At 49.2% G+C, this 57,671-nt stretch carries 42 protein-coding genes; 21 read left to right on the top strand and 21 right to left on the bottom strand.

Annotated elements, in window-relative coordinates:
* Positions 1-135: 135 nt before the first annotated feature.
* A complete protein-coding gene (locus DEF47_RS14100) occupies positions 136-1,392 on the top strand; it encodes a carboxypeptidase regulatory-like domain-containing protein (RefSeq protein ID WP_012192014.1) in 1,257 nt (418 codons plus the stop codon).
* Positions 1,393-1,628: 236 nt separating this feature from the next.
* Here the strand turns inward: DEF47_RS14100 and DEF47_RS14095 are convergent, their stop codons facing one another.
* The 3 genes from DEF47_RS14095 to glmU form a co-directional block, all read right to left on the bottom strand.
* On the bottom strand, positions 1,629-2,882 hold the full coding sequence (locus tag DEF47_RS14095; protein ID WP_012192013.1) for a glycosyltransferase family 4 protein: 1,254 nt from the start codon (positions 2,880-2,882) through the stop codon (positions 1,629-1,631).
* 134 nt (positions 2,883-3,016) lie between these two features.
* Entirely contained in the window at positions 3,017-3,955 is a 939-nt protein-coding gene (locus tag DEF47_RS14090) for a ribose-phosphate diphosphokinase (RefSeq protein ID WP_012192012.1), read from the bottom strand.
* Positions 3,956-4,000: 45 nt separating this feature from the next.
* A complete protein-coding gene (gene glmU, locus DEF47_RS14085) occupies positions 4,001-5,380 on the bottom strand; it encodes a bifunctional UDP-N-acetylglucosamine diphosphorylase/glucosamine-1-phosphate N-acetyltransferase GlmU (protein ID WP_012192011.1) in 1,380 nt (459 codons plus the stop codon).
* A 644-nt stretch (positions 5,381-6,024) separates the two neighbouring features.
* Between glmU and DEF47_RS14080 the strand changes: the two genes are divergently transcribed.
* From DEF47_RS14080 to DEF47_RS14070, 3 genes are all read left to right on the top strand, one after another.
* Entirely contained in the window at positions 6,025-7,773 is a 1,749-nt protein-coding gene (locus DEF47_RS14080) for a sensor histidine kinase (RefSeq protein ID WP_012192010.1), read from the top strand.
* Positions 7,770-8,411: a response regulator gene (locus DEF47_RS14075; RefSeq protein WP_012192009.1), complete on the top strand. Its 642-nt coding sequence runs from the start codon at positions 7,770-7,772 to the stop codon at positions 8,409-8,411. Before DEF47_RS14080 ends, DEF47_RS14075 begins: the two co-directional genes overlap by 4 nt.
* Positions 8,412-8,620: 209 nt before the next feature.
* Positions 8,621-12,739, top strand: a complete 4,119-nt coding sequence (locus tag DEF47_RS14070) for an Ig-like domain-containing domain (RefSeq protein ID WP_012192008.1) — start codon at positions 8,621-8,623, stop codon at positions 12,737-12,739.
* Positions 12,740-12,805: 66 nt separating this feature from the next.
* Here the strand turns inward: DEF47_RS14070 and DEF47_RS14065 are convergent, their stop codons facing one another.
* From DEF47_RS14065 to gltB, 9 genes are all read right to left on the bottom strand, one after another.
* Positions 12,806-13,117, bottom strand: a complete 312-nt coding sequence (locus DEF47_RS14065; protein ID WP_012192007.1) for a hypothetical protein — start codon at positions 13,115-13,117, stop codon at positions 12,806-12,808.
* Positions 13,118-13,129: 12 nt separating this feature from the next.
* Positions 13,130-13,678, bottom strand: a complete 549-nt coding sequence (locus DEF47_RS14060) for a hypothetical protein (protein WP_012192006.1) — start codon at positions 13,676-13,678, stop codon at positions 13,130-13,132.
* Positions 13,679-13,717: 39 nt separating this feature from the next.
* Positions 13,718-14,248 carry a hypothetical protein gene (locus DEF47_RS14055; RefSeq protein WP_012192005.1) on the bottom strand — a complete coding sequence of 177 codons (531 nt, stop codon included), beginning with the start codon at positions 14,246-14,248 and terminating at the stop codon, positions 13,718-13,720.
* 2 nt (positions 14,249-14,250) lie between these two features.
* On the bottom strand, positions 14,251-14,733 hold the full coding sequence (locus DEF47_RS14050; protein ID WP_012192004.1) for a hypothetical protein: 483 nt from the start codon (positions 14,731-14,733) through the stop codon (positions 14,251-14,253).
* 18 nt (positions 14,734-14,751) lie between these two features.
* Entirely contained in the window at positions 14,752-14,991 is a 240-nt protein-coding gene (locus tag DEF47_RS14045; RefSeq protein ID WP_041304898.1) for a hypothetical protein, read from the bottom strand.
* Between the two features lie 766 nt (positions 14,992-15,757).
* The gene (locus tag DEF47_RS14040; RefSeq protein ID WP_041304894.1) at positions 15,758-16,129 is read right to left on the bottom strand and encodes a hypothetical protein; all 372 of its coding nucleotides are present in this window, start codon (positions 16,127-16,129) and stop codon (positions 15,758-15,760) included.
* A 69-nt stretch (positions 16,130-16,198) separates the two neighbouring features.
* Positions 16,199-20,668: a peptidase domain-containing protein gene (locus DEF47_RS14035; protein WP_012192002.1), complete on the bottom strand. Its 4,470-nt coding sequence runs from the start codon at positions 20,666-20,668 to the stop codon at positions 16,199-16,201.
* 192 nt (positions 20,669-20,860) lie between these two features.
* Entirely contained in the window at positions 20,861-22,606 is a 1,746-nt protein-coding gene (locus tag DEF47_RS14030) for a sensor histidine kinase (protein ID WP_012192001.1), read from the bottom strand.
* Positions 22,607-22,824: 218 nt separating this feature from the next.
* A complete protein-coding gene (gltB, locus tag DEF47_RS14025; RefSeq protein WP_012192000.1) occupies positions 22,825-27,282 on the bottom strand; it encodes a glutamate synthase large subunit in 4,458 nt (1,485 codons plus the stop codon).
* Positions 27,283-27,752: 470 nt separating this feature from the next.
* Here gltB and DEF47_RS14020 point away from each other — a divergent pair, with 470 nt between their 5' ends.
* The 4 genes from DEF47_RS14020 (at position 27,753) to DEF47_RS14005 (ending at position 33,912) form a co-directional block, all read left to right on the top strand.
* On the top strand, positions 27,753-29,990 hold the full coding sequence (locus tag DEF47_RS14020) for a RelA/SpoT family protein (RefSeq protein WP_287045187.1): 2,238 nt from the start codon (positions 27,753-27,755) through the stop codon (positions 29,988-29,990).
* A 100-nt stretch (positions 29,991-30,090) separates the two neighbouring features.
* Positions 30,091-30,906: an HNH endonuclease gene (locus DEF47_RS14015; protein WP_012191998.1), complete on the top strand. Its 816-nt coding sequence runs from the start codon at positions 30,091-30,093 to the stop codon at positions 30,904-30,906.
* 424 nt (positions 30,907-31,330) lie between these two features.
* On the top strand, positions 31,331-33,223 hold the full coding sequence (locus DEF47_RS14010; RefSeq protein ID WP_012191997.1) for a LasA N-terminal domain-containing protein: 1,893 nt from the start codon (positions 31,331-31,333) through the stop codon (positions 33,221-33,223).
* 95 nt (positions 33,224-33,318) lie between these two features.
* Positions 33,319-33,912, top strand: a complete 594-nt coding sequence (locus DEF47_RS14005) for a hypothetical protein (RefSeq protein WP_012191996.1) — start codon at positions 33,319-33,321, stop codon at positions 33,910-33,912.
* Here the strand turns inward: DEF47_RS14005 and DEF47_RS14000 are convergent.
* The 5 genes from DEF47_RS14000 to mltG all read right to left on the bottom strand — a co-directional run bounded on the left by DEF47_RS14000 (position 33,909) and on the right by mltG (position 38,108).
* A complete protein-coding gene (locus tag DEF47_RS14000; RefSeq protein ID WP_012191995.1) occupies positions 33,909-34,769 on the bottom strand; it encodes a bifunctional 5,10-methylenetetrahydrofolate dehydrogenase/5,10-methenyltetrahydrofolate cyclohydrolase in 861 nt (286 codons plus the stop codon). The genes DEF47_RS14005 and DEF47_RS14000 overlap by 4 nt on opposite strands.
* A gap of 56 nt (positions 34,770-34,825) precedes the next feature.
* A complete protein-coding gene (locus DEF47_RS13995; RefSeq protein WP_012191994.1) occupies positions 34,826-35,458 on the bottom strand; it encodes a cyclodeaminase/cyclohydrolase family protein in 633 nt (210 codons plus the stop codon).
* 88 nt (positions 35,459-35,546) lie between these two features.
* Positions 35,547-36,218: an A24 family peptidase gene (locus DEF47_RS13990; RefSeq protein WP_012191993.1), complete on the bottom strand. Its 672-nt coding sequence runs from the start codon at positions 36,216-36,218 to the stop codon at positions 35,547-35,549.
* Positions 36,219-36,225: 7 nt separating this feature from the next.
* Positions 36,226-37,047, bottom strand: a complete 822-nt coding sequence (gene aroE, locus DEF47_RS13985; protein ID WP_012191992.1) for a shikimate dehydrogenase — start codon at positions 37,045-37,047, stop codon at positions 36,226-36,228.
* The gene (gene mltG / locus DEF47_RS13980) at positions 37,035-38,108 is read right to left on the bottom strand and encodes an endolytic transglycosylase MltG (RefSeq protein ID WP_012191991.1); all 1,074 of its coding nucleotides are present in this window, start codon (positions 38,106-38,108) and stop codon (positions 37,035-37,037) included. Before mltG ends, aroE begins: the two co-directional genes overlap by 13 nt.
* Before the next feature lie 504 nt (positions 38,109-38,612).
* Between mltG and DEF47_RS25290 the strand changes: the two genes are divergently transcribed.
* Entirely contained in the window at positions 38,613-39,851 is a 1,239-nt protein-coding gene (locus DEF47_RS25290) for a CLIPPER-2 domain-containing protein (protein WP_012191990.1), read from the top strand.
* A 431-nt stretch (positions 39,852-40,282) separates the two neighbouring features.
* On the opposite strand, the gene DEF47_RS13970 is transcribed toward DEF47_RS25290, so the two are convergent.
* The 3 genes from DEF47_RS13970 to DEF47_RS13960 form a co-directional block, all read right to left on the bottom strand.
* Entirely contained in the window at positions 40,283-41,722 is a 1,440-nt protein-coding gene (locus tag DEF47_RS13970) for an O-antigen ligase family protein (protein ID WP_012191989.1), read from the bottom strand.
* Positions 41,723-42,108: 386 nt separating this feature from the next.
* Positions 42,109-42,477, bottom strand: coding sequence for a roadblock/LC7 domain-containing protein (locus tag DEF47_RS13965; protein ID WP_012191988.1), 369 nt, complete (start codon positions 42,475-42,477; stop codon positions 42,109-42,111).
* Positions 42,478-42,669: 192 nt separating this feature from the next.
* Positions 42,670-43,818: a sugar ABC transporter substrate-binding protein gene (locus DEF47_RS13960; RefSeq protein ID WP_287045186.1), complete on the bottom strand. Its 1,149-nt coding sequence runs from the start codon at positions 43,816-43,818 to the stop codon at positions 42,670-42,672.
* Between the two features lie 272 nt (positions 43,819-44,090).
* Here DEF47_RS13960 and DEF47_RS13955 point away from each other — a divergent pair, with 272 nt between their 5' ends.
* The 4 genes from DEF47_RS13955 (at position 44,091) to DEF47_RS13940 (ending at position 49,514) form a co-directional block, all read left to right on the top strand.
* Entirely contained in the window at positions 44,091-45,044 is a 954-nt protein-coding gene (locus DEF47_RS13955; protein ID WP_012191986.1) for an aldo/keto reductase, read from the top strand.
* Between the two features lie 356 nt (positions 45,045-45,400).
* Complete coding sequence (locus DEF47_RS13950) at positions 45,401-47,350, top strand: 1,4-alpha-glucan branching protein domain-containing protein (RefSeq protein WP_012191985.1); 1,950 nt, start codon at positions 45,401-45,403, stop codon at positions 47,348-47,350.
* A 77-nt stretch (positions 47,351-47,427) separates the two neighbouring features.
* On the top strand, positions 47,428-48,789 hold the full coding sequence (locus tag DEF47_RS13945; RefSeq protein ID WP_012191984.1) for a phosphoribosylamine--glycine ligase: 1,362 nt from the start codon (positions 47,428-47,430) through the stop codon (positions 48,787-48,789).
* 89 nt (positions 48,790-48,878) lie between these two features.
* A complete protein-coding gene (locus DEF47_RS13940; protein WP_012191983.1) occupies positions 48,879-49,514 on the top strand; it encodes a hypothetical protein in 636 nt (211 codons plus the stop codon).
* Positions 49,515-49,572: 58 nt separating this feature from the next.
* Here the strand turns inward: DEF47_RS13940 and DEF47_RS13935 are convergent, their stop codons facing one another.
* Positions 49,573-51,831, bottom strand: coding sequence for a (Fe-S)-binding protein (locus DEF47_RS13935; protein WP_012191982.1), 2,259 nt, complete (start codon positions 51,829-51,831; stop codon positions 49,573-49,575).
* A gap of 265 nt (positions 51,832-52,096) precedes the next feature.
* On the opposite strand from DEF47_RS13935, the gene DEF47_RS13930 reads away from it, so the two are divergent.
* The 8 genes from DEF47_RS13930 to DEF47_RS13895 all read left to right on the top strand — a co-directional run.
* A complete protein-coding gene (locus tag DEF47_RS13930; RefSeq protein WP_012191981.1) occupies positions 52,097-52,756 on the top strand; it encodes a hypothetical protein in 660 nt (219 codons plus the stop codon).
* A gap of 51 nt (positions 52,757-52,807) precedes the next feature.
* A complete protein-coding gene (locus tag DEF47_RS13925; RefSeq protein WP_041304883.1) occupies positions 52,808-53,245 on the top strand; it encodes a hypothetical protein in 438 nt (145 codons plus the stop codon).
* Between the two features lie 6 nt (positions 53,246-53,251).
* The gene (locus DEF47_RS13920) at positions 53,252-53,734 is read left to right on the top strand and encodes a hypothetical protein (protein ID WP_012191979.1); all 483 of its coding nucleotides are present in this window, start codon (positions 53,252-53,254) and stop codon (positions 53,732-53,734) included.
* Between the two features lie 50 nt (positions 53,735-53,784).
* The gene (locus DEF47_RS13915; protein WP_287045185.1) at positions 53,785-54,483 is read left to right on the top strand and encodes a hypothetical protein; all 699 of its coding nucleotides are present in this window, start codon (positions 53,785-53,787) and stop codon (positions 54,481-54,483) included.
* A 102-nt stretch (positions 54,484-54,585) separates the two neighbouring features.
* A complete protein-coding gene (locus DEF47_RS13910) occupies positions 54,586-55,527 on the top strand; it encodes a HEAT repeat domain-containing protein (protein ID WP_041304881.1) in 942 nt (313 codons plus the stop codon).
* 37 nt (positions 55,528-55,564) lie between these two features.
* Positions 55,565-55,813, top strand: a complete 249-nt coding sequence (locus tag DEF47_RS13905; protein WP_012191976.1) for a hypothetical protein — start codon at positions 55,565-55,567, stop codon at positions 55,811-55,813.
* Positions 55,814-55,834: 21 nt separating this feature from the next.
* Positions 55,835-56,386, top strand: a complete 552-nt coding sequence (locus DEF47_RS13900; protein ID WP_041304879.1) for a hypothetical protein — start codon at positions 55,835-55,837, stop codon at positions 56,384-56,386.
* A gap of 668 nt (positions 56,387-57,054) precedes the next feature.
* Positions 57,055-57,671 (top strand): dihydroxy-acid dehydratase domain-containing protein (locus tag DEF47_RS13895; RefSeq protein ID WP_502697253.1); only part of this gene is annotated, 617 nt, incomplete at its 3' end.

The following is a 57,671-nucleotide window of genomic DNA, read 5'->3' as shown; positions in this document are numbered from 1 at the left end:
TGCTATTATGCGTTACTTTTGGCGCTTGCCAAGCCATATGCAGCACTTAACAGCTATGTTGTACAGTAATTGCCAGCATCCAAACTGGTTGGAACAGCAATATTAAGCCATACTCAATTGCAAAAGGAGCACGTTATGCAATGGTTCAAGCGTTCTTGGCGCAACATTCTAGGAATTATGGTTGGCCTTTTGGCAATTGGTTTGGTCTGGCTGCTCACCACTGATAACGTGACGATCTGGCCGATTCGCAATACGCTGCGTTATCAATTCGACCAATGGCGAACCGACAGCCAAATGCCAAGCCAGCCAATCGCTGATCGCAGCATCGTTGGGTGTATTACCAATGCGCAGCAGCAACCAATCGTTGGGGCAATTGTGGCTGTCAGCGAACGCAACGGCAGATTACATCGAGCTATCAGCGATCGTCAAGGCTGTTATCGGCTTGGCAATGTGCCAGCTAACCAATATCGCTTATTGGTGACTGCGCCGAGTTATCGCGATGATTTGATCGATGTTGATGTGCAGCAAGCCCAAACTGAGCAGCATGCACAACTTTTGCCGGCAATTGCCCCAAGTTATGCCCCAGTCGAAAAACTCGTGCTTGGCCCAAGCAATGTAGTTAGCCGAACTACGCCCTACCCTACCCAAGCATTGCGCCAGCAGGTGCAAGTTTGGAGCGATAACGGCGAGCAGCAATTGACCCTGCTCTATCGACCAATTACCGCCACGCAACCGTTGCCGTTGATGTTGGCGGTCTACCCTGGCCCTGCCAACGAATGGGAGAGCGTGAGCATTCCCTTGGCCGAGCGCGGTTATAGCGTGTTGGCGGTTGGTCCAGCCTACAGCCTCGACCTCGAAACTGATATTGCCGATCTCAAGCGCTTGTTGGCGTTGGCGCGGGGTGGCTCGTTCGTGGGAGTTGATGGCAGCCACATTGCGATTATGGCAGGCAGTTATAGCAGCCTGCACGTTTTGCGCCTGTTGCAAGACGATGTAGGTTTTACGGGGGTGGTATTGTTGGGGCCAATTAGCGATTTGTTTGCCATGCGCGAGAGCTTTGTGGCCGGAACATTCATGCCGCCGTTTGGGCTTGATCAAGCCCTGATTGCCCTAGGTTATCCCGACGAGGAGATTCAGCGCTATGCCAGCTATTCGGCTCAATTACACCCTCGCGCTGATTTGCCGCCAATTTTGTTGATGCACAGTCGGAATGATGAAGTTGTGCCCGCCAGCCAATCAGAATTTTTGGCTGAGCAATGGCGGGGCTTGGGCGTTGAGGTTGAAAGTTATTTTTTCGATGGCATGTCGCATTATCTGCGGGCGGTCGAACCTTCACCAGAGCTTGATGAGTTGTATCGCATAACTTTAGATTTTCTGGCACGAGTTAATTAGCTGCCCTCACCCCCTAGCCCCCGCCTTTCAAGGGTAGGTTTTTAACAAGCGTTGGGTGGGGTTCGCCGTCGCTGTTCATGCCCTCACCCCCTAGCCCCCTCTCCCGCCGAGCGAGCGAGGGGGAACCAGCTCATCATGAAAGTTTAGCCCCCCTCTCCCGCATGGCGTGGGAGAGGGGTCGGGGGTGAGGGAACGATAAAACTTATCCTTGTAGGGGATTGGAGGTGAGGGTATTATTATGAACCTTGTTCGCGTTGCAAGCTCGTTGGAAATTCGGGTAGCGGATTGCCTGCCCGTTTGGCCAACACCCGCTCATAAATTGCTTCGATCTGGCGGGCGGCGAGTTCCCAAGAATGTTCGTTGACTGCCCGAGTGCGCACCGTTTGCGCCAAATTATGCCGTCGCTCAGGGTTATCGATCAAACCTAGAATTTCGTCGGCTAGCGATTGAGCATCGCCAAACTTGGCATACACCCCAGCATCGCCCAAAATTTCATGGCTAACTGGCGTATCAAACGTGATCACAGGCAAGCCAACTGCCATATAATTGGGGATTTTGCCAGCGCCTTCGGTTGCCGACATTTTGGGAGCAACCGCCACATCACCTAAGGCCAAGTAGGCATGGGCATCTTTGTATAAAATGCGGCCTGGCATGGTCACAATATCAGCAACGCCCAGCGATTCAGCCAAGGCCAAATACGAACGCACATCGGGGTAGCCCATAATCAAGAAATGCACATCATCGCGTTGTTGGCGAATAATTTGGGCGGCTTCAAGCAAGACATTCGTGCCTTGATAGGCTGCCAGCAAGCCTAAATAGGCCACGATCTTGCGGCCTGCCGGAATTCCTAGCTCGCTACGAATGCGTTCACGCTCAGCATGCCACTCTGCCGAGCCATCGAAGGGCTTGAAGCGATCGGTGTTAACGCTATCTGGCACAGTGTAAAGCCGCTCCGCCGGAAACTTCCAATCATCGCGGAGCATATTGGCAGCGTTGAAGGAGCTGGTCAAAACAGCGTCGGCAGTGCGATTAATTTTATCTTCGAGCCAGTGGAATGGCTTATAAAACATGCCATCGCGTTTAAGAAAGCCATGATCAAGCATTTCGGCAGTGAGGCTGCCTTGATAATCGAACACCAGCGGAATCTTGAACATGCGCGAAAGCACACTGCCAATCAAAGCCGATTCGTGAATATGGGCATGGATTAAATCGGGCTTGATTTCCATGGCAACCCGTAAAGCTCGCCACGAAAGTGCCACATCCAAATACATTTTATGATGCGAAGCCCCGACCATCGTGCGCTTAACCCATGGCACGTCCCATGAGCGGCGAATTTCAAAGCCTGGCATATTATCGCCATTATGATAGGTTGCAATAACAATGCGATGACCCAATTTTTGCAGGGCGCGAGTTTCTTCCCAAATCCGCACGTGTGCGCCGTAATCTGCAAAAAACGAGGTTGAGGCAATGCTAAGGATGGTGTAACCCATGCGCGAAACTCCTTTAAGGTCAGGGCTATTCTAACGCATCTCATCAGGAGGGCAAGTTTTGCTCCGCCAAACAAAAAAAGCGCTGCTAGAAATAAAGCTAGCAGCGCTTGATTAAGTTTATCTGTACGTTGATTTTAGCTGAATAATGCGCTCAAGGAAAGATCTTTGTGAATCCGAATAATGGCTTCTGCAAACAACGAGGCCACCGAAATTTGGGCAATCCGTGCGGCGCTAGCTTCAGCAGGCAAAGGAATCGTGTCGGTAACCAGCACTTCTTCCATCACCGAATCGCCCAGCAATTCGACCGCATTGCCAGCAAAGATGCCGTGAGTGGCACAGGCCACCACGCTAATTGCGCCGCGTTCTTTGAGGGTTTTGGCGGCTTCGGCCAAGGTTCCCCCAGTTGAAATCATGTCGTCGAAGATTACCGCGTGCTTGCCAGCAACATCACCGACCATTTCGACCACTTCGGAAACATCGGGCGCTGGGCGTTGCTTGGCAATAATCGCCAAACTTGCACCAATCCGTTCGCGAAATTTATTAGCGCGACCCACACCGCCAGCATCGGGCGAAACCACTACCACATTTTTCATGTTGCGGCTGCGAAAGTGGTCGGCGATTAGTGGCCCAGCTTGCAAGTGATCAACGGGAATATCGAAAAAGCCCTCGATTGCTGGCGCATGCAAATCCATAGTCAGCACTCGATCAGCTCCGGCGGTCGCGATCAAATTGGCGACCAATTTGGCTGAGATTGGCTCGCGCCCAGTGGTTTTCTTCTCTTGCTTGGCATAGCCATAGTAAGGAATCACCGCTGTTACCCGTTGAGCCGAAGCTCGGCGTAGGGCATCGATCATCAACAACAACTCCATGAGATGATGATCAACTGGCGTAGTTAAGGATTGCACGATAAATACATCGGAGCCACGCACGTTTTCTTCAAGCTGCACGCGAGTTTCGCCATTCTTGAAAACGCCGACAATAGCCCGACCTAAATTCAAATTCAGATGCGATGCGATACTGCGAGCTAACGGGATGTTGGCATTACCCGTAAAAATCTGCAATCGCCCGTCCATTCGATGCCCCCCAAGTTAGTAATTGGTCAATGAAAAATCCGTTGCCTACTCGTTCTCACTCTGCTCAAGCTTGCGGTGGCGAATGACGCGGGCTGGCATACCCACGGCCACGCCGCCATCAGGTATATCTTTGGTCACAACTGAACCGGCTCCGGTAATTGCACCTGCGCCAATTTTAACTGGCGCACGCAACAACGAATCGGAGCCAATAAAGGCATTCGCGCCAATTTCGGTGCGATGCTTTTTGCCATCAGCAGTAAAATTGCAAGTAATCGTGCCAGCACCAATATTTACATTTTCGCCGATTGTGGCATCGCCAACATAGGAAAAATGGCCCATTTTTGTGCCAGCGCCAAGGGTCGCGTTTTTCACCTCGCCGAAGTTGCCCATATGAACATGCTCCATCAGGTGTGCACCGCGGCGCAGATGCCCATATGGCCCGATGTTGGCTCCGAGATCCATCTGCGCTTGCTCAACGACTGAATAGCTAATTTTGCAATGGTCACCAATCTGCGAATCTTCAATTAAGCTGTTGGGGCCGATCATACAATTTGCCCCAATTGTGGTGCGGCCTTTGAGGATCGTGCCAGGCAGCAAGGTCGTATCCATACCAACCTGCACATCGTGATCAACAAAGGTCGTGGCAGGATCAACCACGGTCACTCCGGCCAACATCAAGGCCCGAATTTTTCGCGCATTCAAAATTGCCCCAACTTGGGCCAACTGAATTCGATCATTTACCCCCAAGGCTTCATCGGGGTCGCGTAACTGAATAGCAGCTACTGCGCCAAGGCCATGCTCGTGCAGCGCAATCTCGACCAAATCGGTCAAATAATATTCGCCATTTAGGCTATTGGGCTGTATCTGATCGAGGGCATTCCAGAGCCAAGCGCCATCGTAGAGCGCCACACCTTGGTTCACCTCTGTAATTCGGCGTTGTTCGGGGGTGGCGTTGCGTTCTTCAACAATCGCCTGAACTGCGCCTGTTTCGTCGCGCACAATTCGGCCATAACCAGTTGGTGGATTGGCTTGAAAGCTGACGATCGCGGCTTTGGCGTTGGTGGTGCGGCGCACTGCCAATAATTCGAGCAGCGATTCATGGCGCATCAATGGATCAGCGCCATACAACACCAGCACTTCATCGACTTTGCCTTCGAGTTCGGCGCGAGCTTGCGCCACCGCATGGCCTGTGCCAAGCCGCTCATGTTGCACCACATAGCGATAGCGATGGCCAAACGCGGCACTAATTGGGGCTAAAGTATCTTCGCTCACGACCAATACAATCTGCTGTGCGCCAACCGCATCGGCCAGACGGGTCACATGCTCAACTAATGGCAATCCGGCAACAGGATGTAAAACTTTCGGTAAGCTCGAACGCATGCGCGTCCCTTGACCAGCAGCCAACACAACCACACCGAGTGTCATAGTTCAACGCTCCCCATTGCAAGCTAAATATCGTAAATCTATCCAAGGGCTATCTTAGCAGAAAATTGCGGCGACGCGGGCGCTTCTGCGAGGGAACTTTCGGGGGATGGGTTGCGGCGTAACGACAATTAACGATTAATTGCCTGCCTACTAATTATATTGCTGTTCGGCCAAGAAGTGTGAGCACAAGCGGGATGGCACACCTTTGGTTGGAGATAAATGATCAGATATAGATATCAGCATCTCTGATTGTCGATTAGGCCCAATAAATCTTGTAAAATAAGCGTATTCCAAGCTTTTAATCGCCTGCCCTGATGATTAAAAGGGCATAATTTGATGTTATTGTTGCGTATAGCCCTCGATCCGAACGATGCCACAGCGCCACTGAAGCCGATCTGTGACTGATTGGATGAGCAAGGAATTCGATTTCCTCACCTCATCCCCCCTCCTTGCAAGGATAGGTTTTTAACAATGATCGAGCGGGATTTGCCGCCGATGTTCATGCCCTCACCCCCTTGCCCCCGCTGCCGCACGCGAGGCGAGAGGCAACCACCAATCAAACGTCCCTCGCCCACCGTCGTGGGTGAGAGAGTAACGTTTGTTGATGAAATACACCATTTCCACTAGCTTAAGGATGTAGGTGAATGGATATACCAGATCCCGCTCGGGCTTCCGCAAGCCTACCAGCGGCAATCAATTCGATCTCCACCGATTGGCGAGCCTGTCTAAGCACGCTCAACCGAATTGCTCACCTCATGGCGCAACATCTTGACCTCACAGCATTATTGCAGCATGCCCTCGTGATTATTAGCGAGGACTTTAAGTTTTCGACTCTGCGCTTGTTGTTGGTCAATCGGCCTGAGGCTGATGGCTTGATCTGTCGGGCAGGAATTGGCCCAGCTACGCTTCCGTTGGAGCTTGATACGCTTTTTCCGCCTGACCAAGGCATTATTGGGGCAGCGGTGCAGCTCCGTCAGCTGATTTGGATCGATAATGCACCAGGTTTATCGCATTTGGCGATTCCGATCATTATTAGCGAGCAGCTTGAAGGAATTCTCTACATCGAATCGCAGCGCCAGGTGCTGGCTGATGATTCCACCAATTTGGCGATTGTGGCTGATCAGCTGGGCGTGGCGATTGAAAATGCTTGTCTGTTTGATCAGCTTCAGCACCATTTGGCCGAAACCAAATTGATGTTTGAGACCAGCCACAACATTAGTAGTGCTCGCACAGTCGCCGAGGTGGTGGCGGCCTACCTCAATCATATTGCTGCCCGCCGGCGTTATGCCTGCACGGTTGTGTTGTATGAATTTGATGCCCAAGGCCAGTTTGTGGCTCGCACGGTCAAAGGGCGTTGGTCGCCAGAACATGGCTTATCCTCGCACCACGATCGCCAGCCCCATGAACGTGATGCCTTAGACGATTTGCTTGATGCTGGCGAGACCGTAACAATTGCCGATGTGCGTACTGATCCACGGGTTGCGCCTAGCTTGCGGCGTATGCAAGAAGCTGAACAGCGGCTGGCGATGGCCTTTATCCCGCTAATTGTGCGCAACCAGCGGATTGGCTTGGTTGTGTTGACTGCTGCCAAGCCGCACGCGTGGTCACAGGCCGATCTCCATCCTTATCAAGTTACCGCCGAACATCTAGCGATCGTCATTGACAATCGTCGCCAACAACGGCTGCTGTATGCCCACGGCGAACGGATTGCGGTGTTGGATGAGCGCCAGCGACTCGCCCGCGATCTGCATGATTCGGTAACCCAAATGATCTTCAGCATTACGTTGATCTCGCAAACCGTTACCTCGGCATGGCAGCGTGATCCGGCTGAAGGCGAGCGCCGCGTTAATCGCTTGATCGAATTGAGCCAACTAGCGCTGGCCGAAATGCGTTCATTATTGACCGATCTGCATCCGATTGAGCGTGAGCATCCGCAGGCTGTGCTTTATGCTCAACCAACACCATCTTCAGCCCCCGATCAACCAAGTAAATTACTGCAACGATTGCATAAATATGCCACCGAGGTGATTGGCGAGCAGCTTCAGGTTAGCTTTGATACGACCAGTTACGAGCAACAGTCAGCTGTCTGTGAAGATGCACTTTATCGAATTATCCAAGAAGCACTAAATAATGTCAGCAAACATGCCCAGGCCAGTCATGTGGCGGTAACCCTTCGCGTTCATGGAAATCGGTTGATCTTGAGCGTTCAGGACGATGGGATTGGCTTCGATCAATCGAGCCAGTCAGTGAGCCAAGGCTTAGGTCTCTACAGCATGCGTAAACGGGTTGAAGCCTGTGGCGGAACACTGACGATGACTCTCGGAGCAACCGCAGGAACGGTGGTGCAAGCGATCATCCCGCGCGAAGCACCTCATGTTAGGAGCGAGCCATGACCAACATTATCCGAATTATGCTTGTTGACGACCATGCCATTGTGCGTGAAGGGCTGCGTACCCTCTTAGCCGAAGATACCGAATTTTTGATTGTCGGCGAGGCTCAAAATGGAGCCGACGCGATCGAATTGGCAGCAGTTGTGCGGCCACATGTTATTTTGATGGATCTTGTGATGCCCAATGTCGATGGCATTCAGGCCACTCAAGCGCTTCAAAGTCTCATGCCCAGCAGCCGAATTATCGTCCTGACCAGTTTTAGTGATGATCAATGGGTCAGCAAGGCAATTCAGGCGGGTGCTAGTGGCTACCTGCTGAAAAATGTGCTCAAGGCCGAGTTGTTTCTGGCAATTCGCACAGTTGCGAACGGCCAGCCATTTTTACATGCCGAAGCCCAGCGCACCTTGATGCGTCAATCAACCGCTCCGCCTTCGCTGTTGCCAAGCCTAACTGAGCGTGAGCGCAGTGTGCTCGATGGGATTGTCGGCGGTTTGAGCAATAAAGAAATTGCTCGTTCGCTGCATCTGACCGAGGGCACAGTTAAAGGCTATGTGAGCACCATACTCACCAAGTTGGCGGTGGCCGATCGAACTCAAGCGGCGCTGTATGCCATCAAACATGGCTTTGATCTGACCCAGTAATGTGTCAATCCTATCTTTCGTTAGGGGTCCCAACTACCTTTTGATAGCCCCAATTCCTAGCCTAGGCTAGGTGTGGCTTGCCAAGTATTCTCGTATCCTAATTTCCATGATTCCAACGGCCCAATCATTCCAAACCATAAATAGAGCGTGTGTTTCTCTATCGTTGTCCAGCCAAAGCGGTCTTGGTTTTTCGGTTATTAGGAGGAGCGATGATTAATCGTAGTTCATGGCAATTTCGCAGTCAGTTGTTGGTGAGTAGCGGCCTTGTAGGGCTTATGGTGCTACTCACAACGTTCTTAACCACATCATCATCGGCCCAAACCCGCGAGTGTCGGATGGCTGATGCTTTGAAGATTTGTGCTAATACGTTTGTTGCAACCGATCCCACACACTTTATTGCTCGCGATGATGTAACGCTGGCGATTGGTGATGCGCCACCATTGATCAGCGCTGGCGCGGTTGGCGCGAACCTTGGCGAGTTTGTGTTCACTGCCGATCAGTCGGTGCTGTCGGGCGCAGTTAAATTTATTGGCGATAATGCTAGCTTGCCGCTAGTTGCCTCAACCTATAATGCCAACAACACGCCGAAAGAGGTGTTTGAGGTTGATACGACTGGCCTAACGATTACCAATGATCAAAGCAGTGCTGATCCAATCGGCGTAATCGCCAATAGCACGATCAGCCTGCACTTTCTTGATCGCTCGGGTGTGCGCAGTTTTTATAAGACGACCGACCCCAGCGAGACCGAAGATCTGAGCTTTGTGTTCGATCTGGCCGCAGCAGAATTTCGGGCTGAGCTGCCGATTAACCTCAACATCGCAGCATTAAACCCAAGCACGTCTGAGAATCCCAATCTCAATATTGTGGTGAATCTCAAATATTCGCAACAAGGCGTGCTCTCAGGCAATGTCGATAATTTCACCATGTCATTGGCTGGCATGAGTGTTGCAGTCAAAGAGATTGCGCTATCAACTGGCTCTTTTGAAGCTGGTTTGGTCGAAGTTTCACGAGCGGCTAATCCCGATTTACCAAACCTTGATCCGGCTAAGCCAAATTTGGTCTTTTCGCTGCAAAATCTCAAGTATGCGAACCGCAGCTTTAGCATTGGCGGCGGCTCGGTGCCAATTCCCGATTGGAAATTTGGCGGCAACTTTAGCATGACCGACCAAACCTTGAGCATTGGCCATGATAATGCGACTGGTACGTCAACCGTTAGCGTCAACTCAACCTTGATTTTTGGCAATGTGCTGAACCAACCAGAATCAGCCACGCCGCGCGAAGTAACCCTGACATTTAGTGCCGTCAAAGTCAACGGTGTTTTCAAGCCTGTTTTCAGTGCTACTGTTGCTGAAACCACCGTTGCAATGGGGCCGTTGAATTTTCGCCTGCGCGGGTTGAGCTTAATCGGCGATACAGTAGAAAATTTCTATGGCTTGAAAGCAAGTGCGGTTGATCTGCTGTGGTCAAGCGATATGGGCGGTCAATCGGCAGCAGGTATTACTGGCTTCAAATTTGGCATCAATAAAGATGGTAAGTTGCAATTTGCCCTCGGCGGTGCGACGATCAGCACTCCTAATATTTCGAGCGGCGTGTTGGAAGGCAGCAGCATCGTTGGTCAGTTTGGCGTGGCCCAACAAACCCTCAACCTAACCGTGACTGGTAACCTGAGCGTAAAAATCCCAGGTAACAGCGGTGTTGGTGCAGGCTTGGTGATGGTCGTGCGTGGCGGCCCGAATGTTGCGCCGATTGGCAGCCAAAACTGTGCCCAATCACCATGTATCAAACGTTTCGAAGCCTCGCTAACCAACTTTAGCGTCAAAATTGCTGGTTTCAGCATGGCCTTGCAGAATCCCCGCTTCCTTGATGATGGTGGTTTTGCCGCCGATAGTGCTCGACTCTCGATGTCAGACCTGATGGGCAACCTTACCGCCGATGTGTCTGGCCTCAGCATCAGTGGGCGCGGCGAAGTTTCGGTAACTGGCGGCGGGATTGAGTTGCCACCGCTCAAGATTGCAGGAACTAATTTTGTTGGTTTCCGTGGCTTCTTCAGCAAAGATGGCGCTGGCTACATGTTTGCTGGTGGGGCAACTCTGAGCATGCCTGGCTTTGATCCTAGCGGCGGCTCAACGATTTCGGTTGATGTTTCGGTCAAAACCTTGCCAACCGGGGTGTTTAATGAGTTGGATGTCGTGGTGGCCTTCGAGTCATCGCCAGGCATTCCGTTGGCCAACAGTGGCGCTGCCCTGACCAAGATGAGTGGTTCGTTCTCGCTCAAGTCAGGCTCGGTCACGATTGGGGTTGGCATTGAAGTAAGTTCAGTTGCTCAGCTCGCAGGAATTCCGCTAGTTTCGGCAGAGGGAACTGCAACCTTGGTGGTTGATCCATTCAAGTTCTCGCTGACCGCCAGCATGAAGGTATTGATTTTTGAAGTTGCTAGCGCTAGTGTCGAAATTGGCCACGAAGCTGGGTTTAGCGGCGGCAAGGGTCTGCATGCTAAGTTCCAATTTGAAGCAGTGATTGTACGTGGCGGCTTGGAACTGCGGGTTGGCACGGTCACGGTTCGTAGCTGTACGCCTGCTGGCTCAACCAATTGTGTTGATAAACAAAAACTACGCTTTGCTGGCTCAGCACGAATGTCGGTTGGCTTGCGCAAAGGCCAGTTCGGCAAAGCCTTACCACCAAAGAATATTACCTTTGGCTCAGTTTCATTCCAAATGGGCGAGTTCGAAAAATCGGGTGGTGGTACGACCGTAGGGATGTTGGGCCGCGTGAGCTGCTGTTTCGGCATCTTCAAAGTGAGTGTATTTGTTGATTTGAGCAAGCCGGTTGGATTGAACACTGGTTTTGTCAAGCTCGTCAACCCCAAAAATTATCGCCTGATTAACTCGCTCCAAATTGCGCAGAGTATCGAGCAAGGCGAACCAGGCTACAGCCAACGAATCATCTCACGGCCTGTCAACCCAGGGAAATCGGGTGGTGCCTTGTTTGCGGCAATCCCTGAAGTTACAGTACCAGTGGTGATTACCTCGACCGCCAGTGGCTACTTTGGGATTCACTTTAGTGGAACTCCTTCAGTTGAACCAGTTATCCGCTTGATTCTGCCTGATGGAACGGAACTCAATGAAGGCAATGTCAATGACACAACTCAGACCTTGATTCGCGATTACACCACCGTGATTACGGAAGGCAATGACTTGGCCTTTATGCTCGAAGCGGCCACACCTGGTACGTATAGTTTGATTATTGAAGGGCCACCAAGCCAATACGAAGTGGTTGCTTACCAACTGAATAACCCACCAATTTTCGATAGCGCAACCTTGGCTTGTGGCGGTGCGGCAACCCCAGGCGTAACCGTAACATGTAACTCGGCTCCAACTGGCAGCAAAGTTACGGTTAATTGGGCGACCCGCGATACCGATGACCCTAACGCCAAAGTTTCGCTGGTCTATGCTAGCGTGATCACCCCAACCGATCCCATTGATGTAGGCTTGAGCACGGTCATTAGCGATAACATCAAACTTGGTACAGGCCAGCATGTTTGGGATCTAAGCGAGATTCCAAGTGGTCAATATAAGCTGGCGCTCTTCGCCGACGATGGCCATAATCAACCAACCGTTCAACAATTGGATACCTTGATTGTGGTCAATGATCAGCGTGCGCCCAAAATTCCAACCAATCTTCAAGCGACTCCATTGCCCGGTCAACTGTTGGTCAAGTGGACACCGAACAGCGAAATGGACCTTGGTGGCTATGAGATTGGCTTTGGTGAAGTCAATGATCCAAATGAGTTCCTCTACTCCCGCAATATGGGTGGCAAAGAGATGATCTTTACTGCGACGAACCAACTTGATGCCAAACTGTGGGGCTTGAAAGACAATCAATCGATCTTCTATGGGATTCGAGCCTATGATCTTAGTGGCAACTTCAGCGCTTGGTCACCGTTAGTTGTGGGCACGCCGTGGTCGCTAAGCCCACATGCTTGGAATCCAGTGCCTGGAGGACGCGGTGTGACAACCACCAAGATTGAGGCCGCCTTTGAAACTCCACTGAGCGAGGCATCGCTGACGAATGCCTTCCAAGTTCGCAATGCCAGCAATCAGTTGGTAGCCGGAACACCAATCTATCTCTACAATCTTGATAAAACTGAGATTATCGGATTTAGCTTCAAGCCTAGCGCTACGCTGGTCGATGGTGAAACCTACACCGTGACCATTCGTGGCGGAGCCAACGGAATTAGATCGAAAGATGGCCGTCAAATGCCGGCTGACTTCAGTTGGAAATTCGAGGTCGAATCGTATCAAATCTATCTGCCAGCCGTGAAGCGCTAAACTATCACGATCTGACTTAACTAAATCAGCCTCTGCCTGTAATTGGCAGAGGCTGATTTTTGCATATTAATAGCGATTAAACGCCATACTCGCCAAGACACCTGCGGCGAGCCATCCTAAAAAATACACCATTACCGTGAGCGGATGTAAACCTAGCGCGATAATCAAAACAGCCAAGCCAAAACTGATTCCATAGCTCAGCCAAACAATCCATGGTTGCCAAACAATCGCCGTAAACCAGCGAATCAGGCCAACTACCAGCCAAAAGCCCAAGCCTAACCCCAGCCAAAACGAATCGAAGAGGGCATACAGCAATAGCGGTGCTAGGCCATACAATAGGCCACTAGCGATATATTCGTGTTTGAGCCGAAACCACATTCACAGCCTTTCTTAACGATTGGTTGGCGTTTCAGTGTGTAATAGCTTGCCAGTTGCATCAAAAAACTCAACCTTGAGATACTCGCCTGTGCTCGATTGTTGATTGCCAGCTAAAACGGTAATGCTATAGGCTGCGCCGTTGGTTGAAATCGAAGCTGTTTGACCATTCGATTGATGAATCGTGATGGTTTGAGTTTGTTGTTGTAGTTGTTGATCTTCGATCGCGATACAAAATATATCTTCTGCTGGCACGGTCGAATGCCTGACAATGTTCAACACCACGACTTGATTTCCTGAAGAGTGATAGTAGATGCCCTCATGGGATTGGCTAAAGCCTGAATCACTTGAACCACCAGTAAAAACCCGACAGGTTTTGCCAGTTGGCGTTTGTAGAAAAACAACTGTATTGGATGTCGTATTAATGGTATGGAGCAAACTAGCTTGCTCATTTTGGAGCACTTGATCAATAGCCCGCTGATTGAGGAATTTTGATTCAAAGCTGCACCCAACGAAGCTCAATAAGACCAAACCTAAGCCAACCCCTCGCCAAATCTGCCGCATGTGCTACTCCTTCAATAAATGATTCGTTATTTATGCTGCTTATGGATGAAGCTGATTATCGAATGTTACGCCGTGGCTGGTGGCAAATTGTTCAGTAATTTCACGACTTTGCGCCATCAATGAATTTTCTAGCTCATCATCGATCACATTGCCATTGGTATCGGTCATTTTCCAGTAGGTGATCGTCGATCGGCCTGATTTTTGTTTGTAAATAATGATTGATTGGAGATCTGCCCATGGATAGGCTTCAACAAACCCCGATGAAACAATTGTTAAGTGCGTATCATTAAGCCGAAATTCTTGGCGAATTAAGCGCGGGAAAAATACTAAATTTCCTAGTGTTAGGGCGAAAATTGCTAACATCTTGATCTTAGGCCATGGAATTAGCTTAAAAAACAAAGCAGCAGTTAACAGATATAAAACAATAATAATTGGGAAATTGATTGCATTATTATAGGTTATCAAGTAGCTTGTTGCTGATTGATCAGTTTTGGTAAATTCTACCGAATATGATGCAAAAATTAAAAATCCAGTTGCTATTGCCAGGATTCTTTCTGTAAAGCTCCGCATAATTATTGATCCTGTCGAATTAAAAAGATACTATCAGCATCGTGGCTGATCATCAGTAAATCGCGTTTGTGCTGAATAATTTGCTCAGGCCAAAGCACATCGTTGGTTCCCAGCAAATCATTCGCCCGATTATCGCGAATGCTGCTCGTGCTAAGCTTGCGATATTGCTGAGCCAATGGTGTAAATAACGTTTCGGCATCGTTGGCCAGAATAATCACCAAATCATAATCCAAAAATATCTCAAACCAGATGCCATCAGCTTGAGCAAATGCTTGATTATGGTAGCAAAACACGATTAAACCCTGCTCGTTGACCATTTGGTCAAGCAATTCAGCGGTATCGCCCACTGAAAGCCAATTCGTTGCGGATTCAGCTAACTCGCCATCAAGCTGATATTCTGTAATCAGCCAACTCAGCCTTTGCAAATGCCATGGTTCAACTGGTATATTTCGCCCTAAAATCCAATCGAAGAATTTCGTAAACACCTATTGTTCCTTTGCTAACTATGCGTTGGGTATAATTTTGATGCCTGCTGCGCTAAAAGCATCGAGCCAAGCTTGGAATTGCTTGGAAACAAAGAAGAAACCAAGTAACGCAGCATTGGGATGCTGGCGATAATTAATTTCAAAGCCTTGTTTGCCAAACCAAATAAAGCGTTTACGCAACTTAATATAGCTAATTTGTTCCAATGAAAGATCGAGCATGACAATTGGCAATAGATAGGTACGATGTTTAATCTGCAAACGTTGCTGATTGATAACGCGTCATATGCTCCACTATGTGATTTAAATTCTTCCATGAACATCATTCTCCTTTTAATGAAAAATTAATAACTCAACTCTCAAAATGAACATTCCAGATAATACAACTATTTTTCTGGACATTAAGGCCTATCGAATCGCATTTTGTATCATTCAGCTGGGTAATTTGCAATTCGATCCTAGACAGAATGAACAGAAAAACTGGGATGCTAGGCTAGGCTGATTGGTTTATTTTGCTGTTCGATCCATGGTACATTAATTCTAGCCGCTATCAGCTGGAAGCTCCCAAAATAGACATCATAAAAGATCATACAGCTTATTTTTCGATCTTACAACTATAGTAAAACTCACTATTTAAATCATTATTAATAACAACTCGATTATATCCAGTAAATGTATTATTATAACTATTATCATAAATATCAACTTTACGTATAGAATATTCGTTACTCGTAAGCAAGTTTGAATCAATATCCGTTGATATCTCGATTACATACAACCCATTATCATCTTTATGATATTCTATTGAAAAATTTACCATATTAATGGTAGATAATAATAATTCATCGTGATTTATATTATTTATATGCAAAGATATATTTTTATTTTGACCTAATGAATCATTCGAAACAAATTCCGTACTACAATTAATCTTGAACTCACTATTAATACTATTTTTATCGAATTCAATATTACATGATGTTAGCATGAAAACCAATAAAACTATATATATCTTTTTCATATTATATTATTCCTTAACTTCAATATTGATTATTGTTTTTGGCTCATTTGGTCGATATTCAACAAAATTATCCTTTCCCTTATAAAATACATTAACCTGTACTTTAAATGGCTGTGGGTACGTACTAGTAAATTCACCAATTGAATACCCTTTACATCCATGGGCATCAGCCTGAGTAGTATGTGATGTAAGTATTTGGCCATCATCTAGAATCAAGGTCATTTTAAATTCTTGGTTTTTCAAAGGCTTTTGTTGTGGATTAAATAGGCAAATCGTTATATCTACACTTGATTCTCCTCGTATAACAGCCTGATTATTACAGGAAACGAGGATAAATATTGATAGAATTAGACTTAATCGATAACAATATTGTTTCATAGATACCTCTTGATTAATCAAATCTAGTGTTCTTTCAATTAAAAGAACACTAGATTTATGATTGATAAATTAATTACCGCTCATAAAATAGATAATGATTGTATGATTTGTTTCGGAAAAATGGCTTTCAGCATCATAGATATTATTAGTAAAAGGGATATGCCAAGAAACCATAGCACTACTACTGAATCGACCACCCTTCCAGTGCTTAATCCCCCAAAAAGCATTAGCATCATATCCAGCAGTATCAAGTACTGCATAATCAAATGAATGATTTGCAGAGCGGGTAGCAAAACTATTAAGATCAATAATCCCTTTAAATACATGCTTAAATACCTTTTCTTGGTTTTTGGCTACAAATTCCTCTCGACCTTCGGAAACAACAGTTGATGCTATATTGCCAGTAAGAAACGCCAACATTGGAACTTTAGGAAGAGAAACAGCGGCATTCAGATAAATTTGAGGTGTATATTTTTTCTTTTCTACATAAAAGCTACCATTATATCGTCCTCTGGTAAGATAATCGGCTTTTTCTCCATTTGTTTCGGTTCCATATGTCGCAATTTTCACACTCAATGTCTGCTTCGGGTTAGGATAAATTGTTCCTATCTGAATTGATGAGCTACTTGGTAAATCATAGTAACCATCACATATTGCTGGATTACTATTTGGATTAATTGGTTTACCACTACTTTGCTCATACATAATTTCAATACTTGAATAAATATCATGCTCCTGATGCTTTTCAATATCAGCGTCCCCATTAAAAACGATAGCATAAACAACTTCTTCGATAACTTCACAGGCAATATTTTTTGTTCTTACCCTATGTTTCAGTAATAGTTCTGAATGATTGCTGGTATTAGCTGAATAGTCTGTAATATCAATATCTTCAATTAAATAGGGTTTAATTATTTTCTTAAACCATATATCATGGTAATAATCAGTATCGTACCGTGCCATTGCGCTCGCTAGCTCATTAATCAAAAGCGTATTATCAATACTGAATTCAAAGGCGGTTAATTGACGAGTATTCTTCTTCTGGAGATAGAGTGCAATTACAGGATCTGCAATAGCCATCTGCTGAAGAGATGCCGTCGTTGGCAGGTTATCTCGTACGGCAAAGTGGAGCAGATTAAAAGTATTCGATTGATCAATACTATCCACTACTTTATCGTTGGGACTGCCCAACATAGAACGATATGTCGTTCCGGTCGATACTAATTGATAGCTAGCATTATCATATCGTACTATACCCTCCAAATCGACATACTCATCATAAACAACCAGCGCGGTAATGGTCATGCTAGCGGTTGTCGTAATGCCACCTAATTCAGTCAGTGGTACATTTAAATAGGTTGTACCATCAACAGCGATTGGCGTGGTCAACTGCGCTCGCGGGCTCAACAACGCCAGTTTGTCAATGCGAACAACCGAACGCTTGGTAACAAAAGGCATGGTTAGCCGTAGTTTGACCGTTTGCCCTTGGAACTGACTGATTGGTAGTTTGGCAACTTGCCAGCCATCATTTAACGAACGGCTTGGCAAGGATTGGTTAATCGTGGTGATAGTTGCAAAATTATTGCCTGAGAGAATATCGACGACAAACGAGCGTTGCTCGTTGCCATGCTCAAATGTCCCGGTTTGATACTCGAAGCGCAAAAATTGGGTATCCGTAGCAACCACAAAGCTCGATGAGAGGGCAGATTGGGCAGTACCAGTATTCAGCAGTGTTAGGAAACTGCCGTCAGGGGCTTCATCAGAACCATGGCTCGCGCTTGGTTGCCCGTGATTGAGCGTCAGATTATCAATCCACGATTGAGCCATCGCATATCCCGCATTTTTAAATTGCAGCTTAATCGTCCGCCCTTGGAATTGGGATACATTTAATGTTGCGCGTTGCCATCCATTATTGGGGGTAGTGATCGAGCCAACCAAGCCATTCGCATCAATGCGGGTTATCACCTCAAAGTTATGACCACTCAAGACATCCACATACAAGTTCGCGTTGCCGGTTTCGTTAATTCTTAGCACTTTATAATCGAAACTAAGACTGACGGTATTACTGAGTACAGTCCATGGCTGGCTCGTAATGGTTGCAGCATTTCCATTAATCCGCATGCTTTGACCTAACGTCGGGGTTGTTGGCTCAATCAGAATATCACTGGACTCACTGGCTTGCCAACCAGTCATTGCCACCCCTACCTGGAGATTATCCAAGCGCAGATATGGTTGATTGGTTAACTCAGTCACCCATTCGAGTTTAATTGGCATGCCTTGAAATCGTTGGAGATCAAATGCAATTGATTGCCAACCGATCACATCAGTTCCAACAAGCCGATTCTGATCAATCCGCGTGCGAATCCCAAAGTCTGGACCGCTTAAGACGGTTAATTGAATCCGACTTTGGCGCGTGGCATTATCTGTATGGCCAGTACGATACTCAAAACGAATTTGTTGAGCCTCAGTGGGTAGCGTAAATGGGGCCGATAGAAGGCTACTTTGGGTTCCAACCAAAAAGGCATGGGTTGGATTGGCTGATGATTCATTGATTAAGTTTAACCTGGTTTGGCTATTTGCTTGCCATTGCGGCACATGATCAACTAAACGAAAATTGCTCAATTGGCTCGTTGGCGCATTGGTTGTGTGATTGGTAAACTGAAGCTTAATCGTTTTGCCTTGATAGCGTTTGATATCAATTACTGCTGTTTGTAAGCCGGTTTGGATTGTGCCACGTATTTGATGATCAATCGGCAATTCGCGAATATCAAATGCATCACCACTGAGGATCGCGACCGTCACTGGTTTAATCAAGCTTGGATTGCTACTATCGCCAATTAATGCCTCAAATTGTAAACTGGTGGCTTGTTCAGGCACAACGATTGGGGGAGTCGTAGTTACCACATTCGTACCATTCAAGCTCATTGTTGAAAAACTGAGGGTTTGAAGCGGATTGCTTGGAAGCTCAAATGTTTGATTAGGGATAATGTCTGGTATAGGAGTAAAACCAATTTCAAAATCGGTGTTGGTTAATACATTCGTTAGTGTACTTGGCGGAATCTGCAAGCTCTCGATCGAGACATAATTGGCATTGGTGACTTCCCACCCTGGCACAGCCCGATTTAACTTAAAGCTATCAATTGCGGTTGTTTGGGGCTCGTTGGGCCACCAATCATTCACAATTTTGAGTTTGACAACCTGACCACGGAATGCTTGGATATCAAGTGTCGCTCGTTTCCAACCATCACTCAAGCGCCCTGTGACTGTGTTATTGTCAATCGGAGTTGCGGTAATGAAATCTGGCCCATTGAGCACTTGCACCTCAATTGGGGCACTGGCATTATTCAAGCGTCGGCCAGTTTGGTAATTGAAACTTAGACTTTGGGTTTGCAGAGGAATTGTAAATGGAGCCGAAATCAAAAATGCGCTTGCCCCAGTAATAACAGCATGTGCTCCCATGCTATCGTTATACTCAATTGCGGTTGTGCCAACAGGCGATGGTTGCCAATCGGGAACTTCAATCGACAGCTTAATAGCTCGTACTTGTGCTGATGGCTGAGCAGCTGATGAACTGTCGTTAATAAATCGCAGCTTGATGGTTTGCCCTCGAAATGCATCGACCGCCAACACACCACGTTTCCAACCATCAAGATACTGTCCGCGAATCGTATGTTGACTAAGATCAGTGATCGTCGCAAACGTAGGCCCACTCAAGACCTCAACATGTAATCGTGTTGGTTTATCCGCTGTTTTTCGCCCAACCATATAGTCAAACAACAGATATTGAGCGCTGCTATCAACCACAAAGGCATCAGTCGTTTGCACTTGGCCAGCATTTTGAATGGTGAATGCTGTAGGCGTAATGGCGGTTGCCAGAATCTGCCGATCCCGCGCAAATTCACAATTTAAGGGATAACCAGTCCGAGGTAAGGCTTGATTCCCTATTTCGAATTGTGGATTTTTTGGCCCTGTAGTCGGATCTGCGATCTCTGGTACGGTGATTGCGGCCATTGGTAATGGACAGGGATCGGTCTCAAGATCAGTTATTGCAAAACTTGGTCCTGAAACTAATGGCTCAGCGACAGTCGCTGTAATTTGATAGGTTCCGGTACGGGTTCCACTATAATCACGTACCCGAAGCATATAACGACCTGTTGTTATGGCCTCAACCTCTTGGATTAAAGGGTTGCCGCGATGACCACTATTATCATCAGAGGCAATCATCGCGCCTGTTGGATCAAATAAATCTAAAAGTCCATTTAATGCTTGATCGGCGCTTGTTCGCACCATTACGACAGTAATCGTTTGACCTGCATTAACATCAATATAGAAATAATCGTGGTCGGTTGCTGGCTCAATTGATAATTCGGTTAGAGTTTGGCCACTTATCAAAATTTGATAGTCATCACTAGCATTGGTAGTTGTAATTGAATGAGGGGAAGCTGCGGCTGTAAGGGTAGTTGGTAGACTACTTAATAGGCTTGCAAAACCAATAAAAAGCAGGAGTAGCCGACTCTTAGGACGCATTCTCTTACGCATAAACCGACCTTTCACTATACCAAAAAATCCTAACACTTGATTTATGTTGAGTATAAATCGAGTGTTAGGATTTTGTCAACATTCAATGTCTGTTAGGAAATATTGGTATAGTGAAAACTCAACGTATGTTGATTTAGCCCATAGCTTGAAGGTTTAATTAAACGAGGATTGTGCGCACTATATATCCCAACCCTATACGTTCGCGTGTGACATTTGAGGTGAAGGCACATTGGGTTTGGTGGGATGTTCGGGCATATGCAGAGTAAACGTTGAGCCAATCCCTAAGCGGCTATCAAGCTCGATCGTGCCACCCAAAGCACGAGCCAGCCGCATGCTCACGGCCAAGCCCAAACCGGTACCTTCATATTGGCGAGTGGCCGAGGAATCGGCTTGAACAAATGGCTCAAAAATCCGTTCAAATTGCTCATGGGCAATGCCAATCCCCGTATCGCGAATTGCAATTTCGAGCCAACCGCCAGCAGCGTGTTGCAAGCGTTGCACCGAGATGCTAATTAAGCCTGCGTGGGTGAATTTAATTGCATTATCCAGCAGATGGTAAATAATCATGCGCAATTTATGATCATCGCTGATAATCGAACCCCAGTTTTGGCTACCCAATAATTGCACAGTATTTTTGTTATCTTGGGCTTTGGCTTGCAATTGGTCGCTGATGCTGCCAATCGCCAGCGCCAAATCGATCGTTTCATACTCCAAACGCACAACTTCCGCATCAAGATCGGTAATCGTCAGAACGCCATCGATCAAGCTCAACAAGCGGTCGCTAGCGCTACGAATGCGGGTCATATCCATGGCCAACTCAGGCATGCTGCGATCGATCAAATCCTCGTAGATCATTTCGCTATAGCCAACAATCGCATTCAGTGGCGTGCGTAATTCGTGGCTGACAGTTGAAAGGAAAGTGCTTTTGGCGCGGTTGGCGGCCTCAGCATCATCTTTGGCAGTCAGCAATAAATTTTCAAAATGGCGCTGCTCAGTAATATCGCGCACCGCCGCAACCCGCACCACCCGATTGCTATAGGGCAAATTGGTGCCCAACACCAAGGCGATAAAGGTGCTGCCATCTTTGCGCAGTGCGGTAACTTCGTAGGGCGCACCATCTTTATATTTTTGCATTGCCCGTTGCAGCGATTGTGGCTCGACAAATTCGCGTAACGAGTGGCCGAGAATTTCATCACGATGATAGCCAAACATCTCGCCAAAGCGTTCGTTGGCATCCATCACCACGCCTTCATCTTGCAATACCACCCCTTCGGAGGTTGCTTCGGCCAAGGCGCGAAAACGCTCTTCACTCATTTTGATTTGGATTAAGGCCTCTTGTAGCTCTTGTTTGTAGGTGCTTTCTTGCAAGCGCAATTTGATCAAGCCCTTGACCGTGCGCAAACGAATGCCTTGAATTGTGGCAGCGGCAATCGTGGCACTAACCACCATAAAAATAAAATGCATGGTCAACGGTGAGGTTGGCAATGAAATGATCGCCGCAATCCACGCCAGCAAAATAGCCCCACTCGCTACGATGAACCAATTCCAAGAAAGCAACAAACAGCCAGTGCCAATTAAAATAAAGGCAATATTGGTGCTTTGGTGAATCTCGCCGCTCAGCCAGATATGCAAAACGCTATTGAAGCCGCCAACCACAATAAAGAGCGTGGCCAGCGGATGGGTCAGCTCGGGGGCTGGCCGCCAGCTTTGCAAGCGCCACCACCAAAATCCAAAAAAAATGACACTACTGAGCGCTACGATGACCATTGGTAGTTTAATTGGGCTGGGCAAAACCAACGCATGGGCAATACTAAATAACAAATATAAAAAACCCAATCCTGTTACGGTTGGGCGAAGACCAAACGCCACCTCAGCGTTGAGGGCTGTCTGAAGATTGGTTGATGCGGCTGAATCTGAAGCTGCGGGTTGGTCGCTCATAGCTATTCTCTAAAATTGCTGAATGGGCTTTAATCTGAATTGCCCATTAACAAGCAGCCTAAAGCTTGAACCTTACGAGCATCCTTACGCTTCACGGCATTCTTTATTAAATTTTTACTTCTTGGCTTAATCTACTACGCTAGAGCTTAATACTTTAAACAAGTACCAGCGATCATCCTTGATCGCTGGTACTTGCTGTGTGTGTGGAGTGACTAGCGTTAAGCGGCGACTTTAGCCAGTTCTGGCTGGTTATTTTGGGCAGCCGCAGCATGGGCCGCCTTGGACATAATGTGCCAGAAGGCTCCTTGTTGATCTTCCCAGTTGGCGAGAATATCGTTGGCCTGGACACTTCCCGTTAGTGCCGCGTGGCGCTCGATTAGTTCGCGCAAGTGGTCGGCAACCAGTGGTGATTCAACCCGTTCGGCGATCACCATATCGTCGTTGAGGCGGCCAAGGAAGCGTTCGTTGGGGTCGTAGACAAAGGCCTGACCACCACTCATGCCTGCGCCAAAGTTGTTGCCAGTGCTGCCAAGCACCACAACCGTGCCGCCTGTCATATATTCGCAACCATGCTCGCCGATGCCTTCAATTACGGCAACCGCGCCGCTATTGCGCACAGCAAAGCGTTCGCCAGCGCGGCCAGCAGCATACAAGCTACCACTGGTTGCGCCATACAAGGCGGTGTTGCCGATAATTGTGGCTTCGTGGGCAAGGAACTGGGCGGTTGGCCGTGGTCTGACGACAATTTCGCCACCAGCCAAGCCTTTGCCAACATAATCGTTAGCATCGCCAACCAAGTTGAGTTGCATGCCGCGCGTCGCGAAGGCAGCAAAGCTTTGGCCAGCACTGCCAGCAAAATTCATGCTGACGTGACCAGTATTTTTGAGCAGCGCCAATTCGCCTGCCAAGGTGATGCCGGTTGAGCGATCTTCGTTGGTGATTTCGGCGTTGATAATCACTTCTTGACCAGCTTTGGCACTTGGAAAGGCACTATCGACCAAAAATTGATTGAGCCGATCGATACCAACCAACTGCGGCATGCCGTTGAAGCGCCGTGGGCCAGCGTTGGCCAAGCCCAACAATGGGCTAAGATCAAGCGCATCGTGGTCGGGATTGTTGGTTTGGCGTTGGCGCAATAATTCGACGCGGCCAATAATTTCGTTCAAGCTACGAGCACCAAGTTGGGCCAGCAATTCACGCACTTCTTGGGCGATAAATTGCATAAAGGCCATCACATGCTCAGGTTTGCCGGGGAATTTGGCGCGTAAATCGGCGCGTTGAGTGGCAATCCCAACTGGGCAGGTGTTGTTGTGGCAGGCGCGAGCCATCACACAGCCTTCGGCAATCAGCGCTGAGGTGCCAAAGGAATATTCATCTGCGCCAAGCAAGGCGGCCATTACTACGTCGCGGCCAGTGCGCAAGCCACCATCGGCCCGCACCCGCACTCGATCGCGTAGTTGGTTGATCATCAGAGTTTGTTGAGTTTCAGCCAAGCCAATTTCCCATGGAATGCCGACGTTTTTGATCGATGACAATGGTGAAGCGCCAGTGCCGCCCGAATTGCCACTAATCAACACCACATCAGCGCCACCTTTGACCACACCTGCGGCAATCGTGCCAACCCCCATTTCCGAGACGAGCTTGACTGAAACCGCAGCGGTGGGGTTGATCGTGCGCATGTCGTAAATCAACTGAGCTAAATCCTCAATTGAATAAATATCGTGGTGGGGTGGTGGCGAAATCAAGGTTACGCCTGGCGTGGTATGGCGGGTGCGGGCAATGTCTTCAGTAACTTTATTGCCTGGAATTTGGCCGCCTTCACCTGGCTTGGAGCCTTGCGCCATTTTAATTTGCAACTCGCGGGCGTTCATCAGGTAGCTGGGTGTAACTCCGAAGCGGCCTGAGGCAATTTGCTTGATTGCACTGACTTTTTCGGTGCCAAAGCGCTCTGGGTCTTCGCCGCCTTCGCCGCTATTGCTCATGCCGCCAAGCCGATTCATGGCGATTGCCAAGGTTTCGTGAGCTTCGGCGCTCAACGAGCCATAGGAAATTGCCGCTGTCGAGAAGCGTTTGACAATCGTTTCGATTGACTCAACCTCATCGATTGAAATTGGCTCAGTTGCGACAAAATCTAGCAAATCGCGTGGGTCAGATGGTTGGCGTTGGTTCAGCAAGTCGCTGTATTCGCGATAGGTTGCATAGCCCGCTTCGAAATCTGCGCCATTATCGACTGCTGCTCGCACCGCTTTTTGCAAAGCGTGCACCACCGCTGGTTGGAAGGCATGATATTCGCCATCTTTGCGGAATTTGTACAAACCTGGGTGGCTGAGGGCTGGTTTTTCTAAACCAAACGCTTGGGCATGGCGTTGGTAGCTTTCGCGGCCCAAACGTTGCCAATCGGCTCCGCCAAAGCGTGAGGGCGTGCCAGTCAGACAACGGGCAATCACGGCATCGCTCAAGCCAATCGCTTCGAAGATTTGCGCTCCACAGTAGCTATCGACGGTTGAAATGCCCATCTTCGACATCACTTTGAGCAAGCCTTTTTCCAAAGAATGCACATAGTTATCTTCGGCTTGATCGGCAGTGATTGGGGTGCGTGAGCGTTCTTTGGCAATTTCACGAATCGTGGCGATGGCGACGTAGGGGTTGACGGCTTCAGCGCCGTAGCCAACCAAAACCGCCACATGATGAACTTCGTGAGCTTCGCCAGTTTCGACAATCAACGAGCAGGTTGAACGGCGACCAGTGCGAATTAGATGATGGTGAACTGCGCCGAGCGCCAAGACAGTTGGGATGGCAATTCGTTGCGGCGCAACTTCGCGATCACTCAACACAAGAATGGTTGCCCCAGTATCCAAGGCGCGATCGGCGCTGCTACACAAGTCATCAAGCGCATGTTCGATCCATTGAACATCGTCGGTGACGGGGAAGGTGGTATCCAAGGTGGCGGTACCAAAACTACGATCAGTACAAGCTCGCAACGCTGCTAGCTCGATATTGCGCAAAATCGGGCTGGCCAAGGCAATTTGGTGGGCTTGATCAGGGCGTTCGAGCAAAATGTTGTGGCGTGGCCCTAAGCGAATCGACAACGACATCACCAATTGTTCGCGCAAGGGATCGATTGGTGGGTTGGTTACTTCAGCAAAGCGTTGTTTGAGGTAGCCATACACTGGGCGAGCCAAGTTCGAAAATACCGCCATTGGGGTATCGTCGCCCATCGAGCCAATTGGTTCGGCTCCTTCGCGACCCATTGGCTTGAGCACCATCGCCAAGTTTTCGTCGGTATAGCCAAACGCTGCTTGCAAGCGCAATAAATCGTCAGGATTGAGTTCGACCGCAGCTTCGGTGTAGGCCTCGACCAACTCGGCCAAATCGACACTCTTGTTTTGCAGCCATTGGCCATAAGGTTGGCGGGCAGCAAACATGGCTTTGACCGCAGTATTATCCAACAATTGGCCTTTGATGAGATCAACAGCGATCATCTGGCCTGGGCCAAGCCGACCCTTGCGAATAATGCGATCTTCATCGACTGGGGTTGCGCCGACTTCGCTGCCCACAACCACTAAACCATCATCGGTGACGATATAGCGGGCCGGGCGCAAGCCGTTGCGATCCAAGGCTGAGCCAACGATTTTGCCATCGCAGAAGGTCATGGCGGCGGGGCCGTCCCAAGCTTCCATCAAATTGGCGTGCCACTGGTAGAAATCGCGCACATCTTGGGGCAAATCAGCGATATGTTCCCAAGCTTCGGGCATCATCATTAATAAGGAATGACGCACATCGCGGCCAGCGCGGACCAACAATTCCAGCACATTATCAAATTGGGCTGAATCGCTGCCGCGTTCGTCAACGATTGGCGCAAGTTCGCGCACATTACCCAACAGCGGGCTAGAGAGATGAGCTTCGCGTGCTCGCATCCAATTCACATTGCCAGCCAAGGTGTTGATTTCGCCGTTATGGCTGACAACGCGGAAGGGTTGAGCGCGGCTCCAGGTTGGCATCGTGTTGGTGGAATAACGTTGGTGGTAAACCGCAGCGCTGGCAATATAATCGCTATCGGCCAAATCGGGGTAGAACAGTGAGAGCCGACTTGGCAGCATCAAGCCTTTATAAACAATCGTGCGACAAGAGAGTGAAGGAATGTAGAGGTCGATGTTCTCGGCGAGGGCGGTACGTTCGGCGCGGCGGCGGGCGCGGTAGAGTTCACGTTCAAAGCTATCGTCGTCCATCGTGGCGGGGCGATCAACCCAAACTTGCTCAATCTGTGGACAAATATCACGGGCAATCGGGCCAAGTTGCTCACGATCAAGCGGTACTTCACGCCAACCAAGCGGTCGTAAGCCTCGCCAGACGAGTGCATCGTCGATCAATTCGCGGGCACGTTCGGTGTTACTGGTTGGCAAAAAGATCATGCCAACGGCAATGCGTTGCGGGTTAGCCAAAATGCGGCGAGCAGCTAATTCACGAGCCATAAATGCCCGTGGAATGGTGGTTAAGAGGCCAGCGCCATCACCTGTCAGACCGTCGGCGGCAATCCCACCGCGATGGGTCAGACTACCAAGCGCCGCGAGGGCTAAGCTCACTGTTGCATGGGTTGGTTTTCCATCAATTCGAGCGACAAAGCCAATGCCACATGCATCGTGTTCAAAGCGTGGGTCATACAACAGGCGGTTCATGCGAGGTCTCCTTTCGCGCAGGGAGTTGGCAAATACGCGACGGCGTTAGCAACGCTGCCCTATACCATGGCGCATTTTCAGGTAGCACAAAGAAACGTTGGGTAAACCACCAGCGTCATCGCTGCGGGAGAGCCTTCATTGGTGCATTCTGCATCATTGCAGGAGGGGAAACCTAGTTCGTCTGGTTGACGAGTTGAGTTTGTTTAGTTGGGCAAAAGTTGGCGAACGTGTATGTGTTAGACCAAGAGGTGTGTTAAATCAGAGTTAAAGCTATTCTATGTTAATTTGTGCAATGTGTCAATTGGCGTTTGGGTAATCTGCATAACACGGTGCGTCATTGTGGCATACGATTTGCTTGACATGTGTATAGCGGCGTGTTAATCTGTTCGCTACAATCAGCAGAAAATGTATCGCGACACAACAGCGCAATGACGCTAGAAACGAGGGTCATTATGGACCTCGCACCTCATATGCCTAGTTCTTTTAATGATGATGCAACCCATAGCGAGAGCACAAAATACATCACTGCGACTCCCGCTAGTTCGCCGCTAGTTCATGAAAGTGAAGCGCTGATCAGCCGCATGCGTACCTATTGGCCGCTTGATGAATTTCAATTAATCGAGCGAGCTTGGGATGTAGCCAAGGTCGCCCATGCTCCCCAAATTCGTAAATCGGGGGAGCCTTATTTTCTGCATCCAGTGCAAGTGGCCCATATTTTAGTCGATATGAAGCTCGACCCCGAATCGGTCGCGGCGGCGCTATTGCACGATGTGGTTGAAGATACGCCGATTACTTTGGAGCAAATTCGTGCCGATTTTGGCCGCGAAGTCGCCCATATCGTCGATGGCGTGACCAAATTAAGTAAGTTGGAAGCCAAAAGCATCGAAGAAGCCCAAGCGATTACCTATCGCAAGATGTTTATTGCGATGGCCGATGACCCGCGCGTGGTGCTGATCAAGCTGGCCGACCGCTTGCATAATATGCGCACGCTTGGCGCAATGCGCCCCGATAAACAGCAACGCATCGCCCGCGAAACCCTCGAAGTTTATGCACCACTCGCCCATCGCCTCGGGATTTGGCAATTCAAGTGGGAGCTAGAAGACCTTTCGTTTCGCTATATCAACCCCGAAAAGTATAGCGAAATTGGTCGTCAGCTCAACTTGCGCCGCGAAACCCGTGAGCGGATCGTGCAACGGGTCATTGCCCGCCTCAAACAGATTCTCGACCGCGATAATATTAAAGCTGAAGTAACAGGCCGCCCGAAACATATCTATTCAATCGCCCGCAAAATGGAGCGCAAGAGTGTAAGCCTTGATCAAATTTATGATCAATTGGCAGTACGGGTTATGGTCAATAGCGTTGATGAATGTTATCGTGTGCTGGGTTTGGTGCACTCAACTTGGATTCCAATTATGAGCGAATTCGACGATTATATTGCTGTCCCCAAGGAAAGCATGTATCGTTCGCTGCATACAACTGTGGTGATTCCAGGTGAGCAACCCTGCGAAGTTCAAATTCGCACCTACGAAATGCACGAAGTTTCTGAATATGGGATTGCCGCACACTGGCGCTATAAAGAAGGCTTTGGCAACAAACACGATCAATCGTTTGAAACCAAATTAGCGTGGCTACGCTCAGCAATCAACGGCCAGCGCGACCTTGATCCGACCGAGTTTTTCGAGACGGTCAAGGAAGATGTGCTGCGCGATCAGGTGTTTGTGCTCACTCCCAAGGGCAAAATCATTGATCTGCCCAAAGGCTCGACCCCGATCGATTTTGCCTATCGCATTCACTCAGAGGTTGGCAATCGCTGTATTGGGGCGCGGGTCAACAACAAACCAGTGCCGTTGTATTATCAACTACAACATGGCGAAATTGTCGATGTCGTAACCAGCAAAGTGCCGCGCGGCCCTTCGCGCGACTGGCTGGAATATGTTAAATCGAACGGCGCACGCACCCATATCAAACGCTGGTTCCGTCGCCAAGAGAACGATGTTAATATTTCAGCGGGCCGCGAATTAATTGATAAAGAACTTAAACGTTTGGGTGTACGCCCAACCATGGAAGAGTTGATTCGCGCCAATGCCATGAAAAATAGCGAGGATTTTCTGGCAGCGATTGGCAATGGAGATCTTTCGCCGCGCCAAGCAATTCAGCGTGTCATCAGCGATAAAGGTGCTGAGGAAGAGCCATTGGCGGCAATTCCTACGATTGCACCGCCTTCCAAGCCAGTCAAACCAGGCACAATTATCGTGCGCGGCGAGACCGATGTCTATACTCGCATCGCCCACTGCTGTAATCCGGTTTATCCTGAGGCAGTGATTGGCTATACCACTCGTGGCCATGGCATCACTGTTCACCGCATGGATTGCCATAACGTTTTGCATGAACGCAATCGCGAACGTTTGATCGATGTTGATTGGGGTGGGACAACCGAAAAACAATCCTATCCTGTACCAATTCGGATCGAAGCATGGGATCGGGTCGGGCTTTGGCGTGATGTGACCAATGCAATCGCTGATGGCAATATCAACATTCAAGCGGTGCAGCAATTGGACAATAAACATCATGGCCGCGCCACCTTGCTTGCGACCATCCGCATCGAGAGCATCGATCAACTTAGTCGCATTTTGGATAAACTCAATCGCGTCAAGGATGTCATCGAGGCTCGCCGCGAAAATACGGTCGCTGGCACGATGATTGGCTAGCCCAAGAACATAGAGCATAGAACATAGGGCATAGATTATGCTTGGTTCTATGCTCTATTTAGTTTAAGCAATATCCTTCTGATTGTAGGAGTTGTTTTATATGACTATTCTGCAAAAAGTTGATCAAGCAACTATCTATGTTTATGTAACCGATACTAAGATAATGCGGCCCATAAATCAAGGATATCAGAAATTAATAGTCCATTACGTTTATACTACAAAAGTAAGAAACTATCTAGTTATCGCATATAAAGAAAAAGGCTATAAAAAAGAAAGATTCATAGATGATAATAGTACAGCAGTAATTGTAAAAGACTGGGATACTCCTGATTTACCAGATAATCTGAAAATTATTCAAAGTGATGAAATTACGTCAACATATGAAATGAGATATGGTTTCAATTCTAATGAATGGATTGAAGAATTTAATTCGATTATTGACCCTTGGATACAATCAAATCCTGAACGCCTTATCCTAGATCTACGAAAACAATCTATACAAAATGTATCTACTGTCGAAGAAGATTGGTCAGCTGCAATCCAAGCAAATTTGTTTGACTTACCATCAACACAACCTCACCAACCAATAGCAAGCCCTGAGATTTTCATTGAGGGGGCAGAATATCAATCATTAGTAACTCGTTATGAGCGAAATCCCGAAGCCCGTCAACGTTGTATTGAGCACTATGGATCAACTTGTGTTATTTGCCATTTCGATTTTGCCAAAGTTTATGGAGAGTTAGCAAAAGGATTTATTCATGTCCATCATCTTAAGCCACTAGCTACTATTGGCGAAAACTACGAAGTTAATCCCATTGATGATTTGCGCCCTGTATGTCCGAATTGTCATGCTGTGATTCATATGCGCAAAGAACCATATACGATTGATGAAGTTCGTAACATGCTTCAACATTAATCTGAATATTAGTCATAGCCCAATATCATGATTGAATGGTAGATATTTTTGTATTCTCAATAATTAAGCACATTGTTGCCTGATCTATTACACATCTATAATCCTCAAATTGAACTTTAGGGGGTGCAGGGGGATGAAAACACCCTACGTTTCCCTCCAGCGGAGGGACGGAAGGGAGGAGAAACACGCTACGATCAAAAATCCATAAACCATTATCCTACTACTCAAAGGGATGAGCATAACGGAACCACGAAGAGCACGAAGAACACGAAGCTGAAACATACCAAGGATTAAGTACTAATTTATAAGCTCATCAAGGAATGCATGCCGATCGCACATTGCACTTTAGGGGTAGAGTGATCCATGCTGTACGCCAAACATTCGACATCTGCTATACTGGCAAGGCGAATGCTTGGTGAGGATTATGCAACGTTTTAACCCCAAACGCTATTTCGATTTACGCAATCGGCTGCAAAGCGATCAACAGCGCCTCTGGGCTTTGTTCAGCACTTTAATCATCAGTTTGTTGTTAACGACGCTGGTGCTACGGATTGCCCCACCTGCCACTGAAACTGGGCGCTTGATTTTTCGGCCTGTTGATTCGGTGACGGAGGACGACCGCACCCAAGCCGAACAACCACCACCAACACTGCCCCCAGCGATCGAACCGCAAAATCTGGTTGATGCAAGCGCGATCTTGCCCCGTTCTGCCGAAGCGCCAACAATCATCGATGATATTCGCTTTACATCCGAGCAAAATCTGACTGTCGCCAATATTCAAACGTTGTTAGATGCACAGCCTGGCACGCTCAAAGCCGCCTTGGTAACAGTTGGCGATCGCAATTTATCGCTGGCCGAGGTGGTGGTTGGCCAAGCCTATTTGTATAGTCTTAATCCCAAATTGCTGCTGGCCTTGCTCGAATTTCAACAAGGCCTGCTGACCAACCCAACCCCCAACCCTGATCAACTCGATTGGGCCATGAAATATCAGGGCGAGGATGAAAAATGGCGCGGCTTGCATGGCCAAATTCGTTGGGCCGCCCGTGAATTGCGGCGGGGTGTGCGTGATTTCGCCTATGTTACCGAGTTGCAATATCGCGATAAAGATGTCAAAGGCCCAATTCCAGCTGGTTTAAACCCAAGCTCGTATGCAGTGATACGGGTGCTGGCTCAAACCATGACTCCCGAAGAATTGGCGAAAGTGCTCAGCGATGGCAGTTTTGTCGCAACCTACAGCAAGTTTTTCGAAGATCCCCGTCAAACGTTGGGCCAAGTACCAGCGCCAGCAACGCCATTTTTACGTTGGCCGCTACGCAATGTCACCTATATCACTTCGTTTTTTGATCACGAATATCCCTTTCTAACGCCCAATCAATCCTTGGTGAGTTGGTGGGGGCGACGTGAAACCGAGCTTTCCTATGATGGTCACGATGGCTGGGATTATGGCGCACGACCGCCCGAAGCAGTGGTTGCCGCCGCTGATGGCACGGTGGTTTGGGCCAGCAATTCTGATGATGGTTGTGGTGTGCCAGCCAAAGGCGTGGTGCTTGATCATGGCAATGGCTATCGCACGCTCTATTGGCATCTGAGCGAAATTTCGGTCGAGCTTGGCCAATCGATCAAAGGCGGCGAACAATTGGGCATCGTTGGCTCAACTGGCTGTGCGATCGGCCCACACTTGCACTTTCAAACCCAATACCTTGGCCGCAACACCGATCCGTATGGTTGGTGCTCAAGCGAACCCGACCCATGGAGCAGCTATCCAGTTGGCACAGCTTCGCGCTGGCTTTGGGCCGATCGCCCGAATCCTTGCGATCTTGGGCAAACCATCGCAGTGCGGCCAAGCGATCAAGGATTTAGTCGCAGCGAAGGCAATTGGCAAAATGCCCCAATCGGTGCTGGTGGCGAAACCCTTTGGATTACCTCGCAAATTCCCATAACAACCACTGAAACCCTAACCGACACAATGTCGGATTTGGCAGGCGTTGCCACGCCTCAACCAACGCCAAGCCAACCACCAAGCACCGCTACCTGGCAAACCAGCATTCCCAGCGCTGGGCGTTATCGTGTGCTAACGTATATTCCCTACTACTACAACGGCCACGATGATGCTGTTGCCGCCCATTATGTGATTGAACACGCCGAAGGTCGCAGCGATGTGGTAGTCAATCAGTTTGTGTATGCCAACGAATGGGCTGATCTTGGCACCTACACCTTCGACCCTAGCAAACCGGCCAAGGTCGAGCTAAGCAACGAAACCAGCATGGCCGACCAAGGGATCTGGGTTGGCACAACCGTTTGGCTGCCTGCCGATTGACAATCCATTCTAATAATGATACATTATATCAATATTATGGTCGTGCAAAGCGCGGCCAATTTTTTGGCAATTTTATAATGATATATAGTATCAATATGAAGCAAAATAGTCCAAATTATCAATTACCCAAGGCTGTGCATCAAGCGGGCCGGCCACTATTCGAGCAACAATGTTGGTGTTGGGGCCACGATGTGCGCCGTTGCGCAGGCAATTTGCTGCTGGAATATGGGGCAACGCGCAGCCGTGTGCCAGCCGAACAACGGGGCAGCAGCAATTATCATTTTCAATTGAACTGTGGAGCGAGGATGGGTTTGTGGGGTTGGGGCTTGTGGTATGGCGATGGCTATGCGCCAAGCCTATTTCTGCGCCGCGATAAACTGCAAGTTGGCTTGATCGAGCGGGCAGCGCCGCTGTGTGATGTTTGGTCGCTAAGCCAAATTCCAGCCGTGCGAGCGCCACATAATTGGGCTGAATGGCTGCGCATGACTAGCTTGCTCGGTCATTGCTGCACATGGATTGCCGCCTACGAGCAGTGGGTGATTGAGCAAGCAGGATTAACCTATCGCCAAGCCTGTATTGCCGATTGGCAGAAACCAGCCTTGCCCGCCCACGAAATGGCTGAGCGCTGGCAACAACTAAACGATTTAATTATTGCCAGCCAAGAAAACCTCAGCCTAGCTGCGGGTTAGGCTTGTTCGGCCAGCGATTGAGCTGCTTGTAAGGTGTTTTGCAGCAACATCATATTGGTAACCGGGCCAGTGCCGCCTGGTACCGGGGTAATTGCGCTCGCCACCTTGCTGGCACTTTCCCAATCAACATCGCCAACTACTTGGCCTTCAGCCACCTCATTGATACCAAAATCGAGCACCACCGCGCCAGGTTTGAGCATCTCGCCAGTGACCAAGCCAGCCTTGCCGACCGCTGCCGCGACAATATCGCCTTGGCGAATAACCTCGGCCAAATTGGCAGTGCGCGAATGGCAAATTGTGACGGTGGCATGCCGCGCCAGCAACAATTGAGCCAGCGGCTTGCCAACCACATTCGAGCGACCAACCACCACCGCATGCTTGCCAGCCAGATTAATCTGATAGCGATCAAGCAAGGCCATACCACCAGCAGGCGTATTGGGCACAAGCGCGGTCAAACCTTGGGCCAAACGGCCTGCATTGGTTGGGTGCAACCCATCAACATCTTTTTGGGGATTGAGCGCGGCTACCGCGCCATCAGCCGAGAGCTGGCTGGGCAACGGCATTTGAATAATAATGCCATGAATCGCGGGATCGTTGCTGGCTTGTTGAATGGCCGCTTCTAAAGTCGCTTGATCGCTGGTTTCTGGCAAGCGTTGCAGGGCAAAGCCAAAGCCAACCCCTTCGCATGAACGCCGAATTGAACGCACATACCAATCGGAAGCAGCATTGCCCGCCACTTGAATCACCACCAATTGGGGAGCATAGCCAGTGCGAGCCTTGAATTCAGCTCCTTGCTGGCTAATTTGAGCCTTCAATTCCTTGGCCAACCCGCGACCATCAAGCAAAAGCGCTGTCATAACATCCTTTACAAATAAAAGGCGGAGCCTGCGCTCCGCCATCGTTGGAAAACCATTTAGCCCTGAAGCTGTTGATTGACTAAGGCCATCACGGCCTCAGTATCGTCGTGCAGGGTTGCAGTTAGTTTGGCAACCTCGGCACGAGTTTCGCGCACATAAAATTGATCTTCGAGCGTGTTAAGATTAATTTCAACGTTGAGCAAGGCGCTGCGTACCGCCGCCTGAGCCAAGAGCACCGCCACGCCCACATCGCTCACTGCCGCTGAATTACCTTTTTGAGCGGCTGGACTACACAATGGCAAAATTGCCGCTGCCGCTTGAGCCGCCCGCAACGGCACATCAGTCGCAATCCGCGTGGCTTTTTGAATGGCATCGCGGCGAATCGCAATATCGGCAGTAGTTTCACGCGGCAATTTATAGGCGGCGCTCAAACGGCGAAATGCCTCAACATCAGCATCGGCTAGCTCTTGCAATTCACGGCGCAACGACTCAGAGCGATCCATCAAACCACGAATTTCATCCTCGACCTCGGCATACTTCTTTTTGCCAAGGGTCAACGAACAAACCATTGAAATCAAGCCTGCGGCCATCGCCCCAGACACGGCTGCAACACTACCGCCACCTGGCACTGGCTCCTTGGTTGCAAGCTGATCCAAAAATTCGGTGATTGGCACCTGTAATAGGGTCATAACGACCTCCTTGGTGTTGAATCAAGTTCATGCTGATCGTACCACATCTAAGCATACGTGCAGTCGCTCGATTCCGATCCATGGTTGCTTAAAGTGGCCCAAAGCGAATCAGGTAGAGCAACACCCCAAGGCATAAAAAGGTGCCATAGGCGATATATAATGTGCCTTCGCCTTTGAATTGACGCACAGCCAAAATCCCGATAGAAGCAATTCCGGCTAAGCCCATGCCATACATCAAGGCCACCCCAAGATGTTGCCAACCGAGCGTTGCCCCAATTAAGAATGCCAAATAGACATCGCCTAAACCAAATGGGGTATCGGCATTTGGAAAGAGCAAAAACGAGCCTGCAAAAAAGAGCAAAAACAATAATCCAGCAATCAACGAACCAATCAGCGAGGCTTTGATGCCAATGGTTAAAAAGGCCGAGCCAAGTAATGCCGTTAAAGTTGCCGCCATCACCAGCAACACATCAATCAGTCGTACCTTCCAATCAACCGTTGCAATGACGATATACACCACGCTGATCAGATACCAATACAAACCCCGCAGCGAAACCCCATAATCACGATAGCAAACCCAGGCCATCAGCCCACTTGCTGCTGCAACCAACAACCCCACCCAGGTCGGGCCGCCAAGCAAGGGGTGTCGTGGTATTGGCAAGGGGTTAGCCGCTTTGGGATCAGTGGCGAGCTGGGTGATCCATGGGTTGAGGCCAAAACCAATTGCGATTCCAACCACAAGCAGAATTGCTGGCAACATAGGCTGATTATCCTTGTAGAGCCGCTAGGGCTGCTGCTCGCATTATTTCAAGCGGTGCAGGCTGCTTAAACCACAAACTAAACGCCAAACCGGCCTGACGCACCAACATATCAAGGCCATCGTAGTGGGCCGCCCCACAAGCCGCCGCCGCTCGCAGCAATGGCGTTCGGCGATAAACCGTATCGTATACCATCAAGCCTGCATGCAACAGAGCCAAATCCAGCGGCGCAGGATCAGTATCTTTCCAGCCCAACGACGTGACGTTGATCAACAAGGTTGCAGCGGCAAGGTGTGCGGCCACTCGCGGATCATCAGCGGCTAAGGCCAATTCATGTGGCAAAACTAAGGCTTGAGCACTGCTGAGCGTGCGGTTGATCAGGCTAATCTGTTGGCAACCTGCATTGCGTAAAGCCCAAAGTGCCGCCCGAGCCGCCCCACCTGCGCCGAGAATCACTGCCCGTTGCTTGGCTAAATCTGCTCCGTAGGCTTGCAGTGAGGCTTGCAGAGCAGGAGCATCGGTGTTGTGGCCAGTCAAACTTCCATCAGCTTCACGCACAACCGTGTTAACCGCACCAAGTTCTTGGGCGATTGCCACCGTGCGATCAAGCAAACCAGCAATCGCCACTTTATGCGGCAAGGTTACATTGGCTCCCAACATACCCTTGGAGCGTAAACTTTGAACGCGGGCTGGCAGATCAGCGGCGGGAGTATGCCAGCGATCATACTGCTGATTAATGCCAAGCGCCTGCAAAGCAGCATTGTGCATTGCAGGCGAAAGACTATGGGCGACTGGATCGCCAATGATACCAAGCGCAGCTATTTGGGACACGCCAAAAACTCTTCTTGAAATTGCAAAAATTCGCTATAGTCGTTGGTAAAGTTGTGGGTTGGGCGTTCGCCAGCAGCCACACACTTGGTCACAAAATAGGTCACATCTTCGGCGGCAGGCGAGGCAGCGGCTTGCAAGGCAAACAAACCAGGCGCACTAATTGGCCCAGGTGGCAAGCCGGGGTTGACCCGTGTGTTATAAGGGCCAGCAGCACTATTAATTTGTTCAACCGTTAGCTGATCAAGCTTTGGCCACCAATTGCCTGATTCGCCTAAAATATATTGAATTGTCGGATCGGCTCCCAGCTGATTGCCAGCAAATTCTGGTTTCAGGCGATTCCAGAAGGCGGCAGCAATCCGTGGCATTTCTTCGTTATTGCTGGCTTCACGCTGCACAATCGAGGCTAAAGTCACCACTTCATGGACAGAACGCCCGGTCGTGGCGCTGCTCAGCGGCGAATCAGCCCAGCGAATTGCAAAGGTATCGAGCATTTTGCGAATAATCTCTTCGCTGGTTGCATCAGAAAAGATTTCATAGGTATCAGGGAAGAGATAGCCTTCCAAGGTTGCGCTATCTGGCAAGCTGGATAAAAAGCTATAATCGGCCTTAAATTGCGAGCCATCGCGGGCCACAGCCAAGAAATCATCGGCACTAACTACGCCAGTCGATTCAATCACCGCCGCGATTTCTTCAATCCGCAAGCCTTCAGGCACGGTAAAGCGCACCGCAGTTTGAACTTCTGGGGCAACCCGAAACATCTCTAAAATCTGATTGATCGTCATATTTGGGCTAATTTTGTAGGTGCCAGGATACAAATCGGTCTCGGCATTACGTAAATCGGCGAATACGCGGAAAACAATTGCCCGCCGCACCAAACCTTCAGATTCCAGATTGCTGCTGATCACCGCCAAACTTTCGCTGGGAGCGATGGTAAAATCTTGGGCAATATTGCTCTCGCCAGCAGGCTGGGTTAACTCACGCAGAAACAGGGTTGCAACACACGCGACAACTAGTGCGCCGATGGTGGCAACAATCAACAAAGCTCGAATTAAACGTCTCACAAGCATCCCTTATTATCTATAGGTAGCGTTGGCGCATGCCAACAATCGTCGATAGCAAGCCTCAAAACCTTGGCTATTATAGCCTTGCGTTATCTATTTGACAACAACTACTCCTTTCACAACCAGCGTTTACCCCATCCTAATAGGCTAAATCCTTAGGCAAGCATCTAGCCAAATCCTCACCTCTAGGGGTGAGTACCAAGTCGTCTCAACGAATGGGACTCACGCTTGTTAATGAGACTGCACAACGACGACAAGTGTTGCTATACTAACAAGTATTCTTTTTGGATTCTTTGCTGGCTTGTTGCCAGTTGGATTGCGCTTGGCTGGTTGGTACGCCTGTATCAAGATATATTCCACGATTGAGTTTAGGCTAGGATTAATCCTTGCTAGCGATTTGATCAGCAGATTGATTGAATAGCTAGCTAGTCATTGACATGACTTAAGGCCTGAGTCATAATAGTCCTACCGACATACCAACCAATCATCGCAGGATGGTGTTTTATGCAATGGAGCATGCGGCTACGTTCGCTCTGCATTCCTGCTCTATTGACGTTCATGATCGCTGGTTTTGCCGCGTTTATGTTCAGTCAACCGCACGCTAGCTTCGCTCAAGATAGCGAAGGTTCACCACCTGATTGCCCTGGCTTGGGTGATCTCGGTGCTTGGTTCACCGCTGAAAACGAAGTTGTTATCATCAATCGTTCGAGCGTTTGTACCTACGAGGTTGGCACGGCTGTCTATAAAAAATTCGATGCCGTGACCGATCATCAGGTGCTTTTCGCCTCGCAAACTGATCAACTGCCCCCCAATACCCAACGCACCTATCGCCAAACCTTAAACCCTTGTGCCGGCCAAATGAGCGCCTTCTTCGGGCCGGTGCTGCCAAGTTTAATGAACCAACGCTACAACGAGCGCCTGTTGGCAGCCAATCATTTTGGTGGCACGAATTATTGTTTGCGCAGTTGTGACTCGGGTCAATTGCTAGGTTGGGTCGGGGTCAGCTCGAATGCAATTTTGCAAAGCTCAGCTCGCATCGGCATGAAAATCACAGGTGCACCGCCATGGCAAGTTGAGTTTCGCCTGACTGGCCCGATGACCATGACTCACATCGAGCAAATTGATCCCTATTTGTTCACAGGCAATACCTGGAATTTAAGCGACGTACCAATTGGCGATTACACCATGAAAGCCACCTATATTGCCAACCCAGGCGTGCGCTGCGATAGCAAAACGATTCAATTTAAAGTTGCTAGCACCCCGCTGCCAACTCCCACGCCATCGCCAACCCCCACCCCAGTGCCAGTCTATCGGGCGCGAATCGTGCTCAATTCATTGGTTATTTGGGATGCGAATCGTGGTGATGGGCTAACCAATTTCGATGGATTTGTCCGGCCAGGCGATACAATTTCCTACACCCTTGCCATTCAAAATACTGGCAACATGCCCCTGACCAATGTGCAAATCGTCGATCCCTTCTCGAATGCGACCAGTTTTGCGGGATTAAGCCTACCAGCACCCCAAATTCAGCCAAGCCCCGATGGTTCCGGCCCGATTGGCTGGCAAATTCCCGTCTTGCAGCCCAACCAGCGCATCGATGCCACCTTCCATGTGATCGTCAAAGAATCGATTCGCGGCACCTATACCCAAATTATCAATAATGCTAGCTTTGCCAGCAACGAAACTGGCCAACAGTGGAGCAATACCACTGAGCATATTTACAATCCAGATTTTGATCAATAATTTGGGGATCGGTTGTTGGGGATCGGGGGTCAACTACCCAGCGACCGGGCAAAACATCAGATCCACAGCTCGCTAATTTCATCGGAAACCGCCTGATTGCTCACAATCGTCCTTTAGGGGTGCAGGGGATGAAAACCCCCTGCGTCTCCCGCCTTGAGGCGGGACGGAAGGGTGGTGAACAAGGGTTCAGCTTTCAGGGGTCAACTACCCAGCGACCGGGCAAAACATCAGATCCACAGCTTGCCAAGTTCATCGGAAACCGCCTGATTGCTCACAATCGTCCTTTAGGGGTGCAGGGGATGAAAACCCCTGCGTCTCCCGCCTCAAGACGGGACGGAAGGGTGGTGAACAAGGGTTCAGCTTTCAGGGTTCAGATAACACAGAAAGAATGGCGAACCATGGGTCTGCGCAAATAATAAATTTCTGCTGCTTTATTTCAATGATGAAGTTAGCTGATCATTCTTTACCTCGCGCATAAACACCATCGCCAAGCCAACCACCCCCCAAAATAGCGTCCCCATATGCGGAAACTCAATATTGAAGAAATAATGATCGAGCAAACCAACTGCTAGCGCCGCCAAAATTGCTGCCTGCAAACCAATAATTGCATCGCTTACCGAGCGTTCACAGCGGCGTGCAGCCTGAGTGGTAAGCACCAAAAAGGCCAGTGCAGTTAAAATATAGAGGCCTAAGCCAACCAAACCCATACGCGAGCCAAGCGCCAAATAGACACTACTCACACCAGTTGTGAGATCAATGTTGGGTGCGCGACCAAAACCCACCCCAAACACCGGATACTCGCGTATAATCGCGATTGCATTGCGAAACTCAGCCAAGCGCATTTGGTTGGCTTGATCTTTGAATTGAATGCCTTCGACGATCCGCTCGACAAAATCGCCACCCTTGCCCAAGCCCACAATCGCGATTGCGCCAGCAAGACCGCCAGCGCCAATCAGCCACCACAATTGGCGATAGCGCACGGTTGCCAAAAATAAGCCGGCGATCATAAAGCCACCCAAGGCAGCCCGTGAGGATGTCAAAAATACAGCCAAAGCAAAACTAGCGGTGATCAGCCATAGCCATTTACGGCCTAAGACTGGGCGCTGGGCCAAGGCTTGACCAAGCGCAATCGCTCCTAGCAAGGCCATCATCCCACCAAAGCCATTGGGATCAACCGAAGTACCAATTGCTCGCTCAAAGCCGCTGGGGTCATCTTCAACATAGCGTAACACCCGACCACTCGCCGGATAACCCAGCGGAGCAAGTGCGGTCAAAAAGCGCAAAGCCATAGCGTCGGGGGCAAAGCGCAAACCAATGCCTAACAATGCCGCCGCCCAGCCAGCCAAAATCAGCAAGCGCAGCCACCAACGCGCCTGTTCTAGTGAATCAAGCGCATTTTGCACCCCCAAAAACAAGCAAATCCCTAGCAGCAATTTGAAATAATTATGCAGCAGCAAACTATCGGGCGAGCCATTCGAGCCAATGATGAAGGAGAAAAACGAACTAGCTAGCAGCAAAATCACCCATGGGGCTAGGCTGCCCCAACGCCAAGTACGCTCAGGGTCGGCCAAGCTGCGCACCACCAACATGGCATACAGCGCCAATAATGCTAGTTCGAGCAAGGCTGGAGTTAGCCCAACTTTGAAAGGCAAGGTGCCAAATGGTAAGAGCGTTGCCACCAACACGGTGGCCGTCAGCATCGAGTGGATCGAACGGGCAAACCATGCCCCGACCAACAACGCCACCAAACCAGCGACGACCAAAAAGCTCGGCACAAACGCGGCAGCAGCGCCTAAGCCCATGCCAACTAATGTGCCGCCAACAATCAAGCCAAATTCACGCCGCCGCCGCTGATCAAACGTTGCAAACATACCAAGCTACCTTTTATAACTGGGGATCGGGGATCGGTTGTTGGGGATCGGGTGATCCTTTTTTTGATCCACGAAGGGCACGAAGAGCACGAAGTATGAGGCTATTGGCGATTGATTTTTAGTTTCCAACTAATTTCCGCTAGCCTATAACGATACTTCCTACGCTCTATGTTCTATGTTCTATGTTCTTCTAGCCTAGCATAAACTATCCTAGCCCGACAAGCTCAGAGGCCAATTATTGCAAAATTGTAACCGAGCAAAAGCCCGCTTAAATAAAAAAAGCGCCAGCAGGCCACCTGCACATGGCACGCTAGCGTTACCCTATAGCAAAAAATGGGGCCAGAACCGATTCTGGCCCGCGAACGGTCGTTCGGAGGTCGGCAGCCTTATACGAGATGGGCTAACTCGTTAGCGGTACGTTTCATGTCCAAGAAGATCAGCCCAAGCTTTGCCCGGCTTTGCGCCAAGGCGGTTAGCACTGCATCTTCACCAATCGAAATCAGAATAACGTAGCCTTCTTCGCCTTGCACAAAGACGAGGTTAAGAGCGCCCCGCCGAAGCTCGCCAGCGATTCGTTCGCCCAGAGACAACATCGCGGCACTCATAGCAGACACACGATCTTCTTCCACATCGTTCGGAAGATTCGAGGCCATGATGAGACCATCAACGCTGACGACCGCCGAGGCTTCGATGTCAGGCGTATTCATCTGCAGTGCCTTGAGATGCCGCACCATCTCTTCGGTTCTGGTTGCCATGCAACTCCTCCTTAGGCCGTAGGCCGGCGTGGAATCTATAATGAATGACTTGCTTGGAACGATCAGCCTTCAGCGGGTTGGCCGTCTGCGCCATTCTACTACATCTTTTGCCAAATATCAACTACAGATCGCACCACAACGGGCTAATTTAGCCCTTGCTTGTCAAGCGGTTACTGTAATATGCTGGGTTGGCTACTCGCTCCGTAGCAGGCGATCGGCATTCGCGATACTTTCTTCCAAGGGTGCGCCGTTTAAGCTATTACGCACCAAAGCGATCAGGATATCCCATCCGTTGTTGAAACGAAGGGTGGTGGGCCAAGCGCTGGCTCGACTAACCGCCAGTTGAATTTGAGTGTAAAGTGGATCGACACTGGCTAAGTCGATTCGGACGCTTGGTATATCAGCGGCTTGAAAAGCCGTTTGCGCTTTCATCTCCACAAGAAACCGCATCACGTCAAGCGCGGCGTTTTGCTGTTGTTCAGTGCTGCGTGGGCTGATCACAAGCACGCTGCTCCGAACAAAGGGTTGCGGTTCTTGGCCGGTTTGGCTCAGGCGTGGCAATGGTTGCACGCCAACGTTCTCCCCCCACAATTGACGATAGGTTCCGATTTGATCTGCCCAGTCAATCGTCATGATCGCACTGTTTTGGCTCACGCTGCGAGCTACCAGTCGATGATCATCACGGGCTAACAAGCGTGGGTCTTGGGCTAATTCGTCAACCCACGTCAACCACTGTAATGTTGGGGTATAGCTTTGGGTTCCCAGCACGACCTCGCCAGTAGTATCGAAGATTGCGCCTCCGAAGGCTGGGAGGTAGGGTTGGGTAAAGTATAGCGATAAATTATACGCTAATCCGTACTGTCCTTGATCATCGCTAAACCCGCGAGCGATCTCAAGCCATTCAGCAGTGCTTTGCGGCGGTGTGCTCACAAAGTTTGCACGATTATAGTACAGCACAGGTAGATCTAGCGTCAATGGCAAGCCATATAATTTCTCGCCATAGCGGGCACCATCAAGCGCAGCTGGCGCAATTGACTCAAGGTTCTCGTCGCTTAGTCGTTCTGTCAGATCGATGATAAGCTGTTGATCTGCCAGTTCCCCTACCCAACGATTTTCGTTGAGCCAGATCAGGTCTGGTGGTGTGCCTTCAAGCAGGGCCGCACGATAATCGTGTAGCAGGTTTGCCCCACGATTGACGATTTGAATGACAACGTTTGGATGCTCACGTTGATATTCTAACAGCAATCGGGTGAAAAGTTCACTCCGTTGGGCATCGGCTCCATGCCAAATGACCAGTTGCGTGCGTGCGGGAGGATTAGCGGTAGCCCCTGGGGTTAACAAAGTGTTATCATAGCTTGTCGTGCTACAACCAGCAACAATGAGAATCCCAATCATAAAAAGGCTAAAATACCGCCATACTGCCCTCATGGGTATATCCCGTTCTTTCGTTAATTGCGTTTTATCTGATTATAAAGGCATAAAACGCCAACGAATCACCAAAAGTATACCATGCTCAGGCATTACTGACAAGCTGTCGTAAACCCCTTGACTTTGAGCACGCTCAAAGGTGTAGACTGCCAATATCGGTTTGGTGTACTCACTTGGAGGTTGGAATGGAACAACGGTCACTTGGCACACAAGGCCTCACAGTTAACCCGCTTGGCTTGGGTTGTATGGGCATGTCGGAGTTTTATGGCCCAACTGATGAGGCCGAATCATTAGCAACGATCGATCGCGCCTTGGAGCTTGGGGTCAATTTCTTCGATACTGCTGATATGTATGGGCCTTTTACCAACGAGCAATTGGTTGGCAAAGCCTTCAAAGGCCGCCGCGATCAGATCATCCTTGCGACGAAATTTGGCATTCAACGCGAAGCCAATAATCAACGCTCGATCAATGGCCGCCCTGAATATGTTAAGGCTGCCTGCGACGCTTCGCTGCAACGCTTAGGGGTCGATTATATTGATCTGTATTATCAGCATCGGGTCGATTCCAATGTGCCAATCGAGGAAACCGTTGGCGCAATGGCCGAATTGGTTCAGGCAGGCAAGGTGCGGTTTATCGGCTTATCCGAAGCCAATTCGGAAACGATTCGCCGCGCACATCAGGTACACCCAATTAGCGCCTTGCAAACTGAATATTCGCTCTGGTCGCGCGAGCCAGAAATTGATATTTTGGCGACAACTCGCGAATTAGGCATTGGTTTTGTGGCCTATAGCCCGCTTGGGCGGGGCTTCTTAACTGGTCAATTTCGGAGTGTCGATGATTTTGCCGCCGATGATTATCGCCGCTACTCGCCACGCTTCCAAGGTGAAAATTTTGGCAAAAACTTGGCTTTGGTTGAACATATCGAGCAACTGGCCAGCCAAAAGGGCATCACGCCTGCGCAATTGGCCTTAGCCTGGGTCTTGAATCAAGGCGCTGATATTGTACCAATTCCAGGCACCAAGCGGCGGCGCTATCTCGAAGAAAACATGGCTGCGCTCAACGTGAGTTTCAGTGATGCTGAACTGGCAGCAATTAACGCAGTGCTGCCAATTAATGTCGCGGTTGGCACACGCTACTAGATGCCCTCACCCCCATCTCCTCTTCCAAGCTAGGTTTTTAACCATGAGTTGGGAGGGGTGCACGTCGATTAGCATGCCCTCACCCCCTAGCCCCCTCTCCCGCACGCGAGGCGAGGGGGAAACCTGCCATCGATGAAATTTGGCTCACCCCTCGCCCGCCGCAGTGGGCGAGGGGTCGGGGTGAGGGATATTAATTAAACTCGTGGGCTGGGTATAAGCTCAGGCATACCCCTCACAACCCGCTCTATCAAGCTCCTCGACACAGTTCTGGCTCAAGCACCTGTTTGCGAACACCTGCTATAATGGGAATCGACCTCTGCAACATGTCCCGCATGTTCCGCAAAGAAGGAGCATCTATGCCAAAACAAGGTGCGTTCACGTTTGTCTTACATAGCCACTTGCCCTATTGTCGCAAGGCTGGCCGCTGGCCTCACGGTGAAGAATGGATTCACGAGGCCGCTTCCGAGACGTATATTCCACTACTCAATGCGCTCAACGATCTGATCAACGATGGGGTTACACCACGCTTAACGATTGGGATTACGCCAATTCTAACCGAGCAGCTTGCTGACCCCACCATTTTGCACAATTTTGAAGAATATCTTGACGAGAAGATCACTGCGGCGCAAGCTGATATGGATCGACTGGCCGACGTTCAGGCAGTTTGGGATGCTGCCCAAGTTGCCGAACCTGAAACCGAGCCAACTCCCCTGCTCTCCAGCGAAGAGTTGGAAAGCTTGATCAGCAAAAGCGATGCGCTGCTTTCTTCAACTGCTGGTGATGCTCCGGCCCCACTTCACGCTGGTTTGCTGAGCGCCACTGCTGCTGCCAGCACCGAAGCCGAAGCAGATGATGAAGCGGAATCTGAAGAAACCGAGGAAGCAGCAGTTGAAGAACCTGCTCCGATCGAGCAGCCTGATCCACATAAAGCCTATTTGGCCATGTGGTATCGCGATTGGTACAGCATGATCAAGCGTTCGTTTATCGAGCGCTACAACCGCGATATTGTCGGAGCTTTCCGCCAATTGCAAGATGCTGGCTATATCGAAATTATCACCTGTGGCGCGACCCACGGCTACTTGCCCTTGGTCAGCCGCGATTCAACAATTTATGCCCAAATTGCCGTCGCTGTCCAAAGCTACGAACGTCATTATGGCCGCAAGCCAAAGGCGATTTGGCTGCCCGAGTGCGCCTATCGCCCAGCCTATTATCCTGAAAACCCCAGCGAAACCGAGCGCAAGCCTGGCATCGAAGAATTTCTTGAAGCCCAAGGCATCGAGTGCTTCTTCGTCGAAACCACCACCATCGAGGGTGGCGCACCCATGGATAAGGCTGAAGGCAAGATTCTTGGGCCATATGGCGATACGTTGCGCCGCTATGTCGTGCCAGTCAGCCGCGAAATTCCGCCAACTGGCAATAGCACACTCCAACCCTACTTAGTTGGTTTGAGCGATAAAGTTGCGGCAATTGGCCGCCATCACAAAACTGGCTTACAGGTGTGGTCGGCTGAATGGGGCTATCCAGGCGAGGCTAACTACCGCGAGTTCCACCGCAAAGATAGCGAAAGCGGCATGCAATATTGGCGGATCACTGGGCCAAAAGTTGACCTTGGTTATAAAGATTACTATCATCCCGATTGGGTCAACGATAAAGTTAATGCTCACGCCGAGCACTTCACGGGCTTGGTACAGCAGGTTATCAGCGAATATCGCGGCCAAACTGGGCGCTATGGCCTGATTTCATCAAACTACGATACCGAATTATTTGGTCACTGGTGGTTTGAAGGGGTCGATTGGATGCGCGAAGTGCTACGGCGCTTGGCGACAAATCCCGACATTGATCTCACCACGGCCTCGGAATATATCGCCAGCAACCCACCGCGTGAATCGTTGAACCTGCCCGAAAGTTCGTGGGGTTCCAATGGTACACACCAAACCTGGCTCAACCCTGAAACCGAGTGGATGTGGCCAATTATTCATGCCGCCGAAAAGCGCATGGAAGGCTTGGTCGCCAGCTATCCACAGGCAGATGGCGCTTTAGCCGAAGCCTTGGCTCAAACTGCGCGTGAGTTGCTCTTGCTGCAATCCAGCGATTGGCCGTTCTTGGTCACGACTGGGCAAGCCCAAGATTACGCCACCAAGCGTTTCAACGAGCATGTCGATCGCTACAATCAATTGGCTGATGCAATTGAGGCCAATGATGTTGGCTTGATGGCTGAACTAACAGCCAGTTTCAACGAGCTTGATAATCCATTCCCCACGATTGATTATCATGTCTTTGCCGCTCGCGAAGGCTCAGCAGCCTAACCTAAAACCGAGTAAATTAATTATTACGCGATTGCTGTTAACCCAAATAGCAGCAATCGCGCTAGCACCTCAGGCCTATGAAAGTACTTGTGCTTGGCAAAAATGGCGCAGCCCATGCCTATGTTTGGAAGTTGTTCAATAGCCAACGGATCGATAGTTTAGCAACCATGCCAGGCAATGGTGGTACAAGTTTGCTTGTGCCCAATGCTGAGCACATTGAAAAAATTAACGAACTGGCCAAATGGGCCTACGACGAACACTTCCAAGTAATTATTCCAGCCGAAGGCAGCTATCTCAGTGCGGGTTTGGCTGATGCCGCCGCTGCCTATAAAATTCCGGTTTGTGGGCCGCCCAAAAATTCGGCGGTGCTGGAGCGTTCGCGGCTTTGGCTCAAAGAATTTCTCAATCGCCACCAAATTCCGACCTCAACTGGCCGTGCCTTGGGCGATTTAGCCACGGCAGAACGCTATGTGGCCTCGCAACCTATGCCCTTGGTATTATGGGGCGATTATCCTTCAGAATATGATGGAGCCTATACCGACCGCGCCGAAGCCTTAGCTGCCTTGGCGGGCATTTTTGCCTTGCCGCCGCGCGAAGGCCATTATCGTGGCGTGGTGATTGAGCAGCCAGCACTTGGCCCAACCGTGGCGCTTTCAGCAATTACCGATGGCACAACCCTGATTCCAATGCAAGCAGTTCGAATGTATGATCGACTTGAGGATAATGATCAGGGCTGGGCGGCTGAAGGCATGGGGGCGCATACCACGCCTAGCGGAATTCTCAAACAACTTGGCGATTATCTCAGCGCTGCCATTCTTGAGCCAATTCGTGCTGCTCTCTTGCGCGACAAAATGCCTTGGTGGGGCATTTTAGGGGTCGATTGTTCGATTACCGCCAGCGGGCCACAAGTGCTGCGCATTCGCACAACCTTGAGTGACCCTGAGGCCCAAGTCTTATTACCCTTGCTCGAAGACGATTTATTTCCCTTTTTGGTAGCGGCCAACAATCGCAGTTTACTCAATGTACCAGCTTTGCGTTGGCGCAATGAGGCGAGCGTTGGCGTAACCATGGTCGCCAACGGCTACCCGCATAGTTTTAGCACTGGGATGGCCATCGATGGGATGCCGGAGCTGGAGCCGGGGGTTGTTGCATTTCAAAACGAAACTGCCAATCCCAATGGCTTGCGTTATGTTTCCGACGAAATGCATATGCCTGAAAAACGTGGCCTATTCAGCGGGGTCAGCGATGCCCTGAGTGATGCAATTCTGGTCCGCTCAATGGGTCCAACCCGTCTATCAAGCCAAGCAGGGCGAATCGTTACTGTCACCGCCCAAGCTTCAAGTTTGGCAGCAGCCCACGAAAAAGCCTATAACAACCTCAAACGGCTCCGGATCGCTTCAGCGGTTTATCGTAACGATATCGGGCTGCGCGAGCTATAGCAGCGCTGGAATATCGGTCTTTGGTCGGTAGTATGTGCCTAAACTACCGATTATGCTTGGTTTAATGCTGCAATTGAGGGAAGACGAATATGCTACTCCGCAAAATCGGGCTTGGGCTGTTATTGATGATGCTCGTTGGTTGTTCACTCAAAGCCGAACCAATGCCTATCCAAGAAGCTGTTGATCAAGGTCTGATTGATTTAGAGTTTAAAAGCTCTGGCACCTCAGGCGACGTAATCTTGATGATTGCGACAGGCAAGACTGATCGCTCGATTCAATTAACCATTCCTGCTGGGCAAATTTTGGATAACCAAACCACAGACCATGAAGATATGGTGTTGATGGGCTATCGGGGTCTGGTTGATAGGCTTGATGCGGAGGTGTTTGCATCAGATTTGCCCTTGGTTACCAAACAAGCCAGCCCTCGCTATGGCGTTATCGAAGCTTATAGCCTTGAATTGTATGCTGAACAAGGGAATGAAGACGACGAATATAGCTTCGATGGCTTTGTTGACGCTGAATTACAAGGGCTGATCGATTATCTAGCCAAGCAAGAATCCGAAGAATTTATGGCCAAGCAACTGGCGATTTGGATCTTGACCGATAATCCTGATCGCGAAACTGCCACCGAGATTATCGAATTTACCGATCATGATCTTGAACAAGCTCGCACTTTTTTGCTTGGCGCAAACTTAAATCCCAATGATTATCTAATCTTTGAGTAATAAAACAGCGCTTTCCATCAATTTGGAAAGCGCTGTTTTTGTTTAAGTCGCACGTAGTTTAGGCGGCGGGTGGTTGCTCACCAACCGATTGCAGCAGAATTTCAGCCACATCTTTGCGGCCCAAGGTTTCTGATTGATTGGTGTTCTTGGCGGCATCCTCGAACATCACCATACAGAAGGGGCAGCCCATCGCCACAGTATCGGGCTTTTCGGTTTGCAGTTGCTCAAGCCGAATCACATTGACATGTTTATCGCCAAAGCCTTCGAGCCAAGCGTTACCACCACCACCACCACAGCACATGGCTTTTTCACGATTGCGCGGGCCAGCTTCGACCAACTCCAAGCCAGGGATGCTATTTAGCACATTGCGAGGCTCTTCGTAAATATCGTTGTAGCGGCCAATGTAACAGGGGTCGTGGTACACAACCTTTTCGTTGACTGGCACGGTTGGGTTGAGCTTGCCAGCTTCAACCAAATCGTTCAAGAATTCGGTATGATGCACTACCTCATAATCCACGCCAGCTTTGCCGCCAAACTGCGGATACTCATTTTTGACGGTGTTATAGCAGTGGGCACAGGTGGTGACGATCTTCTTGAATTTGTATTGGCCCATGGTTTCGATGTTGGTATTGGCTTGCTGTTCGTACAACAATTCCTCGCCCATGCGCCGAGCTGGGTCGCCAGTACAGGTTTCTTCATCGCCAAGAATGGCGAAATCGACCCCAGCTTTTTGCATCAGTTGAACCATAGCACGGGCGGTTTTCTTCGAGCGATCATCATACGATGGCGCACAACCAACCCAGTACAATACCTCGGCTTCTTCTTTTTCGGCCAAGGTTGGCACTTCGAGGCCATCGGCCCAAGCGGTACGCTGGCGTTGTGGCAACTTCCATGGGTTGCCGTTGCGCTCGATCCCTTGCAATACCGTTTTGACCCCCGATGGAATTTCGCCCATCACCATGGTCAAGTTGCGGCGGAAATCGATAATGTCATCGACATGTTCAATCGTTGCGGGACACTCGGTCATACACGCGCGACAGGTGGTACAAGCCCAAAGTTCGTTTTCGGTGACAATGCCATGTTCATACAATGGCAAGGTTTCGGGCGTGCCTTCCAGCAATTCGATTTTTACGCCATTGCTGGTGGTTGGGGCAGTTGCGGTTGCGCCAGCAGGCTGAACCATCACCACTGTGCCATCGCGCTTCATCACTGGACCACCATGCATCAAATCGCTCATCTTGGTGATTAGCCATTTGGGCGAAAGCTCGGAGCCAGAGGCAAACGCCGGACAATTATCCTGACAACGCCCACAGCGCATACAGGCATCAAAATCCATGCGGCGCTTCCATGAGAAGTCGCTCAGCGTGGTAATCCCCAATTTTGGCTCATCTTTTTCTAGTTCCTCTTCCATATTTGGAATTCGATCGAGCGCACCTTTGGGGTCGCGATCGCGGAACAAGGTGTTGAGCGGGGTATAGAAAATGTGGCGGAATTTGGTGAAGGGAATTGAGCCAACAAAGGCAAAAACCACCGCCATATGGCTCAACCAGAGCACGCGGTGAATCCACAAAGCCACTTGGCTATGCACAATTGTGCCATCAGTGGCGCGTTCGACACCGAGGCCAATTGCTCGGGCTACGCTAGCCCCAGGATAACCAAAGATCGCCCATTTGGCCCAACCTTGCTCATAGACGATCGCGGTGACGGCATCTGCACCCTCGCCAACGGTCATGGTTTGGTTGGCCAAGCGTAAAATTTCAATAAAGTAGCCACCAACCACAATGAAAATCATCGACCAAAGCACCCAAGCATCGGTTCGACGATTATCCAAGCGGGTTGGTTTGGTTTTGTAGCGTCGCCACAACGCCCAGAGCAAACCAGCGAGAAAAACCATCCCCATTACATCGAGAATCAGTTCATAATATTGATAAAAGCCACCAGTTAAAATCTTGCCTTGCTCTTCACCAGCAATTGGAATGGTGAAGTCGGCTTCAGCGGCGATGATATCGGTGCCGATAAACAGCGCCAAAAAGCCGTAGAAGATAAAGGTGTGCATGATGCCCGGGGTACGGTCACGCAAAACGCGCTTCTGCCCAAAAACCTCGGTCGTCGTTAACCACAAGCGACTGGCAAAATTGGTCGAGCGCACTGTTGCATGGCCGCGTCGCCACAACAGAATGTCTTGATACATCTTGTAGAACATCGTGCCAATTGAGGCGATGGCAAACAAGTACAACACATACTCAACCGCATGCGGTAAGTTCCAGTAAATCTCGCGAACGGCGATAACTTGGCTGTTAAATAGAATCTCGTGCATAGGCGTTCCTCATCGAACTGGTGAACACGGTGTGGGTCTATTGTATTACAAAAGAGGATACGCCGAGTTTAGCACGCATGACATCATGCGTCAAACGTTTTTCAAGGGGCTAGGGATCAGGATGCTCGAATAAGCTTTAATCACGTTGTCGGATTAAAGGACTGAACGCAGCCTTTAATTCATTCGTTGGTTGTAGATTAAATGCCGCTGCATCCAGCATAATTTGGCTGCACGGCTCACCAAGTTTAGGCTTGAGAGGAATTCGATGACCCACCAACAAACATATATCAACCTTGGGTATTATCTTTCACACGAAGGGTCGTCTTGTGATCACAACAATATCACAACCCCTGAATTTTTCTTTACCCAAGATGAACAACAGCCATTAGTGCTTGATCCGATTTGTCTTGATAAAATCAGCAATGTTGGGGCAGCAACCGATTTGCTCGGCCAAAAGCTCGACGCAGGATTTGAGTTTCCATATGTATTTACCACGTTTGAGCTAGCGTTGGAATTTGTTGAACGTTTTTGTAGCAAACGCTATCAATGGCAAATTATAGGGATTGCCCTGCCGAAACAGTTTGTTGCAAGCTCTTTGGCGGCGGTTGAAGCATTATATACCCAGCCCAAGCCAGCCTTGTATGCTATGCTGCAAGCCCAACAAGCGCCACACCCAGCCATGCAGCCTCTTGGCTTTGATATCCTCTCGTTTGACATTTTTTGTTGGGAATCATATCTGTATCGCAACGTCTTGCCGCAAAAACCAATCTTGCTTGATTTAAATCAGCATCAGCTCATCGAAGACTACTCCGAAGCGGTACGGCTTACGCGTCGAATCATCAATCGAGAGATTAGTTGGGATGGTCATCCAATCTCACTTGGCAATTGGGTTCCATGTTTAATTCAGTCGTTGGTTGTAAAATAAAATCTATCTATTCTAACTAATGTGGGCCAACTTCTCGATGGAGCTGCATTTTTGAGCCAAACCAATGCCATGCAAGCAACCCTTCGCCAATTAATCGGCGGAGCTTTGTGGTTTCACGGCCCAAGCTGTGATCTCGAAAGCTTCGTTATTCGCGTTGGCGAGCCGCGCACGCGAGAAATTCAATATTATCAATTAACCATCAACTGTGCTTGGCGTTTGCGTCAGCAGCAACAAATCTTACTCAGTAGCGAAGATTGGCTGTATGACGACGATAATAATATCGAATTTGAACCAAGCGTTGCGAAATTTTGGGCCAAGCACGATCCCGCCAGTTTAATTATTTGGTCGATTGAAGTAAAACCGCAGAGTGGCGATCTCTGCTTTTCGATCAATTATGATTATAAACTCGACATTCTGATCAATGCCGCAGCCGGTCAACATTGGGTTTTGCACCGCGATGGACTCGAAATTTGGCGTTATCGCAGCTAGGGGTTTATGCACGAAATTTCGACCATTCAACAAAAACTGGCAGCCTTGCTTGGCCAAGTGCTGTGGGATGGCTTTGAGGTTGCAGGCATTTTATGCTTACGGATTGGCGAAAAGCGCCTGATTACCAACCGCAAGCAGCAAGAAGTTGAGATTGGGCGTTATAGTTTGCACATTAGTGGCGTATGGCGCTTCTGGCAGCACCAACAGCTCATTATTGCCGATGGCGATTGGGCGCAGCCTGATCCGGCGGGAGTTGAGCCTTCAGCCTTACATCGTTTTTTACACACATTTTGGCCACAATCCTTGTTTATCCGCAGCATTCAACTTAATTCTATCGGCGATGTTCAATTGCATTTGAGCCAAGGTTATTGCTTAGAATTATTGATTAGTTCAACTAATAACGAATATTGGCGCTTGATCGATAATGATACCGACGAGCATTTTATCGTTGAAGCACATGATGACGACGATTCAACCGAGAATTCATAGAATAAGAGGAGATTTACAAAATGCAGTGGTACGATTGTGGGTATCTGGTTATGACACGCATTCAGCGACCATCAGATCTTGATCCGCTACTTTTTCCAGAAACCATGTATGCGTTGCGCGATTGTAGTTTTAATGCGCTGCCTGAGCACTGGTGGCGTTATTTTAGCGCCGATCCAAGCAATCTGCTGGCGAAAGAATTGGCTGACTGGTATACAAAAAACGAAGCTGGATTATTGCTGCCCAATCTATTTACTACGATTGAATTAGCTCAAGAATTTGCCCAAAAATTATCAAATTGGCCTGAAGAATTACAGATTGTTAGAATTGGCTTAGCAGCAGCGTATCACGAGCAATTTATGGCTGAACAAACTGCAAAACGACCAAGTGAGCAACCAGAAGGATTTTTAACCATGCTTCAGCAGCCTAAGCAATTGCCAATTCAACAGGGTCAGTGGCTTGGGGTTGAGTTAGGCTGGTTCAATTATAGCAGTATTCACTCATGGGTCTGCGAATCAGAGCATCAACGATTGATTCAACATGACGCGCCTGTGGATTGTCGGCCAAATCAATTTGGGTTACTCAAAAGCCTTGCTGCTGCCGAATACTTGATTCCACAGATTTCGATCTACAACGGGATCAATGATGATACCCCAGCGCCGAACGTTTACCCATTTTGCTTGATTGCCTATGAACCATCATTAATGAATACCAAACTTCATATGCCAAATCTTGCTACCAGCAACAACTAAATGTGGATCGCCCCTCGGTTAGCCTCGGACTTTGGTAGGAGCCAGCAACCGAGGCTTTTTGCTATGCTTAGACCAGCTATTTTGCCACTGAGAGATGTACAAATGCAGCCAATTGAACAAACCGAAACCTACAGCTCCGCCGAAATGCAGGCGCTGGCACAGCACCCTGAGGTTGAGCAACGCCAAACCATCGCTTACGATCTGCGTTTCTCGACCAACCCCTTAACCCTGGCAATCTTGATTGACTTATTAAATGATCCAGATCAAGCAGTGCAAATTAACGCAATTCGTTCGATTGGTTTGTGGGGTGCACGGCGCAATTCGCCCAGCCTGATGCAGCCAGCAACTCAGGCTCTATTAGCGCTAGTTCAACAATCACACGAGCAGATGCTACTTGATCACGGGTTAATTAGCCTTGGTGAAATTGGCGATCAGTTATCAATTGACTGGTGTTTAAGCCAGCTGATCAATCAACCTCGTTCACGCTTATGCGCGGCAACAGCCTTGGGTATGCTCAAAGCCGAAAAAGCTCGCCCGTGGCTCTTGACCATTCTAGCCGATCCGTGCCAAGCATCGATTGTCCGCACAACCTGTATTGAGGCATTGAGTCAGCTCGCATTCGACCTTCCCACCAACCAAACCTTGATCGCCGCGCTGCAAGATTCCGTAGCCGAAGTGCGCGAAAAGGCTGGCTTAGCGCTCTGTAAGTTGGGCGATTTTAGTGCCTTCAAGCCAATCTGGGCCTACATTCGCCTTGAAACCGCAATCAAGCCCAGCCAAGTTGCCCATGCATTAGCCTTATTTGGCGACCAAGCATTTGAGCCAACCTTGGCTTTTTTAAATGATCCTGATCCCAATCTGCGCTATTGGGCCGCCTTAGCGCTCGGCATGTTCCACGATTCACGGGCGATTCCGGCCTTGATTGCATTATTGAATGATCAAGCACAAACGCACACCCGTGCCGTGGTTGCAACCGCAGCTCGCAAATCGCTTAACCGCCTCCAAAATTTGGCGGTTGGCAACCCTGACAGCACTTTAACGTAGCATAAACGAGTTTCAAATTGAATTGAATGGAGTGGTTATGAATCAGAAATCTGTCAATCTCCTCAGCTTGCTCAGTGGATTTTTGGGAACGTTCCTTGGTTTGGTCATCGCTTACCAAGCGATTTCAAGCGATCAGCTCTGGCCAAATCTTTGGGGTGGCTTGGGCTTTGGTTTATGGGGCTTAGATAGCTTACTGGATAAAAAAATAAATCCTCTTGCCAAGTCAATTATATTGATCGTTGGAATGCTCTGTTTAGTTATTTATTTAATTGGTTTGCTCAGTTAATTAGAAGAAAGAGAGTGAGAGATGCAAATGGTATGTTGGATCATTATTGGATTTATGGTTATTACTGCAATGCTTGGGGGTTATTTTTGGCTGAATCAATCAGAACCACGCCCTATTCCACCAGCAGGCTGGCAAACGATTCACCAAGATACGTTAATCGTTTCATTGCCTCCAGAATATATCGTCTTGAACCCAAATTTGGCGAGTGCCAATCTTGATTTTACCAAGACTTATAGTGGAACCTACGAAACTTTAACAAAAATTACCAATGCTCCGGTCAAGATCGATTTTTTAGCCGTAAATCCTGAAAATGGCGATACAATCGTAGTTTTTGATAAAACATTCAATAAAAATTCCACTCTATTGAGTGAACAATTAATTGATATTTCAGATTTGATGAGCAGTATTCGTAACCATAACCAACAAACAACTGATACATTTGTTACTAGCAGATTAATCACAAAATATGATCGCGAATTAGATGTTCAAAAGATCAGCGAGAGCAACCAAAATGAGGAAAGTAAAAACATCTTTGAGCTAATTGGCCAGAATATTGTATTAGAAGATGATTAAGCCACGATCACAACATACGCCGAGAAGCTTCATGTTACACCTTGGGAAGTGTTGGCTGAAGTTAAGTAAATTACTCAAAAATCCAACTTGACAGACTCTAGCTGGATGTGTATACTCTGCACAAATAACTTTTGTAGGAAACTACCAAATGAATAATCGTCCCGCGTTTATTATTATTAGCAACCTCCTTAGCCTCGTAATCGTCGTCATTACGCGGTCACTTTTGTGTGGGAGGGGCTAACAAGCCTCGCGGGTAGTTCAAAAGAACTCAAGCCCCTCCCAATCGGGAGGGGCTTTTGATTTGTGATTAAGTTAGCTTCTGGAGGATAAACACATGCGGAACTTGTTGACAACTCTCGTCACCATGATCACTCCTCGTCCGCAGTTTATTATCCTTCAACCCATTCCCATTTGGTCGTGTCGCGTAGGCCGTCGTCTGCGCTAGAGCGATAACCCGAACCGTTGCGATGATTGCAACAAACCCCGGAGCAGTGTCGCTCTTTCGTTCAGCTCATTGTTGAGTATGTTCGCCCATCTTGCCTGTGTTCAGCATCGGGACTGACAAGGCTTGCTTTCCTATTGCCAAAATCTTGCGATCTGCGGCCAATCCCACTGGAGCATTGGCTCAATCGCCTTTCAACGATGGCCTGTCCAGCCATCAGTTCTCTATGCGGGGAGCATCTATGCGTTCAGATACGATCAAGCGGGGCTTTGCACGCGCTCCACATCGTTCACTCCTACGTGCGACGGGCCAAATTCAAGATGATAGCGACTTTCAAAAGCCGTTCGTCGCGATCTGTAATTCGTATATCGATATTATTCCTGGCCACGTTCACTTGCATGAGTTTGCCAAAATCGTCAAAGATGCAGTACGGGCAGCAGGCGGCATTCCCTTTGAATTCAACACGATTGGGGTTGATGATGGCATCGTGATGGGCCACGAAGGTATGCGCTATTCCTTGCCATCGCGCGAGTTGATCGCCGATTGTGTTGAAACGGTGGCAGCAGCCCACTGTTTCGATGCGATGATCTGTATCCCCAACTGCGATAAAATCGTGCCTGGCATGCTGATGGGCGCTGCCCGCGTCAACATCCCCACCGTTTTCGTATCGGGCGGGCCAATGCAGGCTGGCCGCGATAAAGATGGCAATAAAGTTGACTTGATCAGCGTGTTCGAGGGCGTTGGTCAACATGCTTCTGGCCGCATCAGTGATGAACGGCTGCTGGATCTGGAGCGCAACGGCTGCCCGACCTGCGGCTCCTGCTCCGGCATGTTCACCGCCAA

The sequence above is a fragment of the Herpetosiphon sp. genome, from assembly GCF_003512625.1.
GTDB classification, from domain to species: domain Bacteria; phylum Chloroflexota; class Chloroflexia; order Chloroflexales; family Herpetosiphonaceae; genus Herpetosiphon; species Herpetosiphon aurantiacus.
Note: the sequence above shows the minus strand (reverse complement) of the source record. Positions and strands in the feature narration are given on the sequence as shown.

What these genes read in the sequence shown, in the direction of transcription:
- DEF47_RS13955 (WP_012191986.1), top strand. Translation starts at nt 44,091, where the DNA reads ATGGAACAACGGTCACTTGGCACACAAGGCCTCACAGTTAACCCGCTT.
- DEF47_RS14010 (WP_012191997.1), top strand. Translation starts at nt 31,331, where the DNA reads ATGCAACGTTTTAACCCCAAACGCTATTTCGATTTACGCAATCGGCTG.
- DEF47_RS14070 (WP_012192008.1), top strand. Translation starts at nt 8,621, where the DNA reads ATGATTAATCGTAGTTCATGGCAATTTCGCAGTCAGTTGTTGGTGAGT.
- DEF47_RS14095 (WP_012192013.1), bottom strand. Translation starts at nt 2,882, where the DNA reads ATGGGTTACACCATCCTTAGCATTGCCTCAACCTCGTTTTTTGCAGAT.
- DEF47_RS14060 (WP_012192006.1), bottom strand. Translation starts at nt 13,678, where the DNA reads ATGCGGCAGATTTGGCGAGGGGTTGGCTTAGGTTTGGTCTTATTGAGC.
- DEF47_RS14035 (WP_012192002.1), bottom strand. Translation starts at nt 20,668, where the DNA reads ATGCGTAAGAGAATGCGTCCTAAGAGTCGGCTACTCCTGCTTTTTATT.
- DEF47_RS14075 (WP_012192009.1), top strand. Translation starts at nt 7,770, where the DNA reads ATGACCAACATTATCCGAATTATGCTTGTTGACGACCATGCCATTGTG.
- DEF47_RS13905 (WP_012191976.1), top strand. Translation starts at nt 55,565, where the DNA reads ATGAATCAGAAATCTGTCAATCTCCTCAGCTTGCTCAGTGGATTTTTG.
- DEF47_RS25290 (WP_012191990.1), top strand. Translation starts at nt 38,613, where the DNA reads ATGCAATGGAGCATGCGGCTACGTTCGCTCTGCATTCCTGCTCTATTG.
- DEF47_RS13965 (WP_012191988.1), bottom strand. Translation starts at nt 42,477, where the DNA reads ATGGCAACCAGAACCGAAGAGATGGTGCGGCATCTCAAGGCACTGCAG.
- DEF47_RS14080 (WP_012192010.1), top strand. Translation starts at nt 6,025, where the DNA reads ATGGATATACCAGATCCCGCTCGGGCTTCCGCAAGCCTACCAGCGGCA.
- DEF47_RS14015 (WP_012191998.1), top strand. Translation starts at nt 30,091, where the DNA reads ATGACTATTCTGCAAAAAGTTGATCAAGCAACTATCTATGTTTATGTA.
- DEF47_RS14090 (WP_012192012.1), bottom strand. Translation starts at nt 3,955, where the DNA reads ATGGACGGGCGATTGCAGATTTTTACGGGTAATGCCAACATCCCGTTA.
- DEF47_RS14005 (WP_012191996.1), top strand. Translation starts at nt 33,319, where the DNA reads ATGAAGCAAAATAGTCCAAATTATCAATTACCCAAGGCTGTGCATCAA.
- DEF47_RS13930 (WP_012191981.1), top strand. Translation starts at nt 52,097, where the DNA reads ATGACCCACCAACAAACATATATCAACCTTGGGTATTATCTTTCACAC.
- DEF47_RS13990 (WP_012191993.1), bottom strand. Translation starts at nt 36,218, where the DNA reads ATGTTGCCAGCAATTCTGCTTGTGGTTGGAATCGCAATTGGTTTTGGC.
- glmU (WP_012192011.1), bottom strand. Translation starts at nt 5,380, where the DNA reads ATGACACTCGGTGTGGTTGTGTTGGCTGCTGGTCAAGGGACGCGCATG.
- DEF47_RS13950 (WP_012191985.1), top strand. Translation starts at nt 45,401, where the DNA reads ATGCCAAAACAAGGTGCGTTCACGTTTGTCTTACATAGCCACTTGCCC.
- DEF47_RS13915 (WP_287045185.1), top strand. Translation starts at nt 53,785, where the DNA reads ATGACACGCATTCAGCGACCATCAGATCTTGATCCGCTACTTTTTCCA.
- DEF47_RS14040 (WP_041304894.1), bottom strand. Translation starts at nt 16,129, where the DNA reads ATGAAACAATATTGTTATCGATTAAGTCTAATTCTATCAATATTTATC.
- DEF47_RS13995 (WP_012191994.1), bottom strand. Translation starts at nt 35,458, where the DNA reads ATGACCCTATTACAGGTGCCAATCACCGAATTTTTGGATCAGCTTGCA.
- DEF47_RS13910 (WP_041304881.1), top strand. Translation starts at nt 54,586, where the DNA reads ATGCAGCCAATTGAACAAACCGAAACCTACAGCTCCGCCGAAATGCAG.
- DEF47_RS14000 (WP_012191995.1), bottom strand. Translation starts at nt 34,769, where the DNA reads ATGACAGCGCTTTTGCTTGATGGTCGCGGGTTGGCCAAGGAATTGAAG.
- DEF47_RS13920 (WP_012191979.1), top strand. Translation starts at nt 53,252, where the DNA reads ATGCACGAAATTTCGACCATTCAACAAAAACTGGCAGCCTTGCTTGGC.
- DEF47_RS14100 (WP_012192014.1), top strand. Translation starts at nt 136, where the DNA reads ATGCAATGGTTCAAGCGTTCTTGGCGCAACATTCTAGGAATTATGGTT.
- DEF47_RS13945 (WP_012191984.1), top strand. Translation starts at nt 47,428, where the DNA reads ATGAAAGTACTTGTGCTTGGCAAAAATGGCGCAGCCCATGCCTATGTT.
- gltB (WP_012192000.1), bottom strand. Translation starts at nt 27,282, where the DNA reads ATGAACCGCCTGTTGTATGACCCACGCTTTGAACACGATGCATGTGGC.
- DEF47_RS14065 (WP_012192007.1), bottom strand. Translation starts at nt 13,117, where the DNA reads ATGTGGTTTCGGCTCAAACACGAATATATCGCTAGTGGCCTATTGTAT.
- DEF47_RS13900 (WP_041304879.1), top strand. Translation starts at nt 55,835, where the DNA reads ATGCAAATGGTATGTTGGATCATTATTGGATTTATGGTTATTACTGCA.
- DEF47_RS14055 (WP_012192005.1), bottom strand. Translation starts at nt 14,248, where the DNA reads ATGCGGAGCTTTACAGAAAGAATCCTGGCAATAGCAACTGGATTTTTA.
- DEF47_RS13935 (WP_012191982.1), bottom strand. Translation starts at nt 51,831, where the DNA reads ATGCACGAGATTCTATTTAACAGCCAAGTTATCGCCGTTCGCGAGATT.
- DEF47_RS14020 (WP_287045187.1), top strand. Translation starts at nt 27,753, where the DNA reads ATGCCTAGTTCTTTTAATGATGATGCAACCCATAGCGAGAGCACAAAA.
- DEF47_RS14030 (WP_012192001.1), bottom strand. Translation starts at nt 22,606, where the DNA reads ATGAGCGACCAACCCGCAGCTTCAGATTCAGCCGCATCAACCAATCTT.
- DEF47_RS13970 (WP_012191989.1), bottom strand. Translation starts at nt 41,722, where the DNA reads ATGTTTGCAACGTTTGATCAGCGGCGGCGGCGTGAATTTGGCTTGATT.
- DEF47_RS13940 (WP_012191983.1), top strand. Translation starts at nt 48,879, where the DNA reads ATGCTACTCCGCAAAATCGGGCTTGGGCTGTTATTGATGATGCTCGTT.